The 57,671-nt window shown below is 72.0% G+C and carries 48 protein-coding genes, 1 tRNA gene and 2 pseudogenes (1 of these 51 running past the window's edge); 24 read left to right on the forward strand and 27 right to left on the reverse strand.

Annotated features, from left to right (window positions below; genetic code table 11):
* Positions 1-126: 126 nt before the first annotated feature.
* The 5 genes from ACFWUY_RS01750 to ACFWUY_RS01770 all read right to left on the reverse strand — a co-directional run bounded on the left by ACFWUY_RS01750 (position 127) and on the right by ACFWUY_RS01770 (position 7,213).
* Positions 127-1,134 (reverse strand): TerC family protein, encoded by a 1,008-nt coding sequence (locus ACFWUY_RS01750; protein ID WP_384100850.1) that lies wholly within the window; start codon positions 1,132-1,134, stop codon positions 127-129.
* A gap of 233 nt (positions 1,135-1,367) precedes the next feature.
* On the reverse strand, positions 1,368-3,296 hold the full coding sequence (locus tag ACFWUY_RS01755) for a TerD family protein (protein WP_384100852.1): 1,929 nt from the start codon (positions 3,294-3,296) through the stop codon (positions 1,368-1,370).
* A 118-nt stretch (positions 3,297-3,414) separates the two neighbouring features.
* Positions 3,415-3,993 carry a TerD family protein gene (locus tag ACFWUY_RS01760; RefSeq protein ID WP_384100854.1) on the reverse strand — a complete coding sequence of 193 codons (579 nt, stop codon included), beginning with the start codon at positions 3,991-3,993 and terminating at the stop codon, positions 3,415-3,417.
* Positions 3,994-4,134: 141 nt separating this feature from the next.
* Positions 4,135-6,273: an excinuclease ABC subunit UvrB gene (gene uvrB, locus ACFWUY_RS01765; protein WP_384100856.1), complete on the reverse strand. Its 2,139-nt coding sequence runs from the start codon at positions 6,271-6,273 to the stop codon at positions 4,135-4,137.
* Between the two features lie 40 nt (positions 6,274-6,313).
* Positions 6,314-7,213: an MHYT domain-containing protein gene (locus tag ACFWUY_RS01770; protein ID WP_384100858.1), complete on the reverse strand. Its 900-nt coding sequence runs from the start codon at positions 7,211-7,213 to the stop codon at positions 6,314-6,316.
* Between the two features lie 227 nt (positions 7,214-7,440).
* On the opposite strand from ACFWUY_RS01770, the gene ACFWUY_RS01775 reads away from it, so the two are divergent.
* Both ACFWUY_RS01775 and ACFWUY_RS01780 read left to right on the forward strand, forming a co-directional pair.
* Complete coding sequence (locus ACFWUY_RS01775; protein ID WP_384100860.1) at positions 7,441-8,007, forward strand: methylated-DNA--[protein]-cysteine S-methyltransferase; 567 nt, start codon at positions 7,441-7,443, stop codon at positions 8,005-8,007.
* Between the two features lie 66 nt (positions 8,008-8,073).
* Positions 8,074-9,372, forward strand: a complete 1,299-nt coding sequence (locus ACFWUY_RS01780) for an MFS transporter (RefSeq protein WP_384100862.1) — start codon at positions 8,074-8,076, stop codon at positions 9,370-9,372.
* Here ACFWUY_RS01780 and ACFWUY_RS01785 read toward each other — a convergent pair.
* From ACFWUY_RS01785 to ACFWUY_RS01800, 4 genes are all read right to left on the reverse strand, one after another.
* Positions 9,288-10,427, reverse strand: coding sequence for a TolB family protein (locus ACFWUY_RS01785; protein WP_384100864.1), 1,140 nt, complete (start codon positions 10,425-10,427; stop codon positions 9,288-9,290). The genes ACFWUY_RS01780 and ACFWUY_RS01785 overlap by 85 nt on opposite strands.
* A gap of 3 nt (positions 10,428-10,430) precedes the next feature.
* Complete coding sequence (locus ACFWUY_RS01790) at positions 10,431-11,825, reverse strand: MFS transporter (RefSeq protein ID WP_384100866.1); 1,395 nt, start codon at positions 11,823-11,825, stop codon at positions 10,431-10,433.
* Entirely contained in the window at positions 11,825-13,168 is a 1,344-nt protein-coding gene (locus tag ACFWUY_RS01795; protein WP_384100868.1) for a discoidin domain-containing protein, read from the reverse strand. The genes ACFWUY_RS01790 and ACFWUY_RS01795 overlap by 1 nt, the downstream gene beginning before the upstream one ends.
* A 319-nt stretch (positions 13,169-13,487) precedes the next feature.
* Positions 13,488-13,844 (reverse strand): cupin domain-containing protein, encoded by a 357-nt coding sequence (locus ACFWUY_RS01800; RefSeq protein WP_384100870.1) that lies wholly within the window; start codon positions 13,842-13,844, stop codon positions 13,488-13,490.
* Positions 13,845-14,115: 271 nt separating this feature from the next.
* Here ACFWUY_RS01800 and ACFWUY_RS01805 point away from each other — a divergent pair, with 271 nt between their 5' ends.
* Both ACFWUY_RS01805 and ACFWUY_RS01810 read left to right on the forward strand, forming a co-directional pair.
* Positions 14,116-15,138 (forward strand): pseudouridine-5'-phosphate glycosidase, encoded by a 1,023-nt coding sequence (locus tag ACFWUY_RS01805; protein WP_384100872.1) that lies wholly within the window; start codon positions 14,116-14,118, stop codon positions 15,136-15,138.
* Positions 15,135-16,049: a carbohydrate kinase family protein gene (locus ACFWUY_RS01810; protein WP_384100874.1), complete on the forward strand. Its 915-nt coding sequence runs from the start codon at positions 15,135-15,137 to the stop codon at positions 16,047-16,049. Before ACFWUY_RS01805 ends, ACFWUY_RS01810 begins: the two co-directional genes overlap by 4 nt.
* 16 nt (positions 16,050-16,065) lie before the next feature.
* On the opposite strand, the gene ACFWUY_RS01815 is transcribed toward ACFWUY_RS01810, so the two are convergent.
* A complete protein-coding gene (locus ACFWUY_RS01815) occupies positions 16,066-16,716 on the reverse strand; it encodes a uridine kinase (protein ID WP_384100876.1) in 651 nt (216 codons plus the stop codon).
* Between the two features lie 5 nt (positions 16,717-16,721).
* The gene (locus ACFWUY_RS01820; RefSeq protein WP_384100878.1) at positions 16,722-16,856 is read right to left on the reverse strand and encodes a hypothetical protein; all 135 of its coding nucleotides are present in this window, start codon (positions 16,854-16,856) and stop codon (positions 16,722-16,724) included.
* Between the two features lie 43 nt (positions 16,857-16,899).
* Between ACFWUY_RS01820 and ACFWUY_RS01825 the strand changes: the two are divergent.
* Positions 16,900-17,181: pseudogene (locus ACFWUY_RS01825) on the forward strand (SDR family oxidoreductase); the annotation flags it as partial.
* A 90-nt stretch (positions 17,182-17,271) separates the two neighbouring features.
* On the opposite strand, the gene ACFWUY_RS01830 reads toward ACFWUY_RS01825, so the two are convergent.
* The gene (locus ACFWUY_RS01830; RefSeq protein WP_384100880.1) at positions 17,272-17,916 is read right to left on the reverse strand and encodes a winged helix-turn-helix transcriptional regulator; all 645 of its coding nucleotides are present in this window, start codon (positions 17,914-17,916) and stop codon (positions 17,272-17,274) included.
* Positions 17,917-18,006: 90 nt separating this feature from the next.
* Between ACFWUY_RS01830 and ACFWUY_RS01835 the strand changes: the two genes are divergently transcribed.
* The 3 genes from ACFWUY_RS01835 (at position 18,007) to ACFWUY_RS01845 (ending at position 20,448) form a co-directional block, all read left to right on the forward strand.
* Positions 18,007-19,218: a pyridoxal phosphate-dependent aminotransferase gene (locus ACFWUY_RS01835; protein ID WP_384100882.1), complete on the forward strand. Its 1,212-nt coding sequence runs from the start codon at positions 18,007-18,009 to the stop codon at positions 19,216-19,218.
* A 67-nt stretch (positions 19,219-19,285) separates the two neighbouring features.
* Positions 19,286-19,744 (forward strand): hypothetical protein, encoded by a 459-nt coding sequence (locus ACFWUY_RS01840; RefSeq protein WP_384100884.1) that lies wholly within the window; start codon positions 19,286-19,288, stop codon positions 19,742-19,744.
* 14 nt (positions 19,745-19,758) lie between these two features.
* Positions 19,759-20,448: a DUF2293 domain-containing protein gene (locus tag ACFWUY_RS01845; RefSeq protein WP_384100886.1), complete on the forward strand. Its 690-nt coding sequence runs from the start codon at positions 19,759-19,761 to the stop codon at positions 20,446-20,448.
* 47 nt (positions 20,449-20,495) lie between these two features.
* Here ACFWUY_RS01845 and ACFWUY_RS01850 read toward each other — a convergent pair whose 3' ends face one another.
* The 3 genes from ACFWUY_RS01850 to ACFWUY_RS01860 form a co-directional block, all read right to left on the reverse strand.
* Positions 20,496-21,296: a chaplin family protein gene (locus ACFWUY_RS01850; protein WP_384100888.1), complete on the reverse strand. Its 801-nt coding sequence runs from the start codon at positions 21,294-21,296 to the stop codon at positions 20,496-20,498.
* Between the two features lie 127 nt (positions 21,297-21,423).
* Positions 21,424-22,692, reverse strand: coding sequence for an SWIM zinc finger family protein (locus ACFWUY_RS01855; protein WP_384100890.1), 1,269 nt, complete (start codon positions 22,690-22,692; stop codon positions 21,424-21,426).
* Between the two features lie 16 nt (positions 22,693-22,708).
* On the reverse strand, positions 22,709-25,573 hold the full coding sequence (locus ACFWUY_RS01860; RefSeq protein WP_384100892.1) for a DEAD/DEAH box helicase: 2,865 nt from the start codon (positions 25,571-25,573) through the stop codon (positions 22,709-22,711).
* Positions 25,574-25,746: 173 nt separating this feature from the next.
* On the opposite strand from ACFWUY_RS01860, the gene ACFWUY_RS01865 reads away from it, so the two are divergent.
* Positions 25,747-26,082, forward strand: a complete 336-nt coding sequence (locus ACFWUY_RS01865; RefSeq protein WP_384100894.1) for a hypothetical protein — start codon at positions 25,747-25,749, stop codon at positions 26,080-26,082.
* 118 nt (positions 26,083-26,200) lie between these two features.
* Positions 26,201-26,470, forward strand: coding sequence for a DUF6343 family protein (locus tag ACFWUY_RS01870; protein ID WP_384100897.1), 270 nt, complete (start codon positions 26,201-26,203; stop codon positions 26,468-26,470).
* 13 nt (positions 26,471-26,483) lie between these two features.
* On the opposite strand, the gene ACFWUY_RS01875 is transcribed toward ACFWUY_RS01870, so the two are convergent.
* From ACFWUY_RS01875 to ACFWUY_RS01885, 3 genes are all read right to left on the reverse strand, one after another.
* A complete protein-coding gene (locus ACFWUY_RS01875; RefSeq protein ID WP_384101396.1) occupies positions 26,484-26,852 on the reverse strand; it encodes a tetratricopeptide repeat protein in 369 nt (122 codons plus the stop codon).
* A 99-nt stretch (positions 26,853-26,951) separates the two neighbouring features.
* Entirely contained in the window at positions 26,952-27,557 is a 606-nt protein-coding gene (gene coaE, locus ACFWUY_RS01880; RefSeq protein ID WP_384100899.1) for a dephospho-CoA kinase, read from the reverse strand.
* A gap of 31 nt (positions 27,558-27,588) precedes the next feature.
* Entirely contained in the window at positions 27,589-28,527 is a 939-nt protein-coding gene (locus ACFWUY_RS01885; RefSeq protein ID WP_384100901.1) for a PAC2 family protein, read from the reverse strand.
* 225 nt (positions 28,528-28,752) lie between these two features.
* On the opposite strand from ACFWUY_RS01885, the gene ACFWUY_RS01890 reads away from it, so the two are divergent.
* Positions 28,753-29,700, forward strand: a complete 948-nt coding sequence (locus tag ACFWUY_RS01890; protein WP_384100903.1) for a right-handed parallel beta-helix repeat-containing protein — start codon at positions 28,753-28,755, stop codon at positions 29,698-29,700.
* 118 nt (positions 29,701-29,818) lie between these two features.
* Here the strand turns inward: ACFWUY_RS01890 and rpsA are convergent, their stop codons facing one another.
* A complete protein-coding gene (rpsA, locus tag ACFWUY_RS01895) occupies positions 29,819-31,333 on the reverse strand; it encodes a 30S ribosomal protein S1 (RefSeq protein ID WP_030325237.1) in 1,515 nt (504 codons plus the stop codon).
* A 344-nt stretch (positions 31,334-31,677) separates the two neighbouring features.
* On the opposite strand from rpsA, the gene ACFWUY_RS01900 reads away from it, so the two are divergent.
* Both ACFWUY_RS01900 and hrpB read left to right on the forward strand, forming a co-directional pair.
* Positions 31,678-32,517 (forward strand): class I SAM-dependent methyltransferase, encoded by an 840-nt coding sequence (locus ACFWUY_RS01900; RefSeq protein ID WP_384100906.1) that lies wholly within the window; start codon positions 31,678-31,680, stop codon positions 32,515-32,517.
* Between the two features lie 91 nt (positions 32,518-32,608).
* Positions 32,609-35,200, forward strand: a complete 2,592-nt coding sequence (hrpB, locus tag ACFWUY_RS01905; protein WP_384100907.1) for an ATP-dependent helicase HrpB — start codon at positions 32,609-32,611, stop codon at positions 35,198-35,200.
* On the opposite strand, the gene ACFWUY_RS01910 is transcribed toward hrpB, so the two are convergent.
* From ACFWUY_RS01910 to ACFWUY_RS01920, 3 genes are all read right to left on the reverse strand, one after another.
* A complete protein-coding gene (locus ACFWUY_RS01910; RefSeq protein WP_384100909.1) occupies positions 35,184-36,164 on the reverse strand; it encodes a DUF3068 domain-containing protein in 981 nt (326 codons plus the stop codon). The two genes, hrpB and ACFWUY_RS01910, sit on opposite strands and share 17 nt — an antisense overlap.
* Before the next feature lie 11 nt (positions 36,165-36,175).
* Positions 36,176-36,316, reverse strand: a complete 141-nt coding sequence (locus ACFWUY_RS01915; RefSeq protein WP_106975990.1) for an SPW_0924 family protein — start codon at positions 36,314-36,316, stop codon at positions 36,176-36,178.
* Positions 36,317-36,500: 184 nt separating this feature from the next.
* Positions 36,501-38,321, reverse strand: a complete 1,821-nt coding sequence (locus ACFWUY_RS01920) for a lytic transglycosylase (RefSeq protein WP_384100912.1) — start codon at positions 38,319-38,321, stop codon at positions 36,501-36,503.
* A 236-nt stretch (positions 38,322-38,557) separates the two neighbouring features.
* Here ACFWUY_RS01920 and ACFWUY_RS01925 point away from each other — a divergent pair, with 236 nt between their 5' ends.
* Complete coding sequence (locus tag ACFWUY_RS01925; protein ID WP_384100914.1) at positions 38,558-39,472, forward strand: DUF4184 family protein; 915 nt, start codon at positions 38,558-38,560, stop codon at positions 39,470-39,472.
* 202 nt (positions 39,473-39,674) lie between these two features.
* Here the strand turns inward: ACFWUY_RS01925 and ACFWUY_RS01930 are convergent.
* Positions 39,675-40,364, reverse strand: a pseudogene (locus ACFWUY_RS01930) (serine hydrolase); the annotation flags it as partial.
* A 294-nt stretch (positions 40,365-40,658) separates the two neighbouring features.
* Positions 40,659-43,370, reverse strand: a complete 2,712-nt coding sequence (gene polA / locus ACFWUY_RS01935; protein ID WP_384100916.1) for a DNA polymerase I — start codon at positions 43,368-43,370, stop codon at positions 40,659-40,661.
* A 122-nt stretch (positions 43,371-43,492) separates the two neighbouring features.
* Here polA and ACFWUY_RS01940 point away from each other — a divergent pair, with 122 nt between their 5' ends.
* From ACFWUY_RS01940 to ACFWUY_RS01975, 8 genes are all read left to right on the forward strand, one after another.
* Positions 43,493-45,775, forward strand: a complete 2,283-nt coding sequence (locus ACFWUY_RS01940) for an FdhF/YdeP family oxidoreductase (protein WP_384100918.1) — start codon at positions 43,493-43,495, stop codon at positions 45,773-45,775.
* Positions 45,776-45,832: 57 nt separating this feature from the next.
* Positions 45,833-46,336: a PaaI family thioesterase gene (locus ACFWUY_RS01945; protein ID WP_384100921.1), complete on the forward strand. Its 504-nt coding sequence runs from the start codon at positions 45,833-45,835 to the stop codon at positions 46,334-46,336.
* A gap of 227 nt (positions 46,337-46,563) precedes the next feature.
* Complete coding sequence (locus ACFWUY_RS01950; protein WP_384100923.1) at positions 46,564-47,448, forward strand: trypsin-like serine protease; 885 nt, start codon at positions 46,564-46,566, stop codon at positions 47,446-47,448.
* Positions 47,449-47,897: 449 nt separating this feature from the next.
* On the forward strand, positions 47,898-49,145 hold the full coding sequence (locus ACFWUY_RS01955; protein WP_384100925.1) for a branched-chain amino acid ABC transporter substrate-binding protein: 1,248 nt from the start codon (positions 47,898-47,900) through the stop codon (positions 49,143-49,145).
* Positions 49,146-49,255: 110 nt separating this feature from the next.
* On the forward strand, positions 49,256-50,188 hold the full coding sequence (locus ACFWUY_RS01960) for a branched-chain amino acid ABC transporter permease (RefSeq protein ID WP_384100927.1): 933 nt from the start codon (positions 49,256-49,258) through the stop codon (positions 50,186-50,188).
* 5 nt (positions 50,189-50,193) lie between these two features.
* A complete protein-coding gene (locus tag ACFWUY_RS01965; protein WP_384100929.1) occupies positions 50,194-51,963 on the forward strand; it encodes a branched-chain amino acid ABC transporter permease in 1,770 nt (589 codons plus the stop codon).
* Between the two features lie 5 nt (positions 51,964-51,968).
* Positions 51,969-53,009 (forward strand): ABC transporter ATP-binding protein, encoded by a 1,041-nt coding sequence (locus ACFWUY_RS01970; protein WP_384100931.1) that lies wholly within the window; start codon positions 51,969-51,971, stop codon positions 53,007-53,009.
* The gene (locus tag ACFWUY_RS01975; RefSeq protein WP_384100933.1) at positions 53,006-53,722 is read left to right on the forward strand and encodes an ABC transporter ATP-binding protein; all 717 of its coding nucleotides are present in this window, start codon (positions 53,006-53,008) and stop codon (positions 53,720-53,722) included. The genes ACFWUY_RS01970 and ACFWUY_RS01975 overlap by 4 nt, the downstream gene beginning before the upstream one ends.
* Before the next feature lie 86 nt (positions 53,723-53,808).
* Here ACFWUY_RS01975 and ACFWUY_RS01980 read toward each other — a convergent pair whose 3' ends face one another.
* Entirely contained in the window at positions 53,809-54,465 is a 657-nt protein-coding gene (locus tag ACFWUY_RS01980; RefSeq protein WP_384100935.1) for an ANTAR domain-containing response regulator, read from the reverse strand.
* Positions 54,466-54,558: 93 nt separating this feature from the next.
* Here ACFWUY_RS01980 and ACFWUY_RS01985 point away from each other — a divergent pair.
* Both ACFWUY_RS01985 and ACFWUY_RS01990 read left to right on the forward strand, forming a co-directional pair.
* Positions 54,559-54,641: transfer RNA gene (locus ACFWUY_RS01985), tRNA-Leu, on the forward strand.
* Between the two features lie 85 nt (positions 54,642-54,726).
* Entirely contained in the window at positions 54,727-55,515 is a 789-nt protein-coding gene (locus ACFWUY_RS01990) for a helix-turn-helix domain-containing protein (RefSeq protein WP_384100937.1), read from the forward strand.
* Here the strand turns inward: ACFWUY_RS01990 and pyk are convergent, their stop codons facing one another.
* Both pyk and ACFWUY_RS02000 read right to left on the reverse strand, forming a co-directional pair.
* Positions 55,516-56,943 carry a pyruvate kinase gene (gene pyk / locus ACFWUY_RS01995; protein ID WP_384100939.1) on the reverse strand — a complete coding sequence of 476 codons (1,428 nt, stop codon included), beginning with the start codon at positions 56,941-56,943 and terminating at the stop codon, positions 55,516-55,518.
* A gap of 146 nt (positions 56,944-57,089) precedes the next feature.
* Positions 57,090-57,671 carry the 3' portion of an SIMPL domain-containing protein gene (locus ACFWUY_RS02000; RefSeq protein WP_384100941.1) on the reverse strand. 105 nt of this gene lie beyond the right edge of the window, so only the last 582 of its 687 coding nucleotides appear in the window; its start codon lies off the right edge, out of view; its stop codon occupies positions 57,090-57,092.

A 57,671-nucleotide genomic window follows, 5' to 3' on the forward strand; every position in this document is an offset into this window, starting at 1 on the left:
TTTTACAACCCCCCCCTTCCGGGCGCCTGGTTCTTTTGTTTTAACGACCCGGCTTGGGGGCGCCGCGTCAACCGGCCGCGGCCCGGCGGGGCACACCCCGGGCCGGCCGTCGCCGTGTGTGCCGCGTCAGGCGCCGATGCTGTCCTTCTCGGCGCTGTCGGCGTCGGCCACGCTCTCGGCGGCTTCCCGCTCCGCCTGCTTCTTGGAGGCGATCAGGCTGGTGATCGTGGTGATGACCAGAACACCACAGATGACCGCGAGCGAGAACGGGATGGAGATCTCCGGGACGTGCACCCCGGACTCGTGCAGGGCGTGCAGCACGAGCTTCACACCGATGAAGCCGAGGATCACCGACAGGCCGTAGCTGAGGTGGACCAGCTTCTTGAGCAGGCCGCCGATCAGGAAGTACAGCTGTCGCAGACCCATGAGGGCGAAGGCGTTGGCGGTGAAGACGATGTACGGGTCCTGGGTGAGACCGAAGATCGCCGGGATGGAGTCGAGGGCGAAGAGGATGTCGGTGGTGCCGATGGCGAGCATGACGATCATCAGCGGGGTCATGATCCGCTTGCCGTTGACCCGGATGAACAGCTTGGTTCCGTGGTACCGGTCGGCCACGCCGAACTTCTTCTCGACGCTCTTGAGGAGACGGTTCTCCTCGAACTCGTCCTCCTCGTCGTCGGAACGCGCCTCCTGGATGAGCTTCCAGGCGGTGTAGATCAGGAACGCGCCGAAGATGTAGAAGATCCAGGAGAAGTTCGCGATGACCGCCGCGCCGGCCGCGATGAAGATGGCGCGGAGCACCAGGGCGATCAGCACGCCCACGAGCAGCACGCGCTGCTGGAGGTGGGACGGCACCGAGAACTTCGCCATGATCAGGACGAAGACGAAGAGGTTGTCGACGCTGAGCGACTTCTCGGTGATGTAGCCCGCGAAGAACTCCCCGGACGCCTGACTGTCGCCGAAGAACAGCAGACCGATTCCGAAGAGGGCCGCGAGCACGATCCAGACGACCGTCCAGATTCCGGCTTCCTTGACCGACACGTCATGGGGCTTGCGCCCGATGAAGAAGTCGGCTCCGATCAGGGCGCACAGACCGAGAATGGTCAGCACCCAGAGGGTCATTGAAACGTCCACTGCGCCTCCGGCGTCGTACGGCTACTTGATCAGCGTCGTCGCTGCCGGAGGTCTCTTCCACCCGGGCGACGGACGATGGCCGCCGGGCCGACGCCCCGGGATCGGATCCATGATGATCCGTCCGTATTGACGGGTACGCCGCGCTTGGGGAGTACTCCCCTCCGCACCAAGAAGACTACCCGAAAGACCAAGAGAAGGTAAAGGGCAGGGTAAAGGGCCACCAAAAGAGCAGGTCAGGGCCGCTTTCCATGGCGGGCCGCCGCCACCTGCGCGAGGACCTCACGGAGCACCCCGCTGCCCGGCGGGAGGAGCGGAGGCTCGTACGACCAGGCATGGCCGACCCACGGATCGGCGAGGTGGTCATCGGGGACCGGGGTGAGCCGCAGCAGCGAACGCCACAGCGGATCGAGCAGCGGCCCGTACGCGGCCGCGTCCTCCCGGTCCGCGACCATCAGCAGGTGGACGCCGACCGACGGCCCCTCGTCGGCGAGGTACCGGAGCCGGGTGACCGCCCGGTCGTCGAAGCCGTGCGGGAAGTCGTGCACGAGGAGGAGCTGCCGTGCCGCGTCGAGACCGGGCGGCAGAGCGTCGTGGGCCCCACCCCTGAGCGCCATCTGCAGCAGGTCGACCCGCTCGGTGAGCTGCTCGAGGACCGCCGAGACACCGGCCGCGCCCCGGGCCGGCGGGGCCGCGAGGACACCCGACTCCACCAGCGGGGCGAGCGCGGCGGCGCCCGCGCCGGCCGCGTCGACGACATGGACGGCGAACCGGCCCGCCGGGTGCGCCGCGAGCAGCCGGGCCGTGTGCGCGACCGCGCTGTCCAGGGCGAGCCGCCGCAGTTCGACCTGGTCGAGGAGCCCGGCCGCCTCCGAGTGCCCCCGACCGCTGTCCACCCAGAGTCCCCGCTCCAGCGGCAACCGGACGAGCATGGGGATGCGCAGATCCGCCCGCTCGGGAAGGTGGAGGTCTCCCAGGCGGACCGCCAGCGGATCCTCCGCCGGGACGCGGTAGGCGTGCCAGACGGGGTTGTCCCAGCGGGCGTAGGCGACGGGCAGGGCCGGTTCGACGACCTCGGACTCGGCCGCGAGCTGGGCGAGGTCCCGGTCCAGGACGGCCTGGGCCCGCTCCACCAGCTCGTCGTGCCGGGCGCGGGCGGCCGCCCGCGCGGCGTCGTTGGCGCCCCCGACCCGGGAGCGGTAGTCCGAGAGGGTCTGGTCGAGCTCCCGGTCGAGCCGGGACTCCGCGAAGTCGCAGGCGCTGCGGTAGGCGGCGGCGGTACGGGCCAGGTCCTCGAACATGCCCCACACCTGGTTGTACAGCCGCTCGTCCATGGACCAGCCCGAGGCGTCCCCGGCGACCGGCACGGGCGGAGCCTGCCGGGGCTCGGGGGCGGGGGCGGAGGCCGCCTGGCGGCGCGGGTGGGTGTAGTCGACGGGGCCACCGGTGCGCGTCCCGGTCGCGGGGGTGGGCGCGGCCGTCCCGGTCGCCGGGGTCGGGGATGTCCGGTCGGCCGGGTCGGTCCTGGACGGGTCCGGGGGCGTCGCCGGTGCGGTGTGCCGTACGCGCTCCGTCTCGGGGACGCGCTGCGGCGGCGCGGCGACCGGGGCGGGCGCGGGTGCGACCGTCTCCAGGATCGAGGCGGCCAGGTCGGCGGGGCGCTCCAGGCCCTGGTCGCCGAGGAGGGCGGCGAGACCGCCCTCGTACCCCTGGCCCATGGCGCGGACCTTCCAGGCGCCCTGGCGCCGGTACAGCTCCAGGGCGACGACGGCGGACTCGCTGTCGAGGCCGGTGATGGTGTAGCTGGCGATCTCGGCGCCGTCCTGGCCGGCGACGGTGACGAACGGGGCGGCGACGGCACCGAACCGGGCGGTTCCGTCGGCGCGCGCCCCGGGCAACGCCAGGAGGACCGAGACACGGTGGACGGCCCCGGGGACCGCCTCCAGGTCGACGGTGAGGCGGTGGTCGGCGGCGGCCTGTCCGGGGACGTCGACGCCGTGGAGGGAGGGCGCGCCGGGGTGCGCGATCCACTCCGCGCCCGGGACCCTGCCCTGCTCGTCTCCGAGGGTGGCCCCGGCGAGGACGGGGTGACCTGCCGACACCCGGATCTCGAGGCGGGTGTCGGGCAGGGGGTGGTTCTGCCCCCGGACCAGCTCGGCCGTCATCGACTCTGTCCCCTCAGCGTTACCGGGCTCGGTTGAAGCGCGTCGTGTGGTTCATGCGGGACAGCTCCCGGTGGCCTGGCGCCTCCGGGAGCTGTGGGTGCGTGCCGCGCGGGCGCGCCTACAGGTGCGGCAGGATCGCCGGCATCAGGTCCTGGAAGGTGCGGCCGTTGGCCGGGTTGCCCAGGGCGGTCATCTGCCAGCCGGAGCCGGCGCGGTGGACCTTCGCCATGATCTGCGCGGTGTAGTTGCCGCCGCCGTCGAGGGTGTAGCGCGCGAGCTCCTGCCCGTTCGTCTCGTCGACGATCCGGCAGAACGCGTTCTGCACCTCCTGGAACGTCTGGCCGGTGAAGGAGTTCACCGTGAAGACGATCTGGTCGATGTGGACCGGGACCCGCTCCAGGTCGACGAGGATCGCCTCGTCGTCACCGCCCTGGCCCGCACCGCCCACCAGGTTGTCACCGGTGTGCTTGACGGAGCCGTCGTCGCTGACCAGGTGACGGAAGAAGACCACGTCGACCGGCTGCTTGTCGGCGAAGAGGACGGCCGAGGCGTCCAGGTCGATCTCCCGGGTACGCGAACCGAAGAGGCCGCGGCGCGGCGCGGCCTGCCAGCCGAGGCCCATCCGCACCTGGGTGAGGCTGCCCCCGCCCTTCTTCTCCAGGCTGATGGCCTGGCCCTTGGTCATGTTGACCGACACGCGTCTGCCCCTCTCGTTGGCGTTCCCCGCGTCCGCTGTTCCGGTGCGTGCGGTTGTCGGTCACCCTACGCAGCGCCACTGACACCGAGGAGGCGCGGTCCGCTTTTGTGTCGGTCTTGCAACACATCGGACCGCGTCCGGTCAGGCGAGACCCGCCTCCTTCATCTGGCGCAACTCCTTCTTCAGCTCTCCCACTTCGTCACGGAGTCGGGCCGCCACCTCGAACTGCAGCTCCGCGGCGGCCGCCCGCATCCGGTCGGTCATCTCCTCGATGATCGCGGCCAGTTCCGTGGCGGGCCGGTCACCGAGCTGGACCGTCGAACCCGCGGCACCGCCCTTGCCCTTGCCCTTGACGCCGTGCGCGGCGAGCGAGGGGACGGGGGCCTTGGCACCCTTGCCCTCCTTCGCCTGGCGGTAGCCGGTGCCGAGGAGTTCCTCGGTGTCGATCTCCTCGCGGGCGATGGTCGCGACGATGTCGTTGATCTTCTTGCGGAGCGGCTGCGGGTCGATGCCGTGCTCCGTGTTGTACGCGATCTGCTTCTCACGGCGCCGGTTGGTCTCGTCGATGGCCTGCTCCATCGCCGGGGTGATCCGGTCCGCGTACATGTGGACCTGGCCCGAGACGTTCCGGGCGGCGCGGCCGATCGTCTGGATCAGGGAGGTGCCGGAGCGCAGGAAGCCCTGCTTGTCGGCGTCGAGGATGGCCACGAGGGACACCTCGGGAAGGTCGAGGCCCTCGCGGAGGAGGTTGATGCCGACGAGGACGTCGTACTCGCCTGCGCGCAGCTCGCGGAGCAGCTCGATGCGGCGCAGGGTGTCGACGTCGCTGTGCAGGTAGCGCACCTGGATGCCGAGCTCCAGGAAGTAGTCGGTGAGGTCCTCGGCCATCTTCTTGGTGAGGGTGGTGACGAGGACCCGCTCGTCGCGCTCGGTGCGCAGCCGGATCTCGTGGACCAGGTCGTCGATCTGGCCCTCGGTGGGCTTGACGACGACCTCGGGGTCGACGAGGCCGGTGGGGCGGATGATCTGCTCGACGAAGCCGTCGCCCCGGGAGAGCTCGTACGTCCCGGGGGTCGCGGAGAGGTAGACGGTCTGGCCGATCCGCTTCTGGAACTCCTCCCACTTCAGCGGGCGGTTGTCCAGGGCGGAAGGGAGCCGGAAGCCGTGGTCGACCAGGGTCCGCTTGCGGGAGGCGTCGCCCTCGTACATGGCGCCGATCTGCGGCACGGTGACGTGCGACTCGTCGATGACGAGCAGGAAGTCCTCGGGGAAGTAGTCCAGGAGGGTGTTGGGCGCGGAGCCGGGCTCTCGTCCGTCGAAGTGCATCGAGTAGTTCTCGATGCCGGAGCAGGAGCCGATCTGACGCATCATCTCGAGGTCGTACGTGGTCCGCATGCGCAGCCGCTGGGACTCCAGGTGCTTGCCCTGCTTGTCGAGCTCGGCGAGACGGCCCTCCAGCTCGCGCTCGATGTCGTTGACCGCGCGCTCCATGCGCTCGGGGCCCGCGACGTAGTGGCTGGCGGGGAACACGTACAGCTCGCGGTCCTCGCTGATGACCTCGCCGGTGAGCGGGTGGAGGGTGGAGAGGGCCTCGATCTCGTCGCCGAACATCTCGATGCGGACGGCGAGCTCCTCGTACACCGGGAAGATCTCGATGGTGTCGCCGCGGACGCGGAAGGTGCCGCGGGTGAACGCCAGGTCGTTGCGCGTGTACTGGATGTCGACGAAGCGGCGCAGCAGCTGGTCGCGGTCGACCTCCTCGCCGACCTTGAGCGGGACCATCCGGTCCACGTACTCCTGGGGCGTGCCGAGGCCGTAGATGCAGGAGACGGAGGCGACCACGATGACGTCCCTGCGGGTGAGCAGGGAGTTCGTCGCGGAGTGGCGCAGCCGCTCCACCTCCTCGTTGATCGAGGAGTCCTTCTCGATGTACGTGTCCGACTGCGGCACGTACGCCTCGGGCTGGTAGTAGTCGTAGTACGAGACGAAGTACTCCACCGCGTTGTTCGGCAGGAGCTCGCGGAACTCGTTCGCCAGCTGGGCGGCCAGCGTCTTGTTCGGCGCCATCACCAGGGTGGGGCGCTGGAGCTTCTCGATCATCCACGCGGTGGTGGCGGACTTTCCGGTGCCGGTGGCACCGAGGAGCACGACGTCCTTCTCGCCCGCGCGGATACGCCGCTCCAGGTCGGCGATGGCCGCCGGCTGGTCGCCGCTGGGCTGGTAGGAGCTGACGACCTCGAAGGGCGCCACCGAACGTTCGATCTTGGAAACGGGCCGCATGCAACCACCGTACGACCCGGCACCGACAGTCGGGCGGTGATCACCAGTCCTGGGAGCGGTGACCGCCCCGGGCGGCGGTCCTGCGGGCGGCGCGCCCGGCGGGCCTGGACGTCCAGTTGGCGGGCTCGCCGTAGGACGGGACGTGACGGGGGACGGGCACGCCGGGGCGGTGCGGGGCCCTGGCGGCGGGCCCCCGCCAGTCCGGGTCGCCCATCACGAGCAGCGGGTCGAACATGACGACGACGGCGGCGAGGATGAGGAAGACCGCCGGGCCGATCAGCATCGGCAGCAGGAGCGAGGTGGCGGTGTCACCGGCGCCGGCGGCGGGCTCGGTGCCGTGCAGGTGGACGCTGACCGCCGACATGGCGGTGTAGTGCATACCACTGACGGCGACGCCCATCACCAGGCTCGCGCCGAGACTGGCCAGAAACCCATGCACGGAGACGGCCGCCCAGAGGGCCGCGGTGGCGGCCACGACGGCGATGACCACGGAGAGCGCGACGGTGAGCGTGTCGTACTCGATACGCCCCTGCAGACGCATACCGGCCATTCCCAGATAGTGCATGGTGGCCACGCCGAGGCCGGTGATGGTGCCGCCGGTGACCAGGGTGAGGGCGGTGGCCCCGCGGTATCCGACGATGAAGATGCCGATCCCGACCATGACGACGGCGACGCCCAGGCTGGCGAAGGTGATGGGGCGGTCGTAGGTGATGGGCGCGTGGTGGACGGAGAAGCCCATCATGGCGATGAAGTGCATGGTCCAGATGCCGGTGCCGATCGAGGTGGCGCCGAGGGCGAGCCAGCCCGCCTTGAAGCTGTCCCGGTGGCGGAGCGATCTCGTCGTGCACCGAAGGCCGAGGGCGCCGCCCAGGCACGCCATGAGAAAGGCGGCCACCGGCGTGACGAGCCCGTAGCTGAATCCGTCGACCGTGCCCTGCATGAGCGTGTGTCCTCCACCCCTGGTGCAACGTCGTCCGAAAACAGTCGGTACCGCTGGGTAGTACTACCGGGGCGAGATTATGGCGCGCCGAGCGCCCCACGACCACGTGACCGGGGAATTGGCGCGCGTGAGACCGGAGCGAGACCGGGTCGTGATCTTGGCTGCCGACCTCGCTGCCGGTCTCACTGGCGACCTCGCTGTCGGTGGCGGGTCGTACCGTGGGCGGCATGGACATCGAAGCGGGGCCGACGGGCGGCGAGCGGGCCGTCCCGGTGGAGTGGACGGTCATGGAGAGCGCCATCGGGCCGCTCTTCCTCGCCGCGACCGCGCGGGGGCTCGTGCGGGTGGAGTTCCACGCCGACGCGGCGCGGCGGGAGCGGATGCTCGCCCGGCTCGCGGGGCAGCTCGGCGCGGAGCCGGTGGAGAGCGCCTCGGGACTGCTCGCCGACGCGATACGCCGGCTCGACCGGTACTTCGCGGGCGAGCCCGGCGATGTCGAACTGCCTCTGGACTGGAGCCTGACGACCGGGTTCCACCGGCAGGTGCTGCGCGAGCTGGCGAGCGGTGTGCCGTACGGCACGGTCGTCGGGTACGGGGAGCTGGCGCGGCGCGTGGGGCAGCCGGGGGCGGCGCAGGCCGTCGGGGCGGCGATGGGATCCAACCCGCTGCCGGTCGTGGTGCCGTGCCACCGTGTGGTGGAGAGCGACGGGGGACTCGGCGGCTTCGGGGGCGGCCTCGAGACCAAGAGACAGCTGCTGGCCCTGGAGGGCGTGCTGCCCGCGCCGCTGTTCTGAGCGCGGCCCGCCGTTCCGTGGGCCGGGGCGTTCCCCTCGGGTGGGGCGGCTGGCACACTCACGTCAGTGACCAACAGCCCCGATGCCCCTGACACGACCCTGCCCGGACCCATACCCGTCACCGGCGCCGAGCTGCCCGCGCTCCGCCGACGGATCCAGGCCGTGCTCATCGCCACCCAGATCCTCGGAGGCCTCGGCATCGCCACCGGCGTCGCGCTGTCCGCCGTCCTGGCCAAGGACGTCAGCGGCTCCGAGGCACTGTCCGGTCTGGCGTCGACGGCGACGGTGGCCGGCCCCGCGCTGCTCGCCATGCCGCTGGCCGCCCTGATGGCCTCGCGGGGCCGCCGGGCCGGGCTGGTCCTCGCGTACCTGATCGGGGCGCTCGGGGCCGGAGTGGCGGTGCTCGGGGCGGTCGTCGAGAGCTTCCCCCTGCTGCTCGTCGGACTCGTCGGCTTCGGCGCGGGGTCATCGGCGAACCTGGCGGCCCGCTTCGCCGCCGCCGACCTGGCCGCACCGGACCGCAGGGCCCGGGCCATCTCCACGGTGGTGTGGGCGACCACCATCGGGGCGGTGCTCGGACCGAACATCGCCGCGCCGGCCGGGGAGAGCGTCTCGGGCCTGGGGATACCGGCCACCGCGGGCCCCTTCGTCTGGGCGGCCGGGGTCTTCGTGATCGCGGCGGCCGTGGTGGCGCTGCTGCTCCGCCCCGACCCGCTCCTCACCGCCCGCGCGCTGTCCGAGGCCGGGGCCGGGGCCGGGGCGGGCGGGACGGCGGAGGAACGCTCGCTGCGTGCGGGGATGCGGGTGGTACGGGAGTCCCCACGGGCCCGCCTCGCCCTGGTCACCGTCGCCGGCTCGCACACCGCGATGGTGTCGATCATGTCGATGACCCCGGTGGCGCTGACCCACCACGGCGCGGACATCCAGCTGATCGGGCTCGTGATCAGCGGGCACATCGCGGGCATGTACGCCTTCTCGCCCCTGATGGGCTGGCTGTCCGACCGGCTGGGAAGGCTGTCGGTGATCGGGCTCGCGGTCGGCCTCATCGGGGTGGCCGCGCTCGTCGCGGGCACGGCGGGACCGAGCCACGGCCGGACCGCCCTCGGCCTCTTCGTCCTCGGCCTGGGCTGGTCGGCTGGTCTGGTGTCCGGCTCGGCGCTGCTCACGGACTCGGTGCCGCAGGCCGCGCGTGCGGCGGTCCAGGGACTCTCCGACTTCATCATGAACACCGCCGCCGGTGTCGGCGGCCTCGCGGCGGGCCTGATCGTCGCCAAGGCGGGCTACGGCCCGCTGAACGCGATCGCCGCGTGTCTGCTGCTGCCGATGGCGGCGCTCGCGCTCCGCGGCTCGTTCCGCAAGGCCTGAGCCCCGGAAGTCTCCGCCCGGTGCGGCACCGCGGGGGCCCGGTGCGGCACCGCGGGGGCCCGGTGCGGCACCGCGGGGGAGGACGCCGCTCGGGCGAGCCGGCGCGGGACTCCGGTGCCGTCGGCGGGCACCGCCCAGACCTCTCCCCCGTACCCGTACGCCAGGGTGGCGCGGTCGGTCCACAGCGCCTGGTCGTCGATGCCGCGCCGCTCGGCGACCGCGTGTTCGCGCCCGGTGCCCAACTCGTACACGTACAGCCGCCACGGCTCGCGCGGGCCGTCGGACACCCGCTTCTTGAAAGCGATCCTGCCGCCGTCCGGGGAGAGCGAGGGGCATTCGACGTTCTCCCGCAGGGCGCGGGCCGACCACTTCCGCAGGTCGCCCTCGACGAGATGAGTGCGGCCGGCCGTCGAGACGGTGGCGTAGAAGCGGTTGTCGTCCGCGGCGAAGCTGACGCCCCAGTAGTTGACGTCGGGGGCGTGGTGACGGCGGCCGCCGAGGGTGAGGGGGATCTGCTCCATGTTCTTCACCAGATAGCCGGTGCGCAGGTCGAGGATCGAGGTGCGGGTGGAGAAGGACGAGCGCGCGTAGGAGTCGCCGGTCGCGAACATCGTCCAGGAGAGCACGTTCCCCGAGGCCGAGACCCGGGCCCGGCTGGGAATGCCCGGCAGGCCGATGCGGCGCACCTCGCGCAGGTGCCGGTCGAGCACGAGGGCGTACGAGCGGGCCGGCACGCCCGGCCTGCGCTGAAGACAGAGGGCGGTCCCGCCGGCCGCGTGGAAGCGGTCGCAGGAGGGGCCGCCCACCACCCGGCCGCCGGGCGCGGACGGGTCCACGCGCGCGACTCGGCCGCTCGCGGTGTCACGGGCGTAGAGCGCGCCGGCGCCGCCGTCGAGGGTGAAGCCTGGGTCCGCGGTGCCGGTGGTCGCGGCCTGCCGCACCGAAGCCGCCCGCAGGGTGTAGGCGGTGGCCCCGCCGCCGAGGAGCAGGAGGGCGAGTACGAGGATCCACACGCGCGTGCGGGTGGAGGGGCGGGCGCCGGTCGGTGCGGGCATGGGTCAGTCGGTCCTCTCTGAGGGCTCGGGGGCGACGGTCTCGGAGGGCCCCGGAGCGTCCTGCTCCGAGGGGACTCCTCCCGCGGGGGTCGCTGGCAGCAGGCGCGCGGCGCAGCAGAGGGCCGCGGTGAGGGCGAGGAGGGCCACGAGGAGGGCGGCCCGGGGCCCGCTCGCGGTCCAGACGGCGCCGAACGCGACGGCGGCTCCCACCCGGGCGAGCGCCTGCGCGGTCTGGACGAGCGCGAGGCCGCCCGCCCGCCGTCCCTCGGTCAGGTAGGGGCCGGTCAGGGCCATCAGGACGCCGTCGGTGGCGGCGTAGAACATCCCGAGCAGGACGAGGACGCCCAGGAGGACCGCCGTGTCGGGCAGCGGGACCAGGAGCAGCGCGTAGGCGAGGAGCAGGGCCCCGTGCCCGTACAGGAACGGCGCGCGCCGCCCGATCCGGTCGGCGAGGCGTCCGGCGGGGACCGCGAGCAGCAGGTAGACGCCGGCGGCGCCGAGCGGCAGGAACGGGAACCAGGTCGCGTCGAACTCCAGTCGCCGCTGGAGCAGCAGATAGAGGAAGGAGTCCCCGACGGTGGCGGCGCCGAGGAGCCCGGCGCAGAGCACGATCCGCCGGTAGCCGGGTGAGCGCGGTCCGGTGAGGAGCCCGGCGCGCGGCACGATCCGTCGGCACGCGGGCGGGCGCGGTCCGGTGAGGAGCTCGCCACGCGCGCGTGGTGCCGCCCGTGCGGCCGGCCTCGTCGCGTTCTCCCGCGTCCTGCGCCGCTCCCTCACCCGCCCGGGGACGAGCAGCGCCCAGAGCAGGACGCCGAACGCCCCGACGCAGAAGCTGACGGCGAAGACGGCGTCGTAGGCGTCGGCCGTCGCCCACAGCAGGGCGAAGGCGGCCAGGGGGCCGAGGAGGGCGCCGGTGGTGTCCATGGCGCGGTGCGTGCCGAAGGCGCGGCCCAGGTCCTCGGGTGGGCTGTGCAGGGTGATGAGGGCGTCCCGCGGGGCGGTGCGGACGCCCTTGCCGAGCCGGTCGGCGGCGATGGCGGTGGCGATCCAGCCCGTCGCGCCGCCCGCCAGGAGGAGGCAGAGCCGGGAGCAGGCGGAGAGGGCGTAGCCGAGTCCGCCGATCTGTTTGTGGCGGCCGCCGCGATCGGCGGCGGCGCCGCCGATGAGTCGTACGAGCGCGGTGGCGCCGGTGGAGAGGCCGTCGAGCAGCCCGAACTGGAGCGGGGACAGGCCGAGTCCGACGACCAGGTAGAGCGGCAGGACCGCGGTCACCATCTCCGAGGAGACGTCGGTGACCAGGCTGACCGCGCCGAGGGCGAGGACGGTGCCGGGGACGCGCCACCGGACCCCCGAGGGGGTGGGCGGCGCGCCCGGGCGACCGGTGGTCGCGAGGTACATCAGTGACAGGTGTAGGTCGGGCCGGTGTCCTTGACCTGGTTGTCGACGCCGACGTACTGCCAGGTGTACGTCGTGTCGGTGAAGTCCAGCTTCAGGACGCCGTACGGACCGCTGATCCGCTTCTGGCTGTGGGGCTGGACCGTCTCGATCGCGTACGGCTCGGCGCCGCCCATGCCTCCGACGATCTCGACGATGCCGTCGGCGGCGGCCTGTCCGCTCGGGTTCTGCGGGGCGAACCGCTCGTAGTGGTGGTCGTGGCCGTTCAGCACCAGGTCGGCCTTGGCCCCGTAGAGGATCTGCCAGACGGGCTTGGAGACGGGGTCGTTGCCGTGGCCGCCGGAGGAGTACAGCGGGTGGTGGAAGTAGGCGGCGACGCAGCCCTTGGTGTTCCGCGCGAGGTCGTCCTTGAGCCACTGGATCTGGGCGGCGTCGTCGAAGGAGTTGGAGTCGAGGGCGATGAAGTGCCAGTTGCCCTGGTCGTAGCTGTAGTAGGGCTTGCCCTGCGGGTAGGCGAGGGCACCGAAGTACGACTTGTAGCCGGCGAACGCGCCGGCCGGGTCGTAGGACTCGTGGTTGCCGGGCACGGGCCGGGTCTGCGCCTTGAAGGCGCCCCAGGTCTTGTCGTAGTAGTTGCGGAAGTCGGAGAGCCGGGCGTCGTCGTACTGGTTGTCGCCCATCGTCAGGTAGAAGGACGGCGCGATCCGCTGGGCGAGGGCGGCGGTCTTGGGGTGGGCGCAGGAGCTGCTGGAGGCCGTGCACTGGGCGGCGATGTCACCGGCCGCGACGACGGTGAAGGCGCCGGTGGGCGGCGGGGTGGTGCTCGTGGTGCCGTAGACCTCGACCGTGTAGAGCGAGTAGCCGTACGGGGTGCCGCGCGCGGTCCCGTACACGCGCAGGTAGCGGCCGGTTCCGGTGAGTCCGGTCCAGTCGTCGGTGCCGCCGTTGCCGGCGGTCTCGGTGGCGAGGCCGGCCCAGGTGGTGCCGTCGGCGGAGATCTCGACGCGGTAGGCCTTGGCGTGGGCGACCTCCCAGACGAGCTTGACGCGGGAGACGGTGGCGGACGGGCCGAGGTCGACCCGGATCCACTGCGGGTCGATGCCCTCGGCGCTGGCCCAGCGGGTGGTGGAGACGCCGTCGAAGGCCTTCTCCGGGCCGAACGTGCTGTCCTCGACGGACGAGGACGTGGCCGGCCGGCCCTGCGAGATCAGGACGTCGACGGCGGCTCCCGCCCGGTCCGGGAGGGCGAGCAGGAGTCCGCCGACGAGCATGAGGACGGCGGTGAGGACGACGGGCAGTCGGTGGGGGACGGTGCGGCGGGGTGGGGCGGAGGCGTTCAGGCGCATACCTGGCTCCCTGGCCTGTGGGGTGGCGAGAGCTGGACACCGGTGCGGCGCACCACGACCGGCCGCGTGAACGTGGTCCGGTCCGCCCGTACCCCGGGACATGGGTACGGGCGCCGACCGGGTGGCGATTCGGGCGCCACACGGCGGGTGGTGCTCAGCGGCCGGGTCAGAGCTCTCGCTGAGCGCGTCACGCCCTCAGGTCGGGTCGCCGCGCCGAGCCGCTGCCGGGATGCTAGCCGACAGGAAGGTTTCCTACCAGACCTCTGGCCGACCCTGGAGTACGAGCGATCCGGAGCGGCTCGACCGCGCCCCGCCGCCTTCAGAGACTGATGTGGTACGCCTTGCGCAGGGTCTCGTGGACGGTCCAGGTCGTCCGGTCTCCCTCGCGCAGCACACAGGCGTCCCCGGGTCCGACCTCCAGCGTCTCCCCGCCCTCGACGGCGACGGTCGCCCGGCCGGAGACCACCACGAAGAGCTCGTTGGCCTCGGTGTCGGTGACGACGCCGGGCGTGATCTGCCAGATGCCGCGCAGCTGCTTGCCGTCGGCCGACTCCCACAGCACCTTGCCCGTCACCTCGGGCGTGCCGGAGACGATCTGGCCGGGGTCGAGCGGCTCCGCTTCGAGCTCCGCGTCGGGGATGTGCACGGCGAAAGAGGGCTGGTCATGTGTCGTCATGGGCGGTGACTGTAGCGGGGGCCGGGGACCGCCCCGAGGCCGGTACCGGGTGGACGGAATGCCTCCGCTTCGCCTCCCACCAGCCGCGATGCCCGCATCGCGCGACGACGACGAAATCCGCACCGCCCCTTCGGGCCGCGCCCGGCGGCCGGTACGCCCGGCCCGGCGAGCTCGCCGGACACCGCGTGACGGATTCCGCGGGTCCGCCTCCGGTGTGGCCGGTGGTCGCCACCGAGGTTTGCGGGGCCGGTGGTCGCGCCAGGAATGGGACATGTCCACACAGGTGTCCGAAGAGGTACGGGAGGCGCTCCACGAGGGGCGTCCCGTCGTCGCGCTGGAATCGACGATCATCGCCCACGGCCTGCCGCGCCCGCGCAACCTGGCCGTGGCCCTGGAACTGGAGCAGCTGGTACGGGCCGGGGGCGCCGTCCCCGCCACCGTCGCCGTGGTCGACGGCACGGCACGGGTGGGCCTGGACCGGGCGGCCCTGACGCGGATCGCCGAGGACCCGGCGGTGCGGAAGCTCGGGCACCGCGACCTGGCCCCTGCCCTGGCGACCGGCGCGACCGGCGCGACGACGGTCTCGGCGACGGCCCGGCTCGCCGACGCGGCCGGCATACGGGTGTTCGCGACCGGCGGCCTCGGCGGCGTGCACCGCGAGTGGACCGAGACCCAGGACGAGTCTGCCGACCTGCGGCTGCTCGCCCGGGTCGGGATCACCGTCGTCTGCGCCGGGGTCAAGTCGATCCTCGACGTGCCCGCGACGCTCCAGCGCCTGGAGACCCTGGGGGTGACGGTCGTCGGGTACGGCACGGAGCACTTCCCCGGCTTCTACCTCTCCTCCTCGGGCGAGCCCGTCGACTGGACCCTGCGGACCCCGGAGGAGGTGGCCGGGGTGATACGGGCGCAGGACCGGCTCGGCGAGCCGAGGGCGGCGCTCGTCGTCGCCAACCCGGTCCCGGTGTCGGAGCAGTTGGACCCCGCGCTCCACGACCGGGTGCTCGCGGGTGGCCTGGCCGCGGCGAGGGAGAAGGGGATCACGGGGCAGGGGGTGACGCCGTTCCTGCTCGAATACCTGACGGTCCACACGGAGGGGGCGTCCCTGGAGGCCAATCTGGCGGCGGTACGGGGCAATGTGCGGCTCGCGGCGAGGATCGCGGGAGCGTACGGCGTGGGGACGGTCCTTGGTACGGAAGTGGTGCCCGGTGCGGAAGTGATACCTGATACGGGAGCGACGCCCGGTACGGGAACGGTGCCCGGTACGGGAGTGGCACCCGGCGCGGGCGGCCGGTGAGCCGGGCGGCGGGCGCCCTGCTCGTCGTCGGGGACATCGTCACGGATGTCGTCGCCCGGCACCGGACCCCGCTCGCCCCCGCCACGGACACGGCGGCGGAGATCCGGACGCTCCCGGGCGGCGCCGGCGCCAACGCGGCCTGCTGGGCGGCGCGTTCCGGGTGCGGAGAGGTACGGCTCCTCGGCAGGGTGGGGACGGACGCGGCGGGCTGGCACGAACGGGCGCTGCGGCGCGCGGGCGTGCGCCCCTTGCTCGTACCGGACGCGGAGGCGGCGACGGCCACCGTGATCGCGCTCGTGGACTCCTCTGCGGAGCGCACCTTCCTGACCGACAGCGGCGCCGCCCTGCGCCTCTCCCCCGGCGACTGGTCCGCCGCCCTGCTCGACGGGGTGGCCGGGCTCCATCTCTCCGGGTACCTGTTCTTCGCCGCGCCGAGCCGCGAGACGGCCCGGCGTGCGCTGCGGGACGCCAGGAAGGCGGGGATCCCGGTGAGCGTGGACCCGGCGTCGACGGGGTTCCTGACCGAGCTGGGGGTGGACACGTTCCTGGCGGCGGCGGAAGGAGCCGAGGTCCTGCTGCCCAACGCCGACGAGGCGCGGTCACTCACCGGATGCGCCGGTACGGAGGCGGCGGCAGCCGGGTTGAGCCGCCTCTTCCCTCTGGTCGTGGTCACCCTCGGGGCGGCCGGCGCCCTGGTCGCCGAGGGCGGCGCGGTCACGGCGCGGGTGGCGGCGCCACGGGTTCGGCCGGTGGACTCGACGGGCGCGGGCGACGCGTTCACCGGAGCGTTCCTGGCCGCCCGGCTCGCGGGCGCGGACCCGGCACGGGCGGCGGCGGAGGGCTGTCGCGCGGGCGCGGAGGCGGTCACCGTGGTGGGCGGCCGCCCACCGGACCTCCCGGCCGGCGGCTGACGTCCCCCGTCGTGACCTACCGCCCCAGCCCCGTCCAGGCCGGATGGCGCGGGTCGTCGGCGCGTACGACGGCGTCGGCGGTCGTACCGGGGTCGACCTCCGTCTCGTACCGGGCGAAGGCGGGCAGGGTCCAGGTCTCCTCGGCCTCGGTGCGCCGGGCGAGGGCGGCGGCCGATAGCCGCAGGTGCACGGTGAGGTCGAAGGGGAACCAGTGGCCGAGGAGGAACGGCCCGTGCACCACGAGGATCCCGCCCGGCGGCAGCGTGACGTACGGGCTGCGGGTGGCGCGGTCCCGGACCGGGTCCCACAGGTCGGGCAGCACGCGCCCGGTGCCGCCGGGTTCCAGCGGCCCGAAGACCTCCCGCCACAGGGCCTTGATGTCGGTCCATCCGTCGTAGTACGCGTCGGGGTCCCGCTTCCCGTACTCGTACCGGAGGGAGGCGGGCCGCAGGAAACCGGCGGTCCCCACGACGTGGACGGAGCGCCCTCGTGTCCGCAGCGCCTCGGCGAGCAGCCCGGCGAGCGCGCCACCGGGCGCGGCGGGCGGTCCGTCGATGCCGACCTTGAGCCAGTCACCGCCGTCGCCGGGGGTGGCCTCGTCGAGGTGCCCGGCGAGCGTCTCCGCCAGCCGTTCCCAGGTGATCGCCTCGTACCGCGTCCCGCTCATCGTGTTCATCCTGCCCGCAGATCCGCCGGACCGCCGCCACCGGGTCCGCGCAGGAGCACCGCCGGCCGGCCCGCGAGCGTGTCCGCGTCCCGGCGGGGCAACGGGACGAGCCGGTCGGCGAGGGGCTCCTCATACGTCACGGCTTGACCTTGTCACTGGCGTGACTGTTCCACCATCGGGTTCATGGACACCACCACACCCACCAGGGTCGTCGTCACCGGTGCGGGCACCGGCATCGGCCGGGCCACCGCCCGCGCGTTCGCCGGACAGGGGGCGACGGTCGTCGCCGTCGGCCGCAGGAAGGAGCCGCTGCGGGAGGCCGCCGAGGGCCACCCCGGGATCCGTCCGTGCGTCGCCGACGTCACGGCGGAGGGCGCGGCCGAGGAGATCGTCCGTACCGCCCTGGGCGACCACGGCCGTCTCGACGTGCTCGTCAACAACGCGGGTGTCGCCGCGAGCGGCTCGCAGTCCTCGACGCGCGGATCGCGGCACAGACCGAGGCCCGGGACCGTCTCGCGCGCACCCTGGCCCTGGGCGGCTCGGCGGAGCGGCAGGTCACCTGATCCCGGCGGCCGGCGCGGCGTGTTCGAGGGCGGCGCGACCCGATGCGATCGCCTCGGTGAGCGTCAGTTCCCCTGCCGCGAGGGCCCTGCAGGTCGCCGCGTCGGTCCGTAGCCGGGCGTCGGGCACCACCGCCGTACCGGCCCCGTACACCCCGTCCCCGTACGCGACGCTCCCGTCGCTCCCGACCCGTACGTGGAACTCGCCCTCGTCCAGGGTCACCTGGACGACGCCCTCGCCCAGTTCGGCGAGGGCCCCGAGGAGCGGGATCGCGTACCAGTGCGCGCGGACGGCGTCGGTGGGCCGCGGCTCGCCCAGATCGGGCGCTCCCCAGGCGGCCAGGGCGCGCAGCACGGGCAGCAGGTCGTGCCCGCGCGGGGTGAGTTCGTACACGAACGCCGAGGCGGGCGGCGGAAGCCGGCGGCGGGTGACGAGCTCGGCGGCCTCCATGTCCTTGAGGCGGCCGGCGAGCATGTCGGTGCTGACGCCGGTCAGGTCGGCGTGGAGGTCGGTGTAGCGGCGCGGCCCGGCGAGGAGTTCGCGGACGACGAGCAGCGTCCAGCGGTCGCCGACGAGGTCGAGGGCGCGCGCGGCGGCGCAGTGCTGGTCGTAGCTGCGGCGGCGTGGCTGACGTGGCATGCGACGCAGTCTAGACATGTTGTTGGACTTTCCAAGCTTGAACTTGGTAAAACCAAGCAACACTGATTCCGGGGACTGGGGAGGTCGGACATGGAGTTCCGGCAGTCGAGCAAGCTGAGCAAGGTCTGTTACGAGATCCGGGGCCCCGTCATCGAACACGCCAACGCGCTGGAGGAGGCGGGCCACAGCGTGCTGCGCCTCAACACCGGCAACCCGGCGCTCTTCGGCTTCGAGGCGCCCGAGGAGATCGTCCAGGACATGATCCGGATGCTCCCCAAGGCCCACGGGTACACCGACTCGCGCGGCATCCTGTCCGCCCGCCGCGCCGTGGCCCAGCGCTACCAGGCCATGGGGCTGCCGGAGGTCGACGTCGACGACGTCTTCCTCGGCAACGGCGTGTCGGAGCTCGTCTCCATGGCCGTGCAGGCCCTCCTGGAGGACGGCGACGAGGTCCTGATCCCCGCCCCCGACTTCCCGTTGTGGACGGCGGTCACGACCCTCGCCGGCGGCAAGGCGGTGCACTACCTGTGCGACGAGTCGGCCGACTGGTACCCGGACCTCGACGACATGGCGTCGAAGATCACCGACCGGACCCGGGCCGTGGTCGTCATCAACCCCAACAACCCCACCGGCGCGGTCTATCCGAAGGAGATCGTCGAGGGCATCCTCGACCTCGCCCGCCGCCACGGCCTGATGGTCTTCGCCGACGAGATCTACGACCAGATCCTCTACGACGAGGCCGTCCACTACCCGGCCGCCTCCCTCGCCCCCGATCTGGTCGTCCTCACCTTCGGCGGGCTCTCCAAGACGTACCGGGTGGCGGGCTTCCGCTCCGGCTGGCTGGTCGTCACCGGCCCGAAGCAGCACGCCAGGAACTATCTGGAGGGGCTCACCATGCTCGCCTCCATGCGGCTCTGCCCCAACGCCCCCGCCCAGTACGCCATCCAGGCCGCGCTCGGCGGCCGCCAGTCGATCCACGAGCTGACCGCCCCGGGCGGCAGGCTCCGCGAACAGCGCGACCGGGCCTGGGAGAAGCTCAACGAGATCCCCGGCGTCTCCTGCGTGAAGCCGAAGGGAGCGCTGTACGCGTTCCCGCGCCTGGACCCGGCCGTGCACAAGATCCACGACGACGAGAAGTTCGTCCTCGACCTGCTGCTGCGGGAGAAGATCCAGGTCGTCCAGGGAACCGGCTTCAACTGGCCGCGCCCCGACCACTTCCGCATCCTGACCCTGCCGTACGCCGACGACCTCGACGCCGCGATCAGCCGCATCGGCCGCTTCCTGAGCGGCTACCGGCAGTGACGTCCCGCCCCCTCGGCTGTCATGATCTGAAGACCTGAGATCCGAGGACAGGGAGGGGCGATCGGTCGTGGATGTGGCGTTGATAGCCGTGGCGGGAACCCTGTTGGGCGTCATCGCCACGCACTGGTTCCAGAGGCGGGCCACCGAGCGCACCGCCTCGCTCGCCCGCACCGAGCAGCTCCGCCAGGAGCGGATCGCGACCTACAGCGCCTACGCGGGCGCGGTCGTCGACTACCGGCACAGCCAGAACGACCGCTGGTTCCGCGCGATGAAGGAACCCGGTTCCGAGGAGGCGGAGGAGTCCCGCCACGCCTCCTACCGGCGGCGCACCGCCGCCCGGCAGGCCCTCTTCCGCGTCCAGTTGGTCTGCGACGACCCGCAGGTCCGTCGATTGGCCGAGGCCGCCTTCGAGGAGGCCCACTGCATGCACGAGGCGGAGGGCGAGGCGGAGCGCGCCCGGCGCTCCGCCTCGGCGAAGGAGGCGCTCGCCCTGTTCATCACCGCCGCCGCGCCCGGCATCCGCTGAACGGGACGGCGGACATGGATCTCGTCGCACCCGTCGTCGTCGAACCGCTCAGGCGCCGCCGCTGCTCGGAATGCCGGCAGGGCCCGCTGGAGCGGATGATCGTCGAGTTCAACGCCCCGGTCTGCCTGGACTGCGCCGACCTCGGGCACCTGGTCTTCCTGCGGCGCGGGGACACGGCGCTCACCCGTCGCGCCCGTGAGCGCAGCGCCCTCTGGGCCGTGGTGGTACGGCACAACCGGCGCCGCACCCGGTACGAGCGTCAGGGCCTCCTCGTCGAGGAGGCGGCGCTCGCCGAGGCGGAACTGGCCTGCCTGGCGGACGCGGAGGCGCGGGCCAGACGGCGGGCCAGGGACGCGGTGCGGCGCGCGGCGCTGGACGCGGAGGTCACCGAGGTCCTCCGGGCGGAGATCCTGCGGCTCTTCCCCTCCGTCCCGGCGGACCGGGCCGCGGAGATCGCCGTCCACGCCTCGGCGAAGGGCAGTGGACGGGTGGGGCGCACGGCCGCGGGCCGCTCGCTCGACCGCGGCGCCGTCACGGCCGCCGTGCGCGCCTCCGTACGGCATGTCGACACGCCGTACGACACGCTGCTGATGCGGGGGGTTCCGCGGCACCAGGCCCGGACGAGGGTCGCTCCCGCCATCGAGGCGGTGCTCCGGGCCTGGCGTCGCGGCGGCGAGGACGCCCACGGCCGGGGACACGACTGACGGCTCGGGTGTCAGCGTGCCTCGGCCGGTCCGCGGAGACCGGACCTTCAGGCCTGGTCGCCGGCGCGGCGCGCGCGACGGTACAGCAGGGCGCCGCCGAGCAGCAGCGCGGCGCTCGCCCCGGCGGCGTAGCCGATGGTGTCCGCACCGGTGGCGGCCAGCGCGACCGGGCTCGTCTCACCCTGCGGCGCGGGGGCCGGGGCGGGCTTCTCGGTCTCCGTCTCGGTCTCGGTCTGCGGGACCGGCACGTTCCGGACGGGGGTCTGCGGGCGCGGCGTCGGCTTCTCGATCGGCTGCGCCGGCTTCCCGGGGCCGTTGACCGCCGTGTTGCCGAAGACCGGGTTGAGCAGGCCCACCACGTTGACCGAGTTCCCGCTGACGTTCACGGGCAGGTCGATCGGCAGCTGGAGGCCGTTCCCGGAGAGGACGCCGGGAGAGCCCTCGGAACGGCCCTCGGCGGTGGACCCGCCGCCGTTGGAGGAGCCGCCCTGCGAGCCGCCGGTCTGCGGGCCTCCGGCCTGCTCGCCGCCGCGCGGCGTGCCGGGCTCGTCCTTGTGGGAACGGCCGTCGCCGTCCGATCCGTAGCCCTCGGGCTCGTGCTCGGCGGAGCGGTTGGCACAGCCGTTGCCGAAGGCCGGGTTGAGCAGGCCGACGACGTTGACCGTGTTCCCGCAGGCGTTGACCGGGACGTGCACCGGCAGCTGAACCGTGTTGCCGGAGCCGACGCCCGGCGAACCCACCGCGGCGCCCTGCGCGCCGGAATCGGCGTGCGCGGCGCCCGCCGAGAGCGCGAGCGCTCCACCCGTGACCAACAATGTGGCCAGACCACTTCGGCGCATGTGCCTCATGGCTTCCTGCCTTCCGGAGGTGTGCACGGGCAAGTGCCCGTACCGGAATCAACGCGACAAACACACGTGCCGGATCCGGCTGTTGACGGGTTTCACTCCATCGAGTGGGACTCCGTTCGAGTGTCGGTCAGCGTCCCAGGAGGTCGGTGAGGGCTCCGACCGGGTCCGGATCGGGCGCGCCGCGCGGCCACCAGTCCTCGCGGCCGGCGTCCGACTCATAGCCGTACCAGAGGCCGTCGCGGCCGAGGCGGAGCTGGAGGGACTCGGTGGAGAGCCGGTTGCGCCAAGGCCGGAAGGCGGGGAAGTCGACGGCGATCAGCGCGGGTCTCGCACGGTCGAACGGGCCCGCCGGCGGGTCCCAGGGCTCTTCGAGGACGGCGAGACCCGCGGCGCCCCCCTGCCGCCAGGCGGCGACGGCCCGGGCGAGATCCGTCGGGGTGCGGTCGAGCGCGCACGCCAGGTCGCGGTAGAGGGTGCGGGTCGAGGCGGTGAGCCCGGACCCGGGGTGCGCGGCGGCGAGCCGAACGGCGTCCTGCCACGGGGTGAGTGAGGCGACCGGGTCGTGTCCGGTGGCGAGGAACGCGTGGGCGCGGGCGGCGGCCTCGGTGACGAGGAGGTCGAGGGCGAGCGGATCGGGGGCGGCGGGGTCGGGCGGGAAGACGGCGGGGCGGCCGGGCCGGTCCGGCAGCGGGAGCGGTGGGGGCAGCGGCAGCCCTGACCGCTCCGTCGCGGCGAGCACCGCGCGGGCGGGGACCGTCGGCATCGGGGGTGCGGCGGCGATCGTCTCGGCGGCGGACCTGGCCGCGTTGCGCCGGGTGAGTTCGGCGAGGAGCTCCTGCTCCCCGCGGCCGCGCATCAGGAAGAGGACGAACGGATCCTCGTCGAGGAGCCGGGCGGCCTGGTAGCAGAGGGCGGCGGCGTGCTTGCAGGGGTAACCGTCGTCCGGGCAGGAGCAGTCGGGGACGAGGTCGCCGGGCGCGGGCAGCAGTCCGGTGACCGCCTCGAGGGCGTGCGGCACGTCCTTGTCGAGCAGGGCGGCGATGTGGTCGGGGCGTGCGGTGGCCTCGTCGAGGAACCGCTCCCAGCCGTCGTCGCCGAGCGTCCGCATCCTGATCTCGGCGCGGTACGGGCGGGCGCGGCTGCCGTGGACGTAGGCGACGACCCGGCCGGGGGTCACGGTGATCGCGTCGACGTGGCCGCGTCCCGCGTACGCCCTGCCGCGGGCGAGGCGGGCCGGGTCGAGAGCGGTGTCCTCCAGGGCCTCGACCCAGGCGTTGCCCCACCAGGTGGCGGCGAACCGCCCGTCGGGGGCCTCTCGGGGCGCGACCTGCGGGAAGCCGCGGCGACGGTCGTCGTGGCGGGGGGCGGCTCCGCGCGCGCCCCGGGCGGTGTTCACGAAAGCCTCCTCGGGCTCACGAGGGCCTCCTCAGGGACACCAGGTCGGCGAGCTCCCGGTCGGTGAGTTCGGTGAGGGCCGCCTCGCCCGAGCCGAGGACGGCGTCGGCGAGGGCACGCTTGGCGCGGAGCATCTCGGCGATCCGGTCCTCGACCGTGCCCTCGGCGACGAGCCGGTGGACCTGCACCGGCTGGGTCTGCCCGATGCGGTAGGCCCGGTCCGTCGCCTGTTCCTCGACGGCCGGGTTCCACCAGCGGTCGTAGTGCACGACGTGGCCGGCCCGGGTGAGGTTGAGGCCGGTGCCCGCGGCCTTGAGGGAAAGCAGGAAGACCGGGATCTCACCGGCCTGGAAACGGTCGACCATCCGCTCCCGCTCGGCCACCGGGGTGCCGCCGTGGAGGAGTTGGGCCTGGATGCCGCGCGCGGCCAGGTGGTCGGCGAGGAGCCGTGCCATCGACACGTACTGGGTGAAGACGAGCACCGACCCCTCCTCGGCGAGGATCGTGTCGAGGAGCTCGTCGAGCAGGGCGAGCTTCCCCGAACGGCCGGCGAGCCGCGTGGTGCCCGCTCCCGACGGTGCCTGCTCCTTCAGGTACTGCGCGGGATGGTTGCAGATCTGCTTGAGGGAGGTCAGCAGCTTCATGACGAGGCCCCGGCGGGCCATTCCCTCCGCCTCCTCGATCCGCGCCATGGTCTCGCGGACGACCGCCTCGTAGAGCGAGGCCTGTTCCCGGGTGAGGGAGACGGGGTGGTCGGACTCGGTCTTGGGCGGCAGTTCGGGGACGATCCCGGGGTCGGACTTGCGGCGGCGCAGCAGGAAGGGACGCACGAGCCGGGCGAGCCGCTCGACGGCCTCCTCGTGCTCGATCTCCTCGTGGTTCTCCACGGCGCGGGCGTGCCGGGAACGGAAGGCCTTGAGCGGGCCGAGGAGACCGGGAGTGGTCCAGTCGAGGAGTGCCCACAGTTCGGAGAGGTTGTTCTCCACGGGCGTGCCGGTGAGGGCGACCCGGGCGGGCGCGGGGATCTCGCGCAGCGCTCGGGCCGTCGCGGAGAACGGGTTCTTGACGTGCTGTGCCTCGTCGGCGACGACCATCCCCCACTCCCGCTCGGCGAGTCGGGCGGCGCTGGTGCGCAGAGTGCCGTACGTGGTGAGGACGAATCCGCCCTCGACGCCGTCGAGGTCGCGGTCGGCGCCGTGGAAGCGTCGTACGGGCACGTCGGGGGCGAACTTCTCCACCTCCCGCTGCCAGTTGCCGAGCAGGGACGCCGGGCAGACGACGAGGGTGGGAGCCCGGCGAGCGCGGCGCAGATGGAGGGCGATGAGGGTGACGGTCTTGCCGAGGCCCATGTCGTCGGCGAGGCAGCCGCCGAGTCCGAGCGAGGTCATGAGGTCCAGCCAGGCGAGTCCGCGCAGCTGGTAGTCGCGGAGGGTGGCCGTCAGGCCGGGCGGGGCCTGCACGTCCTCGGGGCCGGCCAGGAGCCGGTCGCGGAGCGCGGCGAGCGCCCCGGCGGGGACGGCGGGCACGGTCTCACCGTCCACCTCCGCGGTGCCGGTGAGGGCGACGGCGAGGGCGTCGACCGGTTCGAGCAGGCCCAGTTCCCGCTTGCGCGCCTTGCGGACGAGGTCGGGATCGACGACGACCCACTGGTCACGGAGGCGCACGACGGGCCGGTGGGCCTCGGCGAGCTGGTCCATCTCGCGCTCCGTGAGCGGATCGCCGTCGAGGGCCAGCTGCCAGTTGAACCGGAGGAGTTCCTCGCTGTCGAAGAAGGCGGTGCCGTCGGTCGCGGAGCCGGGCGCGACCCGGTCGGCCCGGACGACGGCGGCGGCGCTGAGCGAGCGGGCCAGCTCCCGGGGCCAGTGGACGGCGACTCCGGCGTCGGCGAGCCGGGCGGCGGCGGGGCCGAGCAGCTCGTACAGCTCGTCCTCGGTGACGGCGAGGACGTCGGGCACGTCCCGCTCCAGGAGCCGGCCGAGCGGGGGCCAGACGCGGGCGGCCCGGCGCAGCGCGAGGACGGCGTCGATCCGGGCGCGGGGCCCGAAGTGCTCGCCGTCCCCCGCCCACAGGGCATCGGCGTCGATGACGAGGGTCGGGTCGGCGAGGCTGTGGACCTGGAGGAGCGCGGCGGCCGCGTGGCGCTCGCCGCGATGCTTCTCGCCCGTCTCCCCGGAGGGGCCGGTGCCGGCAGCCGTGTCGAAGAGCTCGTACGCGGAGAGGTCCAGGCGGAGCGAGACGCGGACGCCCGCGTCCATCCCGGCCGCCGCCTCCGCGGCCCAGGCGCGCGCCCGGGGCAGGTGCTGGGGCGGGCGCGCGGCGAACGGCGCCCCGACCGCGTGGGCGGCGGCCGGGGTGCGGGGCAGCACGTCGGCGACCGCGTCGAGGAAGGCGCGCACGAGGGCCTCGGGGTCGGGCAGCCGCAGCGGTCCGGGCCCGGGGACGGGCACGGGGTGCGCCTCGTACGGCAGGGCGGCGGCGACGGCCCGCAGATGGGCGATGTCGTCGGCGTCCAGGGGCCCCGCCCGCCAGGCGTCCAGGTCGTCGGCGGTCAGCCCCGGCAGCATCCGGCCGCGGGCCACCAGGTGCAGGGCGTGCAGCGCCGCGGCGCCCCAGCCGGCGGTGGCGGGGTGGGCCGTCGGGTGGTGGCGGGCCGCGACGAGGTGGGGCAGGGCGGTGTCGACGGGGAGGGCCAGGGCGGGGACCGCGCGACCGCGGGCACCGGTGCCGTGCCGCCGGGCCACGGTCAGCTCGACGCGCTCGGCTCCGCTCTCCGCCGGATCGGGCAGCGCGCCTCCGTCGGGGGACCAGAAGGCGACCCGCCCCTCCCGGGGCAGGGCGGCGGGCAGGAAGACGGCGGCGCTGGTGATCCAGGTGTGTGTCACTGCTCCGCTCCCCTTCCGCCGGTGATGCGTTCCGACTTGATCTCCGACCTTACGGGTGGGGTCTGACAACGGTCGCCGGGCAGGCTCCCCCGGGCGGCCCAGCAGCGGATGACACCGTGCCCCGGGGGCGGGAGGGTGGCCTGGAACACCTCCACCACAGAAGAGGATCCGCCATGTCCGTTCGCCGGCGTCTCACGACCGCCACCGGGACCGTGCTGCTCACCTTCGCCGTCGCCGGGTGTTCGGGCCTGGGCCGCACGGCCGTGGGCACGATCATGTACGAGACGGAGCGTGAGGTGGCGGTGATGGTGACCAGCCCCCAGGTGAAGGGCTGCCACCGCCTCGCGCCGACCGGCGTGACCAAGATCGAGAACAACACCCTGAACGACATCGTGCTGTACCCGACGCGCGACTGTAAGGGGAAGGACTCCACCTACCTTCCCAGCAACAGCGGTGACAAGATCCCGCCGGGCACCATGCCGTGGCGGAGCTACAGCGTCGTCCACTAGCCGCGCGTCCCGCCACGCCCGGCGCGCGTCGGGCACGGACTCGACGGCTCCCCCTTCCCCGCTCCAGGGTCCATCCTGGAAGTGCTTCCAGAGGCTCCGACGGGGGACGGTGACCGTCATGCGTACCGGGAACGAGCCGGCGACCGCGCGCAGCGCCCTGCGGCTGCGGTTCTGGCTGAGCGTGTGGGGCCTGCTCTGGGCCGCCTTCGGCACGACCGCGTTCTCGCTGGTGGGCCGCCCCGGCTGGGCCGCGGCCTGCGGCGTGCTGTTCCTGGTGGTCGCGTTCGACCTGACGATGGTGCTGCGCCATCTCCGCCAGGGGCCGCACTGGCAGCCGGGCCGGGACGTCCCGCCGTACGAACCGGATCGCGACGGCACGGGACACTGAGCCCCGGCCGCTCCTACTTTCCCGTGTCGAACCCCGCCGCCTGGAGGTACTCCGGCTTCGGATCGAGGGCGGCGGCGAGGCGGAAGTGCCGGGTGGCCCGGTCCGTCTGCCCCGAGCGCTCGAAGGTGCGGGCCAGCGCGAAGTGCGCGAACGCGTTGTCCGGCTCACGCTCCAGGACCAGCTCGAACTCCAGCTGCGCGGGACGCAGCTGCGCGGCGGCGAAGAACGCGCGGGCACGCAGCAGCCGCGCCGCCGTGTTCTCGGGGTGCGCGGCGATCACCGAGTCCAGGAGCTTGACGGCGCCCCGGGGATCCCGCGCGGCCAGCAGGTGCTCGGCGGCGCGGAAGTCGATGACGTGCGTTTCCGGGTTTCTGTCGGCCACCATGGCATCCTTCCCCTCGATCCGGTGGTTGAACACCGGACCCGGCGGCCGCATTCCACCGACAACTCCGCCGGGCGGGCCCGGACGACGGGCGAGGCCCTACGCGGCGCCCGCGGCCCTGCGCTCCAGCTCGTCCCAGACCTTCCGCACCTGCGGTTCGAGGGCGTCGAGCGGTCCGTCGTTGTCGATCACGAGATCCGCGACGTCCAGTCGCTGCGCGCGCGTGGCCTGGGCCGCCATCCGGGCCCTCGCCTCGGATTCGGCCATGCCCCGGAACCGTACGAGCCGGTCCAGCTGGGTGTCCGGGGACGCGTCCACGACCACGACCAGGTCGTACAGCGGCGCGAGTCCGTTCTCGGTGAGCAGGGGTACGTCGTGGACGACCACGTCCTCCGCGCCGGCGCGGCTCTCCAGCTCGGCCGACCGTGCCCCGACCAGCGGGTGGACGATGGCGTTGAGCGTGGCCAGGCGCTCGGCGTCGGCGAAGACGACGGAACCGAGCTTCGGCCGGTCGAGCGCCCCCTCCTCGGTGAGGACGCCGGCCCCGAAGGCCTCGACGACGGCCGCGAGCCCCGGAGTGCCGGGCTCGACGACCTCGCGGGCGATCCGGTCCGCGTCGATCAGCACGGCCCCGTAGGAGACGAGCAGCCGTGACACTTCGCTCTTGCCGGCGCCGATCCCGCCGGTCAGGCCCACCTTCAGCATGAGTGGCAGCTTAGGGCCCGCGCCGGGCGGGTCAGGAGTCGCCCTCCCGCTCGGCGAGGAAGCGCTCGAACTCGCGGCCCAGCTCGTCCGCGGACGGCAGGTCGACCGGCTCGGCGACCAGACTGCCGCGGGTCTCGGCCCCGGCCACCGCGTCGTACTGGTGCTCGAGGCCCTGCACGAGTGCGACCAGTTCTTCGTCGCCCTCGCCGATCTGGCGGTCGATCTCGGTCTGGGTGCGGCGGGCCTCCGTCCGCAGGGAGTGGGCGACGGCGGGGAGGACGAGGCCGGTGGCGGCCGTGACGGCCTCGAGCGCGGTGAGGGCCGCGTCCGGGTACGGCGAGCGGGCGACGTAGTGCGGCACGTGCGCGGCGACACCGAGGGTGTCGTGCCCGGCCTCGGTGAGCCGGTACTCGACGAGCGACTCGGCGCTGCCGGGGACCTGGGCCTCGTCGAACGGGCTGCGGTGGCCGGGCATGAGGTCGGTGCGGTTGCCGTGCGGGGTGAGGCCGACGGGCCGGGTGTGCGGCACGCCCATGGGGATGCCGTGGAAGTTGACGGAGAGGCGTACCCCGAGGCGCTCGATGATCTGCCGGACGGCGGCGGCGAACCGCTCCCACTCCACGTCGGGCTCCGGGCCGGAGAGGACGAGGAAGGGCGCGCCGGTGGCGTCCTGGACGAGGCGGACCTCGATGGACGGCGTCTCGTACTCCGTCCAGCGGTCACGCTTGAACGTCAGCAGCGGGCGGCGGGCACGGTAGTCCACGAGCCGGTCGTGGTCGAAACGGGCCACCAGCTGGTGGGGCAGCGTGTCGAGCAGACGCTCGATGATCTGCTCACCGGTCTCACCCGCGTCGATGTAGCCGTCGAAGTGGTACAGCATGACCAGCCCGGCCGACTCCTGCGCAAGGGCCAGGTCGACGACGGCCAGACCCTTCGGGTCCCATTCGTACAAATCCTGGGGATCAAGCACGGTTACCGCTCCTCCTCGTGTCCTCTCTGGGAACGTCCCGTGCGGCGGCACCATTCCCGCGCCGCGCGATCTTCCGTCGAGGAACCACCAGGAGCGGCCACTGGTCCAGACCTTGACATGCCCATCGCCTCTCCCTACCGTCTCGGGACAGCACCGCGTTCAGCATCTCGGCCATCGTGCACATACAGGAACACTCCGCTCCCCCACCGCACGGAAGGGACCCCCATGCGCACCCGGACGCTGCTCCTCCCCCTCCTCCCGGCGCTCCTCGCCGTTCCCCTCGCCACCGCGCCCGCCTCGGCGGCGACCGTCGACGTCTCGACCGCCGCCCAGCTGAAGACGGCACTCACCAACGCCCGGCCGGGCGACACGATCCGCCTCGCGGACGGCACGTACACCGGGAACTTCAAGGCCACCACCCCCGGCACGGCCTCGGCCCGGATCACCCTGACCGGCTCCTCGCGCGCGGTGCTCACCGCCGGCGGCGGCTACGGACTGCACCTCAACGGCGCCTCGTACTGGACGGTCTCGGGCGTCACCGTGACCGGTGGCCAGAAGGGGATCATGGCCGACGCCGCGAACGGCGTGGTGATTGACGGGGTGACCGTGCACGACCTGGACATGGAGGGCGTGCACTTCCGCAACTCCAGCAGGAACGGCGTCATCAGGAACTCCCGGATCTACGACACGGGGAACGACGGCCGCGGCATGGGCGAGGGCGTGTACGTCGGCAGCGCCAACACCCTCGGCGACCGCAGCGACAACGCGCAGATCCTGGACAACGTCATCGGGCCGGACGTCGGCGGCGAGGGCGTTGACATCAAGGAGGGCACCACCGGGGCGCGGATCGTCGGCAACACCTTCGACGGGCGCGGTCTGACCGGCGCCAACTTCGACGACTCCTGGGTCGACGTGAAGGGCAACGGCGTCCTCGTGGAGAACAACACCGGCGTCAACACGACGAACAACGGCTTCGAGACCCACACCCAGCAGAGCGGCTGGGGCTGCGGGACCGTCTTCCGCGGCAACCACGCGGACCTGACGGGCGCGACCGGACCGCAGCGGCTCGCGATCAACGTGACCAACCGGAGCGGCTCCTGTCCGACCACGGTGTACGCCTCGAACACGGTCACCGGCGGGAACGGTCTGACGAACATCCCCGTCACCCCCTGAACCGGCCCCCGGGCATCAGGCGCCGCCCCGACCGGCCCGGGGAACGACCGAGGCCCGCTCCCCCGAAGGGGAACGGGCCTCGAATTCGCTAGCGGCTAGCGCTCAGCGGAGAGCCTGTTCAGCTCTGGCCGCCGGCCAGCTTCTCGCGCAGGGCGGCGAGCGCCTCGTCCGACGCCAGGGCGCCGGAGTTGTCGTCCGACTCCGAGGAGTACGAACCACCCGAGATGCCCGCACCGGCGTTGCCACCGGCGGCCGGGGCGGCAGCGCCCTCGGCGGCAGCGGCCTCGTCGGCCTCGCGGGACTTGATGACCTGAGCCTGGTGCTGCTCGAAACGAGCCTGCGCCTCGGCGTACTGGGTCTCCCAGGCCTCGCGCTGGGTCTCGAAGCCCTCGAGCCAGTCGTTGGTCTCGGGGTCGAAGCCCTCGGGGTAGATGTAGTTGCCCTGGTCGTCGTAGGACGCGGCCATGCCGTACAGGGTCGGGTCGAACTCGACCGAGGCCGGGTCGGCACCGAAGGACTCGTTGGCCTGCTTCAGCGAGAGGCTGATGCGACGACGCTCGAGGTCGATGTCGATGACCTTGACGAAGATCTCGTCGTTGACCTGGACGACCTGCTCCGGGATCTCCACGTGGCGCTCGGCCAGCTCGGAGATGTGGACCAGACCCTCGATGCCCTCGTCCACGCGGACGAACGCACCGAACGGAACCAGCTTGGTGACCTTACCCGGGACGACCTGACCGATCTGGTGGGTCCGGGCGAACTGCTGCCACGGGTCCTCCTGCGTCGCCTTCAGCGACAGGGAGACACGCTCGCGGTCCATGTCCACGTCGAGAACCTCGACGGTGACCTCCTGGCCGACCTCGACAACCTCGGACGGGTGGTCGATGTGCTTCCAGGACAGCTCGGAGACGTGCACGAGGCCGTCGACGCCACCCAGGTCCACGAAGGCACCGAAGTTGACGATCGAGGACACGACGCCCGAACGGACCTGACCCTTCTGGAGGGTCGTGAGGAAGGTCTGGCGAACCTCGGACTGGGTCTGCTCCAGCCAGGCACGGCGGGACAGGACCACGTTGTTGCGGTTCTTGTCCAGCTCGATGATCTTCGCCTCGAGCTCCTTGCCCACGTAGGGCTGGAGGTCGCGGACACGACGCATCTCGACGAGAGAGGCCGGCAGGAAGCCACGGAGGCCGATGTCGAGGATGAGACCACCCTTGACGACCTCGATGACGGTACCGGTGACGATGCCGTCCTCTTCCTTGATCTTCTCGATGGTGCCCCAGGCGCGCTCGTACTGGGCACGCTTCTTCGAGAGGATCAGGCGGCCTTCCTTGTCCTCCTTCTGGAGAACCAGGGCCTCGATCTCGTCGCCGACCTTGACGACCTCGTTCGGGTCGACGTCGTGCTTGATCGAGAGCTCGCGGCTCGGGATCACACCTTCGGTCTTGTAACCGATGTCGAGCAGGACCTCGTCCCGGTCGACCTTCACGATGACGCCGTCGACGATGTCGCCGTCGTTGAAGTACTTGATCGTCTCGTCGATCGCGGCGAGGAAGGCTTCCTCGTTACCGATGTCGTTGACCGCAACCTGCGGGGTGGTGCTGGTGGCGGTGGTCTCGGTGCTGCTCGTCATGTGGGAAAGGGCTCCGGTTACGGACAGAAAGTCGTAGGTACTGCTACGCCGAGAGCCCGTATCGCACCAAGAAGCCGGACAGCCAATGAGACACCTGCCGCGAACGGCGGAAGCCTCGAAAACCGAGGGGACATACAACAGGTACGAGCGCGGCCTGCTCCGTCTGAGGCGCGCAGGCCCGCAGCGCAACCTTTAGCATACGGGGGCGGCCGGACAGGGTCAATGCGCGAAGCGCGCACCCGGGGCAGAACGCCTCAACTCCGGCGCCACTCATGTCCTTACGCGCCGCACCGGCGGGGTCCGCCACACGGCGGCACTGAGCGCAAACTACATCGGCGGGCGAGATGAACCAAGAGTACGAACACGAAGTCCCCCAGGACTCGGCCGAGGACGAGGCCGAGGCGACCCGGCGTGACGCGGGGGACGCGGAGAGCAGCCGGGCCAGCCGTGGCTGGTGGGACAGGAACGCCGACGAGTACCAGAGCGACCACGGCTCCTTCCTCGGCGACGACCGGTTCGTCTGGGGACCCGAAGGGCTCGACGAGGCCGAGGCGGGCCTGCTCGGGCCCGCCTCCTCCCTCAAGGGACTCGACGTCCTGGAGATCGGCGCGGGCGCGGCGCAGTGCTCCCGGTGGCTGGCGGCGCAGGGCGCGCGGCCGGTGGCCCTCGACCTCTCGCACCGGCAGCTCCAGCACGCGCTGCGGATCGGCGGGGACGTGCCGCTGGTGGAGGCCGACGCCGGGGCGCTGCCCTTCCGGGACGGCTCCTTCGACCTGGCGTGCTCGGCGTACGGCGCGGTGCCGTTCGTCGCCGACCCGGTGAGGGTGTTCCGGGAGGTGCGGCGGGTGCTGCGGCCCGGCGGCCGGTGGGTCTTCTCGGTGACGCATCCGATCCGATGGGCGTTCCCCGACGAGCCCGGACCCGAGGGCCTGTCGGTCGCGGCCTCCTATTTCGACCGCACTCCCTACGTGGAGCAGGACGAGCGGGGCCGGGCCGTGTACGTGGAGCACCACCGGACGATCGGAGACCGGGTGCGGGACGTGGTGGCCGGCGGTTTCCGCCTGGTGGACCTCGTGGAGCCGGAGTGGCCGGAGTGGAACAGCCAGGAGTGGGGCGGCTGGTCCCCGCTGCGGGGGAACCTGATCCCGGGGACGGCGATCTTCGTCTGCGAGCGCACGGAGTAGCCGTCGGACCAGCGGAACGATTGTCGTACTGATAGGTGGGCCCTGTGGACAACGGAGCCCACCTCTTCGCGTCTCGTACGAGACTGAACGCGTGATCCGAAACGACGCACTCGACCGTCTCCCCGTCCGCCATGCCGTCCCCGAACTGCTCGCCGCGCTCGACCGGCGCGGTACGGCCGTGCTGTCCGCACCTCCCGGTACCGGCAAGACGACGCTGGTGCCGCTCGCGCTCGCGGGTCTCATAGGGGACGGACCACGGCGGCGGGTCCTGGTGGCCGAGCCGCGCCGGATGGCGGTGCGGGCCGCGGCCCGGCGGATGGCGTGGCTGCTCGGCGAGGAGGTCGGGGGCACGGTCGGCTTCTCCGTGCGCGGCGAGCGGCGGACCGGTCCCGCGACCCGGGTCGAGGTGGTGACCACGGGCATCCTGCTCCAGCGGCTCCAGCGCGACCCGGAGCTGGCGGGCGTGGACGTGGTCCTGCTCGACGAGTGCCACGAGCGGCACCTGGACGCCGACACGGCGATGGCCTTCCTCGTGGACGTACGGGCCACCCTGCGCCCGGAGCTGAAGCTGATCGCCGCGTCGGCGACGAGCGACGCGGCGGCATGGGCCGATCTCCTCACGGTCCTGGACGGGACCGGTCCGGCCCCGGTGGTGTGGAGCAAGGGTGAGGGTCACAGTTGCCGGGTCTTCTTCGCGGCGCCTCCCGCGGGCGTCCGGCCGGCCCACGGCACCTGGGTGGACCCGGCGCTGCTGCGGCACGTCGCCGCGACCGTCCGGCTCGCGATGGAGCGGCACGAGGGGGACGTCCTCTGCTTCCTGCCGGGTACGGGGGAGATCGCGCGGACGGCCGGGATGCTGGCCGGTGTCGACGCGGAGGTGCTCCAGCTGCACGGGCGGGCCCCGGCGGCGGTGCAGGACGCGGTGCTGCGCGGTTCGGAGCCGGGCGGGCGGCGCCGGGTGGTCCTCGCGACCTCGGTGGCGGAGTCCAGCCTGACGGTGCCGGGGGTGCGGATCGTCGTGGACTCGGGGCTCGCCCGGGAGCCGCGCACGGACCACGCCCGGGGGCTCGGTTCGCTGGCGACGGTGACGGTCTCCGAGGCGACGGCGACCCAGCGCCTCGGCCGGGCCGGCCGGGAGGCCTTCGGCTTCGTGTACCGCTGCTGGCCGGAGGCGAGCGACGGGGGCAGGCCCCGTTTCCCGTCCCCGGAGATCAAGGTCGCCGATCTCGCGGACTTCGCCCTGCGGGTCGCCTGCTGGGGCGATCCGACGGCGGAAGGGCTCGCGCTGCTCGACGCGCCTCCCGCCGGGGCGATGGCGGCGGCCCGCTCGGTCCTCGGCTCGATCGGGGCCGTGGACGCGGCCGGCCGGGCCACGGACCGGGGGGTACGCATGTCGAGGCTCGGGCTCCATCCCCGGCTCGGCCGCGCCCTTCTGGACGGTGCGCCGGAGGTCGGGGTGCGGCGGGCCGCGGAGGTGGTGGCGCTGCTCAGCGAGGAGCCGCCGCGCGATTACGGGGACGATCTGACGGCGGCCTGGCGTGCGGCCCGTCGGGGCTCCGACGGGTACGGCGCCCGGTGGAAGGCGGAGGCACGCCGGCTGGAGCGGTCGGCGGCCGGGTCGGTGGGCGGCGGGGACTCCGGGGCGGGGACCGGCCCGGGGGCGCGTGAGGACGCGCTGGCCGGGGGTGGCCGGGTGGTGGGCGAGGACGCGGTGGCCGGCCTCGTGACGGCGCTGGCCTTTCCCGAGCGGGTGGCCAGGGCCCGGGAGCAGGAGGGTTATCTGATGGTGTCGGGGAGCGGGGCCAGGCTCGCCGAGGGCTCCGGTCTGCGCGCCACCCCGTGGCTGGCCGTGGCGGTGGCGGACCGTACGGCGCGGGACGCCACGGCACGGGTGCGGCTGGCCGCCGTGGTGGACGAGGACATGGCGCGGCGGGCGGCGGGTCATCTGCGGTCCACCGGTGAGGAGGTCCGGTGGGAGGACGGGGACGTGGTCGCGCGCTCGGTGGACCGGCTGGGCGCGGTCGAGCTGGCGGTCCGGCCGCTCGGTGCCGGGGCCGATCCCGCGCTCGTACGGGAGGCGCTGGTCGACGGCCTGCGGCGGGAGGGGCTCGGGCTTCTGCGGTGGAGCCGGGAGGCGGGGGAGCTGCGTGAGCGGCTCGCCTTCCTGCACCGGGAGCTGGGGGAACCCTGGCCGGACATGGCGGACGGGGCGCTGGTCCACCGCGCCGGGGAGTGGCTGGAGCCGGAGCTGTCGCGGGCCGGGCGGCGGGCGGATCTGGGGCGGATCGACGCGGGAGAGGCCCTGCGACGGCTGTTGCCGTGGGCGTCGGGCGAGGCGGGCCGGCTGGGAGAGCTGGCGCCCGAGCGGATCGAGGTGCCGAGCGGATCGCGGATCCGGGTCGACTACGGGGGCGGGCGGCCGGTGCTCGCGGTGAAGCTGCAGGAGATGTTCGAGCTCGCCGAGACGCCTCGGGTGGCGGGTGTTCCGGTGCTCGTCCATCTCCTCTCCCCCGCCGGGCGGCCGGCGGCCGTGACCGCCGATCTGGCGTCGTTCTGGCGGGACGGCTACCGGGCGGTGCGGGCGGAGCTGAGGGGGCGGTACCCGAAGCACCCGTGGCCGGAGGACCCGGCCGCGGCGGAGCCGACCCGGCACACGAGCGCGCGGCTCAGACGGGAGGGGTGACCGGGGCGTCGACCGGTACCGGGCGCGGGTGGCGGGAGCGGGCCTCCAGCCAGAGGGCGAGGGCGAGGAGGAGCAGTGCCAGGAGGGTGAGGCTCCACGGGAGGTAGGAGACGAGCAGGAGAACCGTGAGGCGGTTGGAGGAGACCATCTCGCCGACGCTCTCGATGTAGTCCTCGCGCATCTTCACGTGCCCCTCGAAGACGGTGAGGGTGTCCCGGCCCATCAGCGCCCCGGCGTTGCGGAGCTCCTCCTTGTGGATCTCCTCGCCGTTGACGGGGGCGCCGGTGACCGGCTCGATCCAGAACATCCGCTTGGTCGTGTACCAGCGGGTGAGACCGGAGTCGGCGATGACCTCCGGGGGAATCTTGATCGGCATGGTCTTGGGCATGGGGACCCTGGTCCACGGGATGGTCTGCTCGAAGTAGTAGACCTCCAGGCCGCGGAAGGTGCGGGTGCCCTTGTAGTGGATGGGGGCGGAGGTCCGGGTCTGGGCGTCGAAGTACTGGTAGTCGCGCTTCTCGGTGAGGAAGGGCCACTTGAACTCGACGCCCTCGCGCCGCACCGGGTCGCCGTCGACGGACTCGCCGGTGGCGTGGACGGGGTCCTGGGTGTGGGCGTCGAAGATGTACCGCTCGGGGATCCGGGAGACCATCTTGCCGTCGGGGCCCGTGATGTGGGCGAGGGCGTCCCAGACGACCACGTCGCGTCCGGCGTCGCGTTCGATGCGCCGCGACTCCTCCACGTTGCCCTTGAGGGTCTGGATGATCGTGATCTTGTCGACCTTCACGGGGCGGAGCGTGGAGTAGTCGAGGAGGATCGCGGGCTTCGCCTCCAGGACGGTCTCCTGGTACTGGTTCGGCGGAATCTTCGCCAGCCGGGGGAAGGCGTACCAGCGCAGGGTCGGGGCCATCGCGGCGCAGAAGACGGCGAGGGCGAGGAGGACGAGGGCGGCTCGGCGGCGCACGGTCGCCCCCTTTACTTCTTGGGGCCGGGGTCGGCGGTCAGCAGGGGCTTGGGCGAGGTGGGTCCGTCGGGCGGCAGATCGACCACGGAGACGAGGAGGACGAAGAGGAGGACTGGGGCGAGTCCGATGGCGGCGGCGACGAGGGCGCGCATGGTCGGCCTCCCGGGATGCGATCTGATAGGGCGTCAGGGCGGGGGCACCGTAGCAACGCGACCGCGAGATGAGAACACGTTGCACCACGGCGCCGTCGGTCCCGGGGAACGCGGAGCGCCGCCCCTCCGTCCGGTGGGGACGGTGGGGCGGCGCGGAAGGACGCGGCGCGGAGGCGCGGTCGGGTCAGGCCGAGGGCGAGGAGGAGGCCTCGGGCGAGGTGCTGCCGGAAGGTGTCGGATCCGGGGTCGACTCCGGCGTCGGCGTCGAGGTCGGGGCGGGCTCGGTGACCGTCAGCCCGACCTCCGTGCTGCCGCCGCCGGGCGCGGTCAGGCGGATCACGTACTCGCCCGCCTTGTCACCCGCGAAGAGCTCGGGAAGCTCGATCAGGCCGTTCGCGTCGGTCTTGACGACCACCCTGCGGACGCCGTCCTTGAAGTACGGGCCGTCGGTGCTCTCGGCGCCCGTCGCCGGGGCGACGATCACGGCGGTGACGAGTACACCGGGAGCGAGCGCGCCCTTGTCGGTGGCCTTCACCTGCACCTTCGGGGTGAAGGCGGTGCCGGTGGTGGCCGACAGGGGGTCACCGGCGACGCGGGCGAGGGTGTCCGCCTGCCGCTCGGTGACGGTCGCGGCGAACTCGGCCGGGCCCAGGGTGCGGCCCACGACGGTGGCCCTGACCGTGAACGACCCGGCCTTCTCGCCCGCACGCAGCGCGGGGGCGTGGGCGAGACCGCTCGAACCGGTGGTCACGGTGGCGGTCTTCGCGCCGCTGGAGAAGACGGTGTCGGTGGCGCCGATGACCTCGAAGCGGATGCTCACGCCGGCGACCGGCGTGCCCGAGGCGTCGAGGGCGGCGACCCCCGGGGCGTGGGCGAAGGTGCTCTCGGTGACCGTGGTGAGCGGCCGCTCGGTCGAAAGGGGCGCGAGGCGCGCGACCTTGACGGCGGGCGGCACGGTGGGCGGCTTCGTCGGCGGGGTGACCGGCGGCGTCGTCGGGGCGGTCGGGGTGGTCGGCTTCGGTGTCGTCGGCGTCGGGGTCGGGGTGACCTTCGACGGCCCGCCCGGCGGCGTCGGCTTCGGGTCGCCCGGCTCGGAGGGCCTGGGAGCGGGCGACGTCGGGAAGGGCGAGAGCGGCGAGGTGGGAAGGGTGCCCGACCCGCGGTTGTCGCTCCGGTCGACCGGCAGCACTCCCGTGCCGTCCGGGACCTGGTGGGTGCCGCGCTGGTAGTACTCGAACCACGACAGGACCGTGTTCAGGTACTCCCGCGACTGGTTGTAGCTGAGGACCGCCCGGTCGAGGTCGGCCTTGAGCGCGAGGTTGCGGTCGTGGGCGCAGAGGTAGAGACCGGCGGCCTGCGCGGCGTCGTAGATGTTGTTCGGGTCCTTCTTCCCGTCGCTGTTGGCGTCCTGGCCCCAGGTGGCCCAGGTGGACGGGATGAACTGCATCGGGCCGACGGCGCGGTCGTGGACGGAGTCGCCGTCGTAGGCGCCACGGTCCGTGTCCGAGATGTTGGCGAATCCCACGCCGTTGAGGGCCGGGCCGAGAATCGGCGAGAAGGTCGTGCCGTTGGCGTCGACCCGGCCGCCGCGGGCCTGCCCGGACTCGACCTTGCCGATGCCGGCGAGCAGCTGCCAGGGCAGGTTGCAGCCGGGGTCGGTCGAGCGGATCGACTGTTCGGCGCGCTTGTAGGCGGCGAGCACGGACGCGGGTATGCCGGCCTCCGCCGGCCCCGTGATCACCGGCAGGGCGGTGGTCGTCCCGGGCTTGTTCGGCGTGTTCAGCGGAGGCAGCTCGGTGTAGTACGGCGAATCGCCCGTGGCGGAGTGGGCGCCGTCCGGTGACGCCGTGTCCCCGGCGCCGATGGCGCGGTCGCCGCCGGCGTTGTCCGTGGACGGCGGAGCCGTCTCCGGCGCCTGCGAGGCGGCGAGCGCGGCGACCGCCGCGGCCACCACCGCACCGCTGGTGGCTCCCTTGCGCAGCCTGCGGCCCAAGTGCGCTGACATGTCGGCGGTCCCTCCCCCTCGACTGTGGCCCACGCTCCCCGCGTCAGACCTCAGGCGACCCTATGTCACCCCCGCCACGCCCCGCACCGGCGCCTGACCGTGCTTCACGCTTTCGTCACCTCTCGGCCGCTTCCCGACCAGGAGCGGACGGGAACCGAGCGGAACGTCGTGCCCCTCTTGCACTGCGGCCGATGCCACACTCCGGCCGTCATCACCGGAACCTGGGGGAACTCCCGTTGCCGTTCACACTGAGCCATGCCGCCGCCGTGCTGCCCGGATTGCGCCGGAACGGGACCGCGCGCGGACCACTGGTCGCGTCCGCTCTCGTCGCGGGCTCCTTCGCGCCCGACATGACCTATTTCGCCGCCACGGCGTTCCCCGGGGCGATGGTCCTCGGGGACGCCACCCACTCCCCCGTCGGGATCGTCACCGCCGACGTGCTCATCACCGCCGCGCTCGTGGCCCTGTGGCTGACCGTGCGCGAGCCGCTCGTGGCGCTGCTGCCCGCCCGGTGGCGCGGACGGGTGTACGGGCTCGTGCGAGGCCGCCCCTGGAGCGACCGCCACCCGGCCGTGCTCGCCGGATGGTTCGGCATCTCGGCGGTCATCGGCGCGACGACCCACGTGGTGTGGGACTCCTTCACCCACATCGACCGCTGGGGCACCCGGGCGATCCCGTTCCTCGGCGACGTCGTGGCCGGGTTCCCGGTCTATCTCTACGCGCAGTACGGGGGTTCGGCCCTGGCCCTGGGACTTCTGGGCTGGTTCGCCGTGCGGGCGCTGCGCTCCGCCGACCGGGAGGTGGAACTGCCGGCCCGGGTGCCGGTCCCGGGACGGCGCGGACGGCTGCTCGCGGCCTGGCTGATCGGTGGCTGCGTCCTCGCCGGGATCGCCCACCGGGTGCTGCGCTGGGCCGCGTACTGGGGCTGGGACCGGATCGAGACGCCCCTCGACGTCATACCGACGGCCTGCTTCGGGGCCGGTGCGGGCCTCGCCGTCGGGCTCGTGCTGTACGGGACGGTGGCGCGGCTGCGGGGAGCGCAGCCCGCTCCGGCCCCGAGGACCCCGGAGGCCCCGGCCGGCCCTTTCCCGGCGACGGAAGGGAAGGACCGGGGTCCTCGTACGGCGCGCTCCCGTCAGGAATCCCGCTGATCCCCTCCGGCACGGTGAAGCCGCGGGCCGCCGCGCCGCCGGAGAGGCCGCGGTGGACGGCGGCGGAGATCCTCTCCAGGGTGCGGACGCCGTACCGCATGGTGGGGTTGCCGTGGCTGAGGAGAGCGATCCGGTAGTCGCTCTCGGCGGCGGTCCCGGTGGCGCTCCCCTTTCCCTTGACGGGAGCGGTCGGCCGGACGATGCCGACGCTGTGGACGCGCCAGGCGTGGGTGGCGCGGGACAGCCAGCCGTTCTTGAGGTGGACCTTGACCCTACGGGGCGCGCCGGCCGAGACGCCCCAGGCCTGGTCGGAGACGACCTGGCCCATCAGGTTCAGCGCCTCGGCGTGGCGGGAGACCGCGGCCAGCAGGGCCAGTTGGTCCCGGGCGGTGGTACGGGTGAGGCCCCAGTAGCCGTCATGACCGAGGACGGTGTCCTGGGCGCCGGCCTCACGGAGGACCCTGTTCAGCCGGGCACGGGACAGCCCCTCCCACAGGGCGCCGGCGGCGGTGTTGTCGGAGCGGGTGATCATCAGCCTCATCCGCTGGGCCTCCAGCCGGGTGGGCGCCCGGCCGAGCTCCTCGGCGCGCCCGAGCACCGCCTGCATGATGAGCACCTTGGCGATGCTGGCCGAGTCGTACACCCGGGTGTCGCCGAGCCGGCAGCGCAGTCCGCGCCGGGGGTCGTGGACGGCGACCGAGACCGTGCCGTCACGGTCCTTGAGGACGGCCGCGATGTCCTGGGACAGCCGGGCGGCGAGGGCGGGCTCGCGGGTGGAGGCGCAGAGTGCGGGGGCCCCGTGTGCCTCGGCGGGCCAGGCGGTGCCGGACGCCCCGAGGAGGGCGCCGAGAAGCGCCCAGACCCGGAGGCGGGAGCGACGGCTCGTGATCATGCTCCCCAGTCTCGGGAGCGGGGGCGCGGGCGCGCGCCTCGAGTGGTCCACCTGGCGCACCCTGGTGACCGGTGCGGAGCCCGCGGGTATGGGCACCCGCTCCGGCGCCGCACACCGGGGTGCGGGTTCGGGCGCGGATGCCTGGGCCCGGCAGGGGGCGCCGTCCCGTTGTGCCCACCCTTCCCCAAGCTCTCGACTTCGCTCGAGCAGGAGGGACCCCCATCGCCCCAGCGGAACAGATGCCCACAACGGGGTGGGCGGCGGCAGGTTGGGCGCACCCGCCGCCGTGACGCGTCAGTGCGCCGCCGAGTCCCAGTCGGGGCCCACGCCCACCGAGACGTCGAGCGGGGCGCGGAGGTCGGCCGCCGCGGACATCTGCTCGCGGACCAGGGCCTCGACCCGCTCGCGCTCGCCGGGGGCGAGTTCGAGCACGATTTCGTCATGGACCTGGAGGAGCATCCGGGAGGCGAGGCCCGCCTCCGTCAGCGCCCGGTCGACGCCCAGCATGGCGACCTTCACGATGTCGGCGGCCGTGCCCTGGATGGGAGCGTTGAGCGCCATCCGCTCCGCGGACTCGCGGCGCTGCCGGTTGTCGCTGTTGAGGTCGGGCAGGTAACGGCGACGGCCCAGCATCGTCTCGGTGTACCCGGTGGCACGGGCCTCGTCGACGACCCGGCGCAGATAGTCCCGCACCCCGCCGAACCGCTCGAAGTAGGTGTCCATCAGACCGCGGGCCTCGCCCGGGTCGATGTTCAGCTGCTGCGCGAGGCCGAACGCGGACAGGCCGTACGCCAGGCCGTACGACATGGCCTTGATCTTGCGGCGCATCTCGGCGTCGACGGCGGACCGCTCGACGCCGAACACCTGGGACGCGACGGTGGTGTGCAGGTCCTCGCCGGAGGTGAAGGCCTCGATGAGGCCCTCGTCCTCGGAGAGGTGGGCCATGACGCGCAGCTCGATCTGACTGTAGTCGGCTGTCATGAGGGCCTCGAAGCCCTCGCCGACCACGAAGCCGTGCCGGATGGCCCGGCCCTCGTCCGTCCGCACCGGCACGTTCTGCAGGTTCGGGTCGGTGGAGGAGAGGCGACCGGTGGCGGCGACGGTCTGGCTGAAGGTCGTGTGGATCCGGCCGTCGGCGGCGACGGTCTTGATCAGGCCCTCGACGGTGGACCGGAGCCGGGCCTGCTCGCGGTGACGGAGCATGATCACGGGCAGCTCGTGCTCGGTCTGCGCGGCCAGCCACGCGAGCGCGTCGGCGTCGGTGGTGTATCCGGTCTTGGTCTTCTTGGTCTTCGGCAGGTTCAGCTCGCCGAAGAAGACCTCCTGGAGCTGCTTGGGCGAGCCGAGGTTGAACTCGTGGCCCACGGAGGCGTGCGCCTCCTTCACCGCCTGCTGCACCGCCCCGGCGAACTGCTGCTCCATCGCCTCCAGGTGGTCCCGGTCGGCGGCGATGCCGTGCCGCTCCAGACGGGCGAGGAGCGCCGAGGTGGGCAGCTCGACCTGGTGGAGGAGCTCGCGGGCCCCGACCTCGCCCAGCCGCTCGTCGAAGGCGGCGGCGAGGTCGAGGACGGCCCGCGCCTGGGTCATCAGGGCCTCGGCCTCGGCGGTGTCGTCCACGCCGAAGGCGAGCTGTCCGTCGGCGGCGGCCGCCGGGGCGAGCTCGCGTCCCAGGTACTCGACGGAGAGCGCGTCGAGGGCGAAGGAGCGCCGGCCGGGCTTGACGAGGTAGGCGGCGAGGGCCGTGTCCATGGTGACGCCCGCGACGCTCCAGCCGTGCTCGGGGAAGACCCGCATGGCGCCCTTGGCGTTGTGCATGACCTTGGGGCGGTCGGGGTCGGAGATCCACGCGGCCCAGGCCCGCTCGTCGGCCTCGTCGAGGACGCTGGGATCGAACCAGGCCGCGGCGCCTCCGGCGGCGGCCAGGGCGACCTCGCTCACGTTCCCCGTGCCGAGGGCCCAGCTGTCGACGGTGGCGATGCCCAGGGGCTCGGTGCCGTGCTCGGCGAGCCAGGGGGCGAGCTCGCCGGAGCCGAGGACGGTGCCGTCGAGCTCCACGCCGGCGGCGGGGGCCGGGGCGGCTTCCTCCGCGGCACCCGGGTCGACGGCGAGGAGCCGCTCGCGCAGCGAGGGGTTGCGGATCTCCAGGGTGTCGAGGACGAGGGCGACGGCCGTGCGGTCGTACGGCTCGCGGGCGAGGTCCGTGACGGTCCTCGGCAGCTCGACGTCCCGGACCATCTCGGTCAGGCGGCGGTTGAGCTTGATCGACTCCAGGTGGTCCCGGAGGTTCTGCCCGGCCACGCCCTTGACCTCGTCGGCGCGCTCGACGAGTTCGGCGAAGGAGCCGAACTGGTTGATCCACTTGGCGGCGGTCTTCTCGCCGACCTTGGGGATGCCCGGGAGGTTGTCGGACGGGTCGCCGCGCAGGGCGGCGAAGTCGGGGTACTGCGAGGGGCTCAGGCCGTACTTCTCCTGGACCTTCTCCGGGGTGAAGCGGGTGAGCTCGGAGACGCCCTTGGTCGGGTACAGCACGGTGGTGCGATCGGAGACCAGCTGGAAGGAGTCCCGGTCGCCGGTGACGATCAGCACGTCGAAGCCCTCGGCCTCGGCCTGGGTGGCCAGGGTCGCGATGACGTCGTCCGCCTCGAAGCCGTCGACGGCGAAGCGCGGGGCGTTCATCGCGTCGAGGAGCTCGCCGATCAGCTCGACCTGCCCCTTGAACTCGTCCGGGGTCTTCGAGCGGTTCGCCTTGTACTCCGGGAACTCCTCGGACCGCCAGGTCTTGCGGGACACGTCGAAGGCGACCGCGAAGTGCGTGGGCGACTCGTCGCGGAGCGTGTTCGCCAGCATCGAGGCGAAACCGTAGATCGCGTTCGTCGGCTGCCCGGTCGCGGTGGTGAAGTTCTCCACGGGCAACGCGAAGAACGCCCGGTACGCGAGCGAGTGCCCGTCCATGAGGAGCAGGCGGGGGCGGGTGTCTGCGGGGTTCTTCGATGCTGTCTCGGCCACATGACGATCCTGCCACGTACCGCTGACATTCCCGTCCACGCCGGCGGAGACGCCGGACTGTCGGCGCCACGTGACAGGATCGAAGACGCACGCCACAGGATTACCGCTCAAGGGAGAGCGCGATGGTCAGCAAGCCGCCGGTCGGTGACCCGGTCCAGGACGCACCGCGGGTCACGCCGCCGCAGCACTCCGCCGCGGGCCTGCCCGCCGTCGGACACACCCTGCGGATCGCCCAGGAGCAGATGGGGACGCTCCGCACGGCACGCACCCTCCTGAAGCTCAACCAGAAGGACGGCTTCGACTGTCCCGGCTGCGCCTGGCCCGAGGCGGACAAGCGGCACGTGGCGGAGTTCTGCGAGAACGGGGCGAAGGCCGTCGCCGAGGAGGCGACGCTGCGCCGGGTGACCCCGGAGTTCTTCGCCGCGCACCCGGTGGCGGACCTGGCGACCCGCAGCGGGTACTGGCTCGGCCAGCAGGGCCGGATCACCCAGCCGATGCTGCTCGCGGAGGGCGGCGAGCGGTACGAGCCGGTGACCTGGGAGCGTGCCTTCGCGATCATCGCCGAGGAGCTCCGGGCGCTCGGCTCCCCCGACGAGGCGCTCTTCTACACCTCGGGCCGGACGAGCAACGAGGCGGCGTTCCTGCTCCAGCTCTTCGCCCGCGAGTTCGGCACGAACAACCTGCCGGACTGTTCCAACATGTGCCACGAGTCCTCGGGCTCGGCCCTGACGGAGACGATCGGCATCGGCAAGGGCAGCGTCTCCCTGGAGGACCTGCACCGGGCGGACCTGATCATCGTGGCCGGTCAGAACCCCGGGACGAACCATCCGCGGATGCTCTCGGCCCTGGAGAAGGCGAAGGGGGCCGGCGCGAAGATCATCTCGGTCAATCCGCTGCCCGAGGCCGGCCTGGAGAAGTTCAAGAACCCCCAGACCCCGCAGGGCATGCTCAAGGGCGCCGCGCTGACCGACCTCTTCCTCCAGATCCGGATCGGCGGCGACCAGGCCCTCTTCCGGCTCCTCAACAAGCTGGTCCTGGAGACGCCCGGCGCGGTCGACGAGGAGTTCGTACGGGAGCACACCCACGGGTTCGAGGAGTTCGCGGCGGCGGCCGGGGAGGCCGACTGGGACGAGACGCTCGCCGCGACCGGGCTCGACCGGGCGGTGATCGAGCGGGCCCTGGAGATGGTGCTCGCCTCGGAGCGGACCGTCGTCTGCTGGGCGATGGGCCTCACCCAGCACAAGCACTCCGTGCCGACCATCCGCGAGGTGGTCAACTTCCTCCTCCTCCGCGGGAACATCGGCCGGCCCGGCGCCGGGGTCTGCCCGGTGCGCGGCCATTCCAACGTGCAGGGCGACCGCACGATGGGCATCTTCGAGCGGCCCGCGCCCGCGTTCCTCGACGCCCTGGACAAGGAGTTCGGGATCGTCTCGCCGCGCCACCACGGCTTCGACGTGGTCCGTTCGATCCGGGCGCTGCGCGACGGCGAGGCGAAGGTGTTCTTCGCGATGGGCGGCAACTTCGTCGGCGCCACCCCCGACACCGAGGTCACCGAGGCCGCCATGCGCAACGCGCGGCTGACCGTCCACGTCTCGACGAAACTGAACCGCTCGCACGCCGTCACGGGCACGCGGGCGCTGATCCTGCCCACGCTGGGCCGCACCGACAAGGACGTGCAGCGAACCGGCAAGCAGTTCGTGACGGTCGAGGACTCGATGAGCCTGGTGCACGCCTCGCGCGGCAACCTCCCGCCGGCGAGCCCGCACCTGCTGTCGGAGCCGGCGATCGTGGCCCGGATGGCCCGCGCCGTCCTGGGCACCGGATCGGCCACGCCCTGGGAGGAGTTCGAGGCGGACTACGCCACGATCCGGGACCGCATCGGCCGCGTGGTGCCCGGCTTCCAGGACTTCAACGCGCGTCTCGCGGCGAACCCCGGCGGCTTCGCGCTGCCGCACGGCCCGCGTGACGAGCGCCGCTTCCCCACGAAGACCGGCAAGGCGAACTTCACGGCGGCGCCGGTCGAGTACCCGAAGGTGCCGGAGGGCCGGCTGCTGCTCCAGACGCTGCGCTCGCACGACCAGTACAACACCACGATCTACGGACTCGACGACCGCTACCGGGGCATCAAGGGGGGCCGCAGGGTCGTCCTGGTCCATCCCGAGGACGCGGTGGCGCTCGGCTTCGCCGACGGGGCGTACGCGGACCTGGTGAGCGAGTGGACGGACGGCAGCGAGCGGCGGGCGCCCGGCTTCCGGGTGGTGCACTACCCGACGACCCGGGGATGCGCGGCCGCCTACTACCCGGAGACGAACGTCCTCGTACCGCTGGAGTCGACGGCGGACGTCAGCAACACCCCCGCGAGCAAGTCCGTGATCGTGCGTCTGGAAGAATCCGCTTCCGCCTAAGCGTTTGCTCAGGCAGCTCAGGAAGATCAGCCGTACGAAGACGAACGGAGTCGGGCCATGGGTGAACAGCAGCACGTGAAGTTCCCGCAGGAGGTCATCGACGAGTACGCGGCGCTCGGCGTCGACCTCCCGGCCCTCTTCTCGGCCGGGCACCTCGGGAACCGGATGGGCGTCCAGATCCTGGAGGCCTCGGCCGAGCGGGTCGTCGGCACGATGCCGGTGGAGGGGAACACGCAGCCGTACGGCCTGCTGCACGGCGGCGCCTCGGCGGTGCTCGCCGAGACCCTCGGCTCGATCGGCTCGATGCTGCACGGCGGGGTCTCCAAGATCGCGGTCGGCGTCGACCTGAACTGCACCCACCACCGCGGAGCCCGCAGCGGCCTGGTGACCGGCGTGGCCACCCCGGTGCACCGCGGACGGTCCACCGCCACGTACGAGATCGTGATCACCGACGAGCAGGACAAGCGGGTCTGCTCGGCGCGGCTGACCTGCATGCTGCGCGAGATCACCACCAAGGACGCGGGCGACCTGCCGGAGGCGGGCCGCGCCGGGACCGCCTGAGGCGGGCGGCCCCTTCGGGAAGGACGGCGCGGCGCGGGAGGGGTGACCCTCCCGCGCCGCGCCGTTCGCGCACCGGCACACACGCCCCCCACCCTCCCCGCCACGCCCCCTCGCACGCCAACTCCCTTTCCTCCGAACCCTCTTGCCCCACACGGCCACAGCCGCTTCACTGGCGAACCTCCCCCACAGGAGAACACCCGATCCACTCACACACCGAGGGGTTCTTCGTGACCGCCGTTCGCACCACCTACGCGATGACCACCGTCACCGCCGCCGCCTGCGCCGCCGCCCTCGCCACCGCGATCCCGGCCACGGCGATCAACTCGTACAACGCGGCCCCCGCCCCCGAGCGCACCGAGGTCGGCGCGCTCGTCGCGACCTGGGACAACGACGACGACCCGGCGACGCCGGACCGTGTCGGCTGGGTCTGCTCCGGCACCATGATCGACGCGAACACCTTCCTGACGGCCGCGCACTGCACGACGGACTGGCCGGCGAACGTCCGCTTCTACGTCTCGCTCGACCAGGACGTCCAGGGCGGCCTGGACCGGGCGGCGGCCGCCCACCCCGGCGACCCCACCGCCCAGGCCCGCAGCGTGGCCGTCGAGGGCGCCGCCCACAGCCACCCCGCCTACCCCGGCCCCGCCTCCGACACCCATGACATCTCGGTGATCGAGCTGCCCGCCTCCGCCGTGAAGGCCCGGTGGTCCTTCACCCCGGCGACGCTCCCCCGGGCCGGCGCCCTCGACGCGCTCGGCGCACAGGGCCTGAACGACACCTCCTTCGTGGTCGCCGGTTACGGCACCGAGGAGTCGAGGCGCGGCCCGGGCGGACACACCCACCCGGGCGGCGGCGTCCGCATGAAGGCACCGGTCGCCTTCAACGCGCTCAACGACGCCTGGATCCGGCTCGCCATGACCGCGCCCCAGGGGAACGGAGGCGCCTGCTACGGCGACTCCGGCGGCCCCAACTTCGCCACGGTGAACGGAACGTTCACCCTCGTGGCCACCACGATCACCGGCGATACGCCGTGCTACGCCACCAATGTCACGTATCGACTGGACAGTCCCGGTGCGCGTGACTTCCTGAAGCCGTACGTTCAGCTTCCCTGAGGTCCACCGTCACCCTGGGTGACGGTCGTGCGCATGAGGGCCGTCCGGGGCGAAGCAGCCGTTCCGTCCGCTGAGGTTTTGGGCGCTGTCCGATATCCGGAGAGTCGGCCGAGTCCTCCGACAGGAGCAAGATTCACTCAAGCCCCTTAGCGGAACTGCACGTTCTCACTATGTGAACACCGCATTACAGCCCGCTATGCCCCGGTTTACCCCCTCGCTGCACACACTCTTTCCCCGTCGGCATAACAAGACAGTCACATCATGTCCTCGGCGCTCCCCGACCCTCCCCACCTGCGCCTAGAGTCACCGCCAGTCACCGCGCCGCCGGACGCCTTCACTGCACGGCCCGCTCCACCCGTACGGCCCGGCAACGAAAACGGCACCTCTAGCTTCACAGCTTCACGGCACCGCCTCAGCTCGAGGGGGCCGCGCCAGGGAAAGGATTTTTCGTGCGACACCGTTCACTCCTCATCCTCACCAGTGTGCTGACCACAGGTGCGCTCACCCTCACCGCTTGCGGTTCGCGCGACGACAAGGGCGGCTCCGGCGGCGACGGAAACGGTGGCGGTGGCGGCACCACGACCGTCGTCATCGGCGTCGACGCGCCCCTGACCGGCTCCCTCTCCGCCCTCGGCCAGGGCATCAAGAACTCCGCGGACCTGGCGGCCAAGACCGCCAACAAGAACAACGAGGTCCCCGGCGTCACGTTCAAGATCGAGGCCCTGGACGACCAGGCCACGCCGGCCACCGGCAAGGCCAACGCCCTCAAGCTCGTCGGCATGAAGGACGTCCTCGGCGTCGTCGGCCCCCTGAACTCCGGCGTCTCGCAGTCCATGCAGGCCGACTTCGACAAGGCCAACCTCACCCAGGTCTCCCCCGCCAACACCAACCCGTCCCTCTCCCAGGGCGACAACTGGGGCAAGGGCGAGTTCAAGCGTCCGTTCAAGACGTACTTCCGCACCGCCACCACCGACGTCATCCAGGGCAAGTTCGCCGCGAACTACCTGTTCAAGGACGCCGGCAAGAAGAAGGTCTTCGTCGTCAACGACAAGCAGACCTACGGCGCCGGCCTCGCCGCGATCTTCAGCGACGAGTTCAAGCGCCTCGGCGGCACCGTCGTCGGCACGGACTCCGTCACCGTGAAGGAGACGGACTTCTCCGCCACCGCCAACAAGGTCAAGGCCTCGGGCGCCGACTCCGTCTACTTCGGCGGCCAGTACCCCGAGGGCGGTCTGCTCTCCGACCAGATCAAGAAGGCCGGCGCCAAGATCCCCACCATGGGCGGCGACGGCATCTACGACCCCGAGTTCATCAAGGCCTCGGGCGAGGCCAACGACGGTGACCTGGCCACCTCGGTCGGCTACCCCGTCGAGAAGCTCCCCACCGCCAAGAAGTTCATCGAGGACTACAAGGCCGGCGGCTACAAGGACGCGTACGCGGCCTACGGCGGCTACTCCTACGACGCCGCCTGGTCCATCATCCAGGCCGTCAAGGCCGTCGTCGCCGCCAACAACGGCAAGCTGCCCGACGACGCCCGCGCCAAGGTCACCGAGGCCATGGCCAAGGTCTCCTTCGAAGGCGTGACCGGCTCGGTCGCCTTCGACCAGTACGGCGACACCACCAACAAGCAGCTCACCGTCTACCAGGTCAAGAACGGCGCCTGGACCGACGTCAAGTCCGAGACCTTCAAGGACTGACCCCCTCCGGGCCCAGCCCGGAAACCGCACCACACGAACCAAGCCGCGCGAGGGCGCAAACAGCGCCCTCGCGCGGTGTCATATCCGACACGCTCATCGGAGGCCCTGCGGTGAACGAACTGCCGCAACAGCTGGCCGACGGCCTTGCCCTGGGTGCCCTTTACGGGCTCATAGCCATTGGCTACACAATGGTCTACGGCATCGTCCAGCTCATCAACTTCGCCCATGGCGAGATCTTCATGATCGGGGGCTTCGGCGCCCTCACGGCGTACACGATCCTCCCCGACGGCACCGCACTGGCCATCGCCATCCCGGTGATGCTGGTCGGCGGCGCACTGGTCTCCGTGGCCGTGGCCACCGCTGCCGAGCGCTTCGCCTACCGCCCCCTGCGCGGCGCGCCCCGCCTCGCCCCGCTGATCACGGCGATCGGCCTCTCGATCGTCCTCCAGCAGCTCGTCTGGGGCTTCTACCCCGGTGCCAAAAGCCCCGTGAAGTTCCCCGAGTTCAAGGGCGACAGCTTCCAGATCTTCGAGCACCTGGCCATCTCCCGCGCCGACGCGTTCGTCCTCGTCGCCGCCCCCGCGTGCATGCTCGCCCTCGGCATCTTCGTCTCGAAGAGCCGCAGCGGCCGCGCCATGCAGGCAACGGCACAGGACCCGGACACCGCCAAGCTCATGGGCATCAACACCGACCGCATCATCGTGATGGCCTTCGCCATCGGCGCCGCGTTCGCCGCGGTCGCCGCGGTCGCCGAGGGCCTCGACAAGGGCCAGATCCGCTTCGAGATGGGCTTCCTGCTCGGCCTCAAGGCGTTCACCGCCGCCGTACTCGGAGGCATCGGCAACATCTACGGCGCCATGATCGGCGGCGTGGTGCTCGGTCTCGCGGAAACCCTCTCCATCGCCTACGTCGAACACATCCCCGGGATGGCCCAGTTCGGCGGCGGTGCCTGGAAGGACATCTGGGTCTTCTCCCTCCTCATCCTCGTGCTGCTGTTCAGGCCCCAAGGCCTACTCGGACAGCGCGCAGCGGACAGGGCGTGATCGCTATGACGACCGACCTCACCACCCAGCCCGAAGAGTCCGGCACCCCGGCCGACAAGACCCGGCCCACCGGCGCGAAGGCCACCGGCCCGCTGCACTGGGCCCTCGTCGGCGGCGGCATCGCCACCCTCGCCTCGACGTTCCTCGCCTGGACGTACACCTCCGAATTCCCCGGCGACCTCACCGTCAACGGCTACCCCGGCGGCCTCCAGGTCCTCACCCTCGTCGCCGGCGCCCTGCTGACCCTGTTCGCCCTCTCCGCCCTCGGCATCAAGGGCCTCCGCTGGCTCACCCCGGCCGGCTCCACCAAGGCACTCCAGTTCCTCGCACTCGGCGCCTTCGGCACCACCTGGTACACCTTGATCGCCATCACGGTGCAGCTCGGCGGCCTGGCCCACCTGGAACCCGGCGGCTTCGTCGCCGCGGTCGCCACACTCATCCCGCTCGCAGCCTTCCTGCTCCCGGACGACACCCGCAAGCCCGCCCGGCCCAAGGAGATCCCCTCCTGGGCGGAGATCCTCATCCTCGTCGCCGCGTTCGCCATCGGCATGTACGCGGTCACCTACGGCATCTCCACCGAGTACGGCGAGCTGTTCATCGGCTACCTGCTCCTCGCGGGCTTCGGCGCGGCGGCCTTCAACAAGTCCGGCCTCATGGGCCGCGTCTCGGCAGTCGCCTCCAAGAACAGGCAGGTCGCCGCCACCGCCGCGTTCGTCGCCGCCGCCGCGTTCCCCTTCACCCAGACCACGGACACGTTCACCGTCATCGCGGTCAACATCCTGATCTTCGCGACCGTCGCACTCGGCCTCAACGTCGTCGTCGGCCTCGCAGGACTCCTGGACCTCGGTTACGTCGCGTTCCTCGGCGTCGGCGCCTACACGGCCGCCCTCGTCTCCGGCTCCACGGCCTCCGCCTTCGACATCCAGCTGCCCTTCTGGGCAGCCATGATCCTCGGCGCGATCGTCGCCCTCGTCTTCGGCGTCGTCATCGGCGCACCGACCCTGCGGCTCCACGGCGACTACCTCGCCATCGTGACGCTCGGCTTCGGTGAGATCTTCCGCATCACCGTCAACAACATGGACGGCGACAACGGACCCCAGATCACCAACGGCCCGAACGGCATCCCGAACATCCCCGCGCTGAACCTCTTCGGCTACGACTTCGGCCAGACCCACACCATCCTCGGCGTCGAGATCAGCTCCTACGCCAACTACTACCTGCTCATGCTGCTGGTGATGGTGTTCGTCGTCCTGGTCTTCAGCCGGGCACAGGACTCCCGCATCGGCCGCGCCTGGGTCGCCATCCGCGAGGACGAGACCGCCGCCACCGCCATGGGCATCAACGGCTTCCGGGTCAAGCTCATCGCCTTCGCCCTCGGCGCCACCCTCGCCGGCGTCGCCGGCACCGTCCAGGCCCACTTCCAGGGCACGGTCCTCCCCGAGATGTACGTGTTCGCCGGCCCCGTCGCCCCGAACTCCGCATTCCTCCTGGCAGCCGTGATCCTCGGCGGCATGGGCACCATCCGCGGCCCCCTCCTCGGCGCCGCACTGCTCTTCCTGATCCCCGAGAAGCTGGCCTTCCTCAAGGACTACCAGCTGCTCGCCTTCGGCCTCGCACTCATCCTCCTGATGCGCTTCCGCCCGGAGGGACTCATCCCCAACCGGCGCGCCCAGCTGGAGTACCACGAGCACGACGAGGACGCCGGCAACCTGGACGTACCGGAGCAGCGGCCCGCCGCCGACCCCATCGTCGGAACCTCGAAGGCGGGTGCGTGAACGCCATGACCACGACCACCACGGCCACGGCCGCCACCGTCCTCGACGCCAGCGGCGTCACCATGCGCTTCGGCGGCCTCACCGCCGTACGCGGAGTGGACCTCACCGTCCGCGAAGGCGAGATCGTCGGCCTCATCGGCCCCAACGGCGCCGGCAAGACGACCTTCTTCAACTGCCTCACCGGCCTGTACGTCCCCACCGAAGGCCAGGTCAGCTACAAGGGAACGGTCCTCCCGCCCAAGCCCCACCTGGTCACCAAGGCCGGCATCGCCCGCACCTTCCAGAACATCCGCCTCTTCTCCAACATGACGGTCCTGGAGAACGTCCTCGTCGGACGCCACACCCGGACCAAGGAGGGCCTCTGGTCCGCGCTGCTGCGCGGACCCGGCTTCAAGAAGGCCGAAGCCGCCTCCCACGACCGGGCCATGGAACTCCTCGAGTTCGTCGGCCTGGCCGCCAAGGCGGACCACCTGGCACGCAACCTGCCCTACGGCGAACAGCGCAAGCTGGAAATCGCCCGCGCACTCGCCAGCGACCCCGGCCTCCTCCTCCTCGACGAGCCGACCGCCGGCATGAACCAGAGCGAGACCCGCACCACCGAGGAACTCGTCTTCGCCATCCGCGACCGCGGCATCGCCGTCCTCGTCATCGAGCACGACATGAAGTTCATCTTCAAGCTGTGCGACCGAGTGGCCGTCCTCGTCCAGGGCGAGAAGCTCGTCGAAGGCACCGCCGAAGTCGTCCAGGGCGACGAACGAGTCGTCGCCGCCTACCTGGGCACGCCCTTCGAAGGCGCGCCCGGCGCGGAAGAAGCCGCCGAGGTCGAGGCCGCCGAGGCACACGCGGCCGAGGCGACGGACGAAACGACCGCCGACGCCGACTCCGACGCTCCGGCCGAGGACGAGGCCGACGACGCCGACGACGACGGCCCGGCCGCCCCGACGACCGAGGACGCGGCCGAGACCGCAGACACGGACACGGACGCGGACGCGACCGAGGCCAAGGCCAAGGACGCGGACAGCACCACCGAAGGAGACTCCAAGTGACCACACTCCTCGAAGTCGAGGACCTCAAGGTCGCCTACGGCAAGATCGAAGCCGTCAAGGGCATCTCCTTCACCGTGAAGACCGGCCAGGTCGTCAGCCTCATCGGCACCAACGGCGCGGGCAAGACCACCACCCTGCGCACCCTCTCGGGACTGATCAAGCCCACCAGCGGCACCATCACCTTCGACGGCCAGGTGCTCAACGGCATCCCCGCCCACAAGGTGGTCTCGCTGGGCCTGGCCCACTCCCCCGAGGGCCGGCACATCTTCCCCAAGCTGACCATCGCCGAGAACCTCCAGCTGGGCGCCTTCCTCCGCAAGGACAAGGACGGCATCGAGAAGGACATCCAGAAGTCCTACGACCTCTTCCCCATCCTGGGCGAGCGCCGCAAGCAGGCCGCGGGCACCCTCTCCGGCGGTGAGCAGCAGATGCTGGCCATGGGCAGGGCACTCATGTCCCGACCCAAGCTGCTGATGCTCGACGAGCCCTCCATGGGCCTCTCCCCGATCATGATGCAGAAGATCATGGAGACCATCGCGACCCTCAAGTCCGAGGGCATGACCATCCTGCTCATCGAGCAGAACGCGCAGGCCGCGCTCTCGCTCGCGGACCAGGGCTACGTCCTCGAGGTCGGCAAGATCAAACTGTCCGGCACCGGTCAGGACCTGCTCCACGACGACGAGGTCCGCAAGACCTACCTCGGCGAGGAGTAAGACACCCCCGCAGACAAGAAGGCCCGCCCCACAGCGACGTGGAGCGGGCCTTCTTCTGTACGGATGTACGGAGTACGGGTACGGGACTACTGCCCCTTGGCCGCCTTCTTCTCCTCGGCGTCCTCGATCACAGCCTCCGCCACCTGCTGCATCGACATACGACGGTCCATCGACGTCTTCTGGATCCAACGGAACGCCGCCGGCTCCGTCAGCCCGTACTGCGTCTGCAGGATCGACTTCGCACGGTCCACCAGCTTCCGCGTCTCCAGACGCTGGGAGAGGTCCGCGACCTCCTTCTCCAGCGCACGCAGCTCCGAGAAGCGGGACACCGCCATCTCGATGGCCGGCACCACGTCACTCTTGCTGAACGGCTTCACCAGGTACGCCATGGCACCGGCGTCCCGCGCCCGCTCGACCAGCTCCCGCTGCGAGAAGGCGGTGAGCATGAGAACCGGGGCGATGGACTCGCCGGCGATCTGCTCGGCCGCCGAGATGCCGTCCAGGACGGGCATCTTCACGTCGAGGATGACGAGGTCGGGCCGGTGCTCACGGGCGAGGTCGACGGCCGTCTTGCCGTCACCGGCCTCACCGACGACCAGGTAGCCCTCTTCCTCCAGCATCTCTTTGAGGTCGAGGCGGATGAGGGCCTCGTCCTCGGCGATGACGACACGGGTCGTCAGCGGCGGGACGTGCGACGTGTCGGCGGCGTCGTCGGCGGGCTGGGGCGACTCGGGGGCGGTCACGGGAGCTCCTCGTTGCGGGGCAGTGCGCTGCATGAAGAAGCCTACCTAGCTGCTGGCCAGACCGGTGACCGGGTACACTCCGACTGGCACCCTGCCGGGTTGGCGGAATGGCAGACGCTGATGTCTCAAACACATCTGTCCGAAAGGGCGTGCGGGTTCGAATCCCGCACCCGGCACTGGTCTCCGAAGCGGACGTTCACCTTCGCGTGAATGTCCGCTTTTTGCTGCGCACAGCGACGGATCCTTGCTCAGAGTGATCGCGTGAACTTTCACGGCACAGAAGTGCGACAGCGGGCGCTCACGCTACTGCGCGACGGCGCCAAAAACGCGGATGTGGCTCGCAAGCTCAACGTCCCAAAGGGCACCATCAGCTACTGGAAACACGAGGACCGCGCAAAGCGTGGCGAGTGCCCAGGGCGGCCCGACCCGAAATGCCCCCGCTGTGACGGGCGGGCGTTGGGCGAGGCGGCGTACGCGTACCTGCTAGGGCTCTACCTTGGCGACGGACATATCAGCCAGTACTCGTCTCACCGGGCACCAAGCCTCATGATCAGCCTCGATGACGCCTGGCCCGGGGTACAGAACGAGGCCGAGATCGCCATGCGTCGGGTGTTCCCGGACAACGCCACATGCCGCGTGCGGAGGAAAGGCTGCCACAACGTGAAGGTGTACTCACTGCATCTTGCCTGCCTTTTCCCGCAGCACGGGCCCGGGAAGAAGCACGAGCGGCTCATCGCCCTGGAGCCGTGGCAGCAAGGGATCGTGGCCGAGCACCCTTGGGAGTTCATCCGCGGCCTCATCCACTCCGACGGGTGCCGGATCACCAACTGGACCACGCGCCTCGTCGGGGGCGAGCGGAAGCGGTACGAGTACCCCCGGTACTTCTTCACCAACAAGTCCGACGACATCCGGAAGCTGTTCGGCGACGCCCTCGACAGGGTCGGTGTCGAATGGACGACCACCCGTCGCGGCACCGACCCGTTCAACATCTCCGTCGCCCGCAAGGCCTCCGTCGCGCTCATGGACCTGCACGTGGGGGCCAAGCACTGACTACGTCAGCGGGTCGCCGATGTGGTGGACCCTGACCAGGTTCGTCGAGCCCGCGACGCCCGGCGGGGAGCCGGCCGTGATGACCACGATGTCGCCCGGCCGGCAGCGGCCGATCCTGAGCAGTTCCTCGTCGACCTGGGCCACCATCGCGTCCGTCGAGTCGACGTGCGGGCCGAGGAAGGTCTCGACGCCCCACGTGAGGTTGAGCTGGGAGCGGGTGGCCGGGTCCGGGGTGAAGGCGAGGAGGGGGATCGGGGAGCGGTAGCGGGAGAGTCGTTTGACGGTGTCGCCGGACTGGGTGAAGGCGACGAGGAACTTGGCTCCGAGGAAGTCGCCCATCTCGGCGGCGGCTCGGGCGACGGCGCCGCCCTGGGTGCGGGGCTTGTTGCGGTCGGTCAGCGGGGGCAGGCCCTTGGCGAGGACGTCTTCCTCCGCGGCCTCCACGATGCGGCTCATGGTGCGGACCGTCTCGATGGGGTAGCGGCCGACGCTGGTCTCGCCGGAGAGCATGACCGCGTCGGTGCCGTCGATGACGGCGTTGGCGACGTCGCTGGCTTCGGCGCGGGTGGGGCGGGAGTTGTCGATCATCGAGTCGAGCATCTGGGTGGCGACGATGACGGGTTTGGCGTTGCGCTTGGCGAGTTTGACGGCGCGCTTCTGGACGATCGGGACTTGTTCGAGGGGCATTTCGACGCCGAGGTCGCCGCGGGCGACCATGATGCCGTCGAAGGCGGCGACGATCTCGTCGATGTTGTCGACGGCCTGGGGCTTCTCGATCTTGGCGATGACGGGGAGGCGGCGGCCTTCCTCGTCCATGATCCGGTGGACGTCGACGATGTCGCGGGCGCTGCGGACGAAGGAGAGGGCGATGACGTCGGCGCCGGTGCGGAGTGCCCAGCGGAGGTCTTCGATGTCCTTCTCGGAGAGGGCGGGGACGGAGACGGCGACGCCGGGGAGGTTGAGGCCCTTGTGGTCGGAGACCATGCCGCCCTCGACGACGAGGGTGTTGACGCGGGGTCCTTCGACGGAGGTGACTTCGAGGGTGACGCGGCCGTCGTCGACGAGGATGCGTTCGCCGGTGGTGACGTCGGTGGCGAGGCCGGGGTAGGTGGTTCCGCAGCTGTGGCGGTCGCCTTCCATGGGTTCGACGGTGATGGTGAACGCGTCGCCGCGTTCAAGGAGTACGGGGCCTTCGCGGAAGCGGCCGAGGCGGATCTTCGGGCCTTGAAGGTCGGCGAGGACGCCGACGCTGCGGCCGGTCTCGTCGGAGGCTTTGCGTACGTGCTGGTAGCGCTCTTCGTGTTCGGCGTAGGTGCCGTGGCTGAGGTTGAATCGGGCCACGTCCATTCCGGCCTCGATCAACGCCTTGATCTGGTCGTATGTTTCGGTGGCGGGCCCAAGGGTGCAGACGATTTTCGCTCGGCGCATGGGTCGAGCCTAGGGCTTACCCATCAGTAGCGAGTTGGCGTGACATGACTACTCAACAACCTTTCCGTGAAAGGCTGTTGACAAGTCTTGAATCTGTGCGGCGGGGTGCTCTGATGAGCGTTTTCGATGTTCTGGTGCCGCTCGTCTCAGAGGGTGGGCGGCCGCATGGTGAAGCGTGCGACGACCTCGGCCGTGACGGTCTGTCGTTGTGGTTCGAGGTCGAGGGGCGGGGTCTCGCCGGCGGCTTCCGCCGCGAAGGCGATGCGGTGGGTGCCGGGGAAGGCGGGGGGCATCGACATGTCGGGTCCGCCGAGTCCGGCGTCCGAGAGTTCGATGAGTGAGGTGAGGGTGGTGCCGAGTGCTTCGGCGTACGCGCGGGCTCGTCGTACGGCCTCGGTGACGGCGAGCCGTCGGGCCTCGGCGTAGGCCGGGGAGTCGGGTCGCAGTTCCCACCAGGGTCCGTCGACGCTGGTCATCTCCAGGTCGGCGAGTCGGGTGACGAGTTCTCCGAGGGCGGTGAAGTCGGTCAGTTCGGCCGTCACGCGGACCCGGCCGACGTAGGCGTGGACGCGTTCCGCGCGGCCGCGTCTGCCGAGTTCGGGGGAGATCGAGAGTCTGCCCGTCTCGAGGCGTTCGATCGTGTCTCCCTGTGCCTTGACCAGGTCGAGTACGCGGGCGTTGCGTCGGGTCAGGTCGGTGAGGGTCGCCGAGCGGTCGGTGCCGCGTGC

The sequence above is a fragment of the Streptomyces sp. NPDC058664 genome, from assembly GCF_042716635.1.
GTDB lineage: Bacteria > Actinomycetota > Actinomycetes > Streptomycetales > Streptomycetaceae > Streptomyces.

Excerpts from the sequence above, each read along its gene's own strand:
- ACFWUY_RS01755 (WP_384100852.1), bottom strand. The coding sequence starts at position 3,296 with ATGACGGCCGAGCTGGTCCGGGGGCAGAACCACCCCCTGCCCGACACC.
- uvrB (WP_384100856.1), bottom strand. The coding sequence starts at position 6,273 with ATGCGGCCCGTTTCCAAGATCGAACGTTCGGTGGCGCCCTTCGAGGTC.
- ACFWUY_RS01770 (WP_384100858.1), bottom strand. The coding sequence starts at position 7,213 with ATGCAGGGCACGGTCGACGGATTCAGCTACGGGCTCGTCACGCCGGTG.
- ACFWUY_RS01775 (WP_384100860.1), top strand. The coding sequence starts at position 7,441 with ATGGACATCGAAGCGGGGCCGACGGGCGGCGAGCGGGCCGTCCCGGTG.
- ACFWUY_RS01785 (WP_384100864.1), bottom strand. The coding sequence starts at position 10,427 with ATGCCCGCACCGACCGGCGCCCGCCCCTCCACCCGCACGCGCGTGTGG.
- ACFWUY_RS01790 (WP_384100866.1), bottom strand. The coding sequence starts at position 11,825 with ATGTACCTCGCGACCACCGGTCGCCCGGGCGCGCCGCCCACCCCCTCG.
- ACFWUY_RS01795 (WP_384100868.1), bottom strand. The coding sequence starts at position 13,168 with ATGCGCCTGAACGCCTCCGCCCCACCCCGCCGCACCGTCCCCCACCGA.
- ACFWUY_RS01800 (WP_384100870.1), bottom strand. The coding sequence starts at position 13,844 with ATGACGACACATGACCAGCCCTCTTTCGCCGTGCACATCCCCGACGCG.
- ACFWUY_RS01805 (WP_384100872.1), top strand. The coding sequence starts at position 14,116 with ATGTCCACACAGGTGTCCGAAGAGGTACGGGAGGCGCTCCACGAGGGG.
- ACFWUY_RS01815 (WP_384100876.1), bottom strand. The coding sequence starts at position 16,716 with ATGAGCGGGACGCGGTACGAGGCGATCACCTGGGAACGGCTGGCGGAG.
- ACFWUY_RS01830 (WP_384100880.1), bottom strand. The coding sequence starts at position 17,916 with ATGCCACGTCAGCCACGCCGCCGCAGCTACGACCAGCACTGCGCCGCC.
- ACFWUY_RS01835 (WP_384100882.1), top strand. The coding sequence starts at position 18,007 with ATGGAGTTCCGGCAGTCGAGCAAGCTGAGCAAGGTCTGTTACGAGATC.
- ACFWUY_RS01845 (WP_384100886.1), top strand. The coding sequence starts at position 19,759 with ATGGATCTCGTCGCACCCGTCGTCGTCGAACCGCTCAGGCGCCGCCGC.
- ACFWUY_RS01850 (WP_384100888.1), bottom strand. The coding sequence starts at position 21,296 with ATGAGGCACATGCGCCGAAGTGGTCTGGCCACATTGTTGGTCACGGGT.
- ACFWUY_RS01865 (WP_384100894.1), top strand. The coding sequence starts at position 25,747 with ATGTCCGTTCGCCGGCGTCTCACGACCGCCACCGGGACCGTGCTGCTC.
- ACFWUY_RS01870 (WP_384100897.1), top strand. The coding sequence starts at position 26,201 with ATGCGTACCGGGAACGAGCCGGCGACCGCGCGCAGCGCCCTGCGGCTG.
- coaE (WP_384100899.1), bottom strand. The coding sequence starts at position 27,557 with ATGCTGAAGGTGGGCCTGACCGGCGGGATCGGCGCCGGCAAGAGCGAA.
- ACFWUY_RS01890 (WP_384100903.1), top strand. The coding sequence starts at position 28,753 with ATGCGCACCCGGACGCTGCTCCTCCCCCTCCTCCCGGCGCTCCTCGCC.
- rpsA (WP_030325237.1), bottom strand. The coding sequence starts at position 31,333 with ATGACGAGCAGCACCGAGACCACCGCCACCAGCACCACCCCGCAGGTT.
- ACFWUY_RS01900 (WP_384100906.1), top strand. The coding sequence starts at position 31,678 with ATGAACCAAGAGTACGAACACGAAGTCCCCCAGGACTCGGCCGAGGAC.
- ACFWUY_RS01915 (WP_106975990.1), bottom strand. The coding sequence starts at position 36,316 with ATGCGCGCCCTCGTCGCCGCCGCCATCGGACTCGCCCCAGTCCTCCTC.
- ACFWUY_RS01920 (WP_384100912.1), bottom strand. The coding sequence starts at position 38,321 with ATGTCAGCGCACTTGGGCCGCAGGCTGCGCAAGGGAGCCACCAGCGGT.
- ACFWUY_RS01940 (WP_384100918.1), top strand. The coding sequence starts at position 43,493 with ATGGTCAGCAAGCCGCCGGTCGGTGACCCGGTCCAGGACGCACCGCGG.
- ACFWUY_RS01945 (WP_384100921.1), top strand. The coding sequence starts at position 45,833 with ATGGGTGAACAGCAGCACGTGAAGTTCCCGCAGGAGGTCATCGACGAG.
- ACFWUY_RS01965 (WP_384100929.1), top strand. The coding sequence starts at position 50,194 with ATGACGACCGACCTCACCACCCAGCCCGAAGAGTCCGGCACCCCGGCC.
- ACFWUY_RS01970 (WP_384100931.1), top strand. The coding sequence starts at position 51,969 with ATGACCACGACCACCACGGCCACGGCCGCCACCGTCCTCGACGCCAGC.
- pyk (WP_384100939.1), bottom strand. The coding sequence starts at position 56,943 with ATGCGCCGAGCGAAAATCGTCTGCACCCTTGGGCCCGCCACCGAAACA.